Origin of the sequence: Nocardiopsis synnemataformans, from assembly GCF_965343085.1 — a bacterium.
GTDB classification, from domain to species: domain Bacteria; phylum Actinomycetota; class Actinomycetes; order Streptosporangiales; family Streptosporangiaceae; genus Nocardiopsis; species Nocardiopsis alborubida.
On sequence record NZ_CBDRFA010000063.1, the window covers coordinates 1 to 50,916 of the forward strand.

Sequence of the window (50,916 nt, forward strand, 5' to 3'; positions counted from 1 at the left end):
CGCGGTGACCGAAAGGGTTCACCACTCCAGCACTGACCAGCGTGATCTTGTACTTATAGCGCGCCTCGAACGTCCAACCTCGCTATAGGTACAAGATCATCACGGAGGAAACCCCCTGGTTCACACCAGCAACATCTAGTCCCAGTCCAGGCCGCCGCCGGTCTGGTATTCGATGACGCGGGTCTCGAAGAAGTTCTTCTCCTTCTGGAGGTCCATCATCTCGCTCATCCACGGGAACGGGTTCTCCGTCTCACCGAAGATGGGCGCCAGGCCGATCTGCTCGGCGCGGCGGTCGGTGATGAAGTGCATGTACTTCTCGCACAGCTCCGAGTTGAGGCCGAGCACGCCGCGCGGCATGGTCTCGCGGCCGTAGGCCACCTCCAGCTCGCAGGCCTCGGTGAGCATCTGCCGGACCTCGGCCTGGAACTCCTCGCTCCACAGGTGCGGGTTCTCGATCTTGATCTGGTTGATCACGTCGATGCCGAAGTTCAGGTGGATCGACTCGTCGCGCAGGATGTACTGGTACTGCTCGGCGATGCCGACCATCTTGTTGCGGCGGCCCAGCGACAGGATCTGCGCGAAGCCGGTGTAGAACCACATGCCCTCGAAGATCACGTAGAAGGCCACGAGGTCGCGCAGGAAGGCCTGGTCGGCCTCCGGGGTGCCCGTGCGGAACTCGGGGTCCTCCAGGTTCTGCGTGTACTTGAGCGCCCAGGCGTCCTTGGCGGTGATCGAGGGGACCTCGCGGTACATGTTGAAGAGCTCGCCCTCGTCCAGGCCGAGGCTCTCGCAGATGTACTGGAAGGTGTGGGTGTGCACCGCCTCCTCGAAGGCCTGGCGCAGCAGGTACTGGCGGCACTCGGGGTTGGTGAGCTGCCGGTACACGGCCAGCACGATGTTGTTGGCCACCAGCGACTCGGCGGTGGCGAAGAAGCCGAGGTTGCGCTTGAGCATGAGGCGCTCGTCCTCGGTCAGCCCGTCCCTGGACTTCCACAGCGCGATGTCAGCCTGCATGGCGACCTCGGTGGGCATCCAGTGGTTGTTGCAGCCCGCGAGGTACTTCTCCCACGCCCACGTGTACTTGAGCGGGAGCAGCTGATTGACGTCGGCGCGGGCGTTGATCATCGCCTTGTCGTCGACGTTGACGCGCTCGGCGTCGCGCTCGATCTCACCGAGGCCGCTGGTGGCGTTCGCGCTGTTCTCGGAAACTGCGGTCATGCTGGGGTTTCTTCCGTTCTCCGGACGTACCGGAAGGGTCGTGGCTGGGTGGAGGTGCCGGACGCCTCCGCGGCCCGGGGCCCGCCGGAGGGCGGGGGCGGCGTCGCGCCGCCCCCGCCCTCCGGCCGCCGCACGGGGTGCGCGGCCGCCGGGACGGCGGTGCTACTGGCAGGCCTCGCACTCGGGGTCGTCGATCGAGCAGGCCTGGCCGTCGATGATCTCGAACTCGTCCTCGTCGGCCGCGCCGCCGGTGGCGGGCCCCGGGTTCGGGGACGGGCTCGGCGCCGGGCTCGGGCTGGGCGCTGGGCTCGGCGTCGGGGACGGGCTCGGCGCGGGCGACGCGGCCGGGGCCGCCGGGGCGGCCGGGGCGGCGGGGGTCGCGGCGACCGCGTTGAGGCGGCCGTCGGTGCCCTTGAGCGTGCTCTTCTCCACGTGGGTGGCGCTCTGCGAACGCAGGTAGTAGGTGGTCTTGAGACCGGAGCGCCACGCGCGGCGGTACAGCGAGTCCAGCTTCCTGCCGCTGGGGGCCGCCATGTACAGGTTCAGCGACTGGGCCTGGTCGATCCACTTCTGGCGGCGCGAACCGGCGTCCACCAACCACTCGGGGTCGACCTCGAACGCGGTGGCGTAGAGGGCCTTGAGGTCGGCCGGGACGCGCTCGATGGCGCCGAGGCTGCCGTCGTGCATCTTCAGCGCGGAGACCATGTCGTCGTCCCACAGGCCGCGGGCCTTGAGGTCGCGCACCAGGTAGGGGTTGACCACGGTGAAGTCGCCGGACATGTTCGACTTGACGTACAGGTTGCGGTAGACCGGCTCGATCGACTGGCCCACGCCGGTGATGTTGGCGATGGTCGCGGTCGGGGCGATGGCCATGACGTTGGAGTTGCGCATGCCCGTGGCCTTGACGCGCTCGCGCAGCGAGTCCCAGTCCAGGGTCTCGCCCCGGTCCATGTCCAGGTCGCCGTCGCGCGACTCGGCCAGCAGGCGCAGCGAGTCGATCGGCAGCACGCCCTGGCTCCACAGCGAGCCCTCGAAGCTCTCGTAGGAGCCGCGCTCACCGGCCAGCTCCATGGAGGCCTCGATGGCGTAGTAGCTGATCAGCTCCATGCTCTCGTCGGCGAAGGTCACCGCGCCCTCGGAGGCGAACGGCGTGCGCAGCTTGAACAGGGCGTCCTGGAAGCCCATGAGGCCCAGGCCCACGGGGCGGTGGCGCATGTTCGCGCGGCGCGCCTCGGGGATCGTGTAGAAGTTCACGTCGATGACGTTGTCGAGCATGCGCACGGCGGTGCGGACGGTGCGGCGCAGGCGCTCAGCGTCCAGGCCGTCCGGGCCCGTGTGCTGGGCCAGGTTGACCGAGCCCAGGTTGCAGACCGCGACCTCGTCGGCGCTGGTGTTCAGGGTGATCTCGGTGCACAGGTTGGAGGAGTGCACCACGCCGACGTGCTGCTGCGGCGAGCGCAGGTTGGACGGGTCCTTGAAGGTGATCCACGGGTGCCCGGTCTCGAACAGCATGGTCAGCATGCGCCGCCACAGGTCGACGGCCGGGAGGGTCTTGGAGACCTTGATCCGGCCCGCAGCGGCCTCGGCCTCGTAGTGGGCGTAGGCCTCGGCGAACTCGGCGCCGTACTTGTCGTGCAGGTCGGGGACCTCGTCGGGCGAGAACAGGGTCCAGGTGCCGCCCTGCTCCACGCGCTGCATGAACAGGTCCGGAACCCAGTTCGCGGTGTTCATGTCGTGGGTGCGGCGGCGCTCGTCACCGGTGTTCTTGCGGAGGTCGAGGAACTCCTCGATGTCGATGTGCCAGGTCTCCAGGTAGGCGCACACCGCGCCCTTGCGCTTGCCGCCCTGGTTGACCGCGACGGCGGTGTCGTTGGCGATCTTCAGGAACGGCACGACGCCCTGGCTCTTGCCGTTGGTGCCGCGAATGTGCGAGCCCAGGCCGCGCACCGGGGTCCAGTCGTTGCCGAGGCCGCCGGAGTACTTGGACAGCATCGCGTTGTTGCTGATGCCGTGGAAGATGGCCTGGAGGTCGTCGCCCACGGTGGTGAGGAAGCAGGAGGACAGCTGCGCCCGCACGGTGCCCGAGTTGAACAGGGTGGGCGTGGAGGCCATGAAGTCGAACGAGGACAGCAGCTCGTAGAACTCGATGGCGCGGGCCTCGCGGTCGTCCTCGTTGAGGGCCAGACCCATGGCCACCCGCATGAAGAACGCCTGCGGCAGCTCGTAGCGCACCTCGTCGCTGTGCAGGAAGTAGCGGTCGTAGAGGGTCTGGATGCCCAGGAAGGTGAACTGCTCGTCGCGCTCGGGTCGCAGCGCGGCGCCCAGGCGGGCCAGGTCGAACCTGGCCAGCGCCGGGTCGAGCTGGCCGAGGTCGATGCCGCGGCCGACGTAGGCGGCGAGGTAGGCGGCGTAGCGCTCGCCCATCTCGGACTGGCCGGCGGCGTCGGGGACGCCGCTGATGAAGGTGAGGGCCTCGCGGCGCAGCTTGTCCAGCAGCAGGCGGGCGGCCACGTAGGAGTAGTCCGGGTCGACCTCCACGAAGCTGCGGGCGGCCATGACCAGGGCGAGTTCCACCTCGGCGTCGGAGATGCCGGGGTAGAAGCCGCGACGGGCCTCGGTGAGGACCTTCTCCGCCGAAACACCGGTGAGCCTCGCACAGGCCTCGGCTACGACGTGCTCGATCCGGTCGACGGCGGCGGGGGGGGTGCCGTCCTTGCTGGACCGAACGGATGCGGGCACGGCCTCGACGTCAAGGGTCATACAGCGGCTCCAACCTCGATAGAAGAGTCCCGGCGGGGAGGGGACGAGAAGCGAGGGTCGCGCGGCGCTTCCGGCGGACCGGCGCACTGGGTGCGCGCGGTCGTCTGGCCGGCGGGCCGCGGCGGCTCGTTCTCGAAGCCCCGTCGTCGGCACACACTCAGGTGTGCATCACCGGTGGCGGGTGCGCGGGGACCATGGCACCGGGGGTCCGCGGGGGTTCCCAGTGCCTGTGAAGGCCTCTTCTTCCACTCACCGCTGCGGGGACGGCCCGGCTCGTGTCGGGTCCCCTCTGCCTCACCCCGGAGGGTGAACCACCAGCGGGAGAGATACTACATCTAGGGGATGGTGCGTTGGAACACCGCAAGATGATGGCGTGTCATCGATTTCTCAGGTTCTTCGACGGTTGTCGAACACACCCCGGAGGCGTGGTATGAGGGGCTCTCGGGGGCCCGTCGGCGCGGGGGCTGAGCACCCCGCAGGGGCGGTCCTGAGGCGACCCGACACAGCCTAGGTCGTCGCCGGGGCCGCCCGTACCCGGGACGCCCCGTGCCACCGCCCCAGTCGGCCCGCAACGCCCGCGCACGGCGGCCGGACGGCTTCGCGGAACCTGGCGTACCCGGTCGTGCGGCCGCGACCGCCGGGCGCTCCGGAAAAGCGCTTCGGCCGGGGGCGGCCCGGGCGTGTCGCGGCCTCCGGCGGGGAAACGTCGGAAACCTCACTCGCCCCGGTCCGCGCGGGCCGCGGAAGGCGGACGGGCGCGGCGCGGGGAGGCACGCCGCGGCCCTCACCCAGCGTCGAGCCGACGGTCCAGGGCGTCCTCGTCCAGGCCCAGGTCGACGCGGACGCGGAACCGGATCCGCAGCAGCTCCAGGAACAGGTCGTGGACGTAGGGCGAGGCGTCCAGGCCGAGGAAGCGGTGCGCGCCGACCGTGGCCCACCGTTCGGCGCCCTCCAGGTCGTCGTGCGCGTACAGCGCCTCGGCGACGTGGATGTAGGTCTGGAGCCCCGGGGGCTCCTCGCCCTCCAGGCGTTTGAGGTGGGCGTAGGCCTGCCCGACCTCGTTCAGTTGCAGCAGCGCCCCGGCGCTGAGGGCGCGCGCGTCGATCACCGTGGGCCCGCCGTCGTCGATCGCCCGCTGGTAGGCCGAGCAGGCGCGCTCGAACTCCTGGGCGATCTCCCACTGCTCCCCCGCGCGCACGAACAGCTCCGTGCGGGAGATCTCACTTCCGGCGTCGACCCGGTTGGCCAGGTCCATGAGTTGGGCGGCGACCCGTCCGTGCTCACCGGACCGGACGGCGTGGAATTCCAAACGGTCGAGTTCTGCCGTCGTCACGTGGGTCAACCGCATCGCCCCATCCCCTACTCGCACTCCCCGCGCAAGGCTGTCAGGGCCTGGCACGCTCCAGTGCCTGCCAGAACCCCTGGCGCAGTCCGTCCCGGACCTCGTCACGCAACAGGTGGTCGATCGGCAGCGAGGAACCCTGGAGCAGACGCGCCTCCAGGTCGGAGGGCATCCGGGGCCTGCGGGCGAGGACGGCCTCGACCCACAGGGCGGGTGCCTCGCGGGCGATCGACTCCGCGAAGTCGTTCCCTTCTTTGTGCGCAACATGCACCGCTTCGTCAACGGTATGCGTGGCGGGGCGCGTCTGCTGGGGATATCCAGGACTGGGACGCGGTTCCCGGTAGTCGCCGGTGCCGAACCGGCTGTCGTGTTCGGGACCAGTAGGCCGCGGTCCCCCGTAGGAGGGGGCCGCCGCACCGCGTTGGGCGGTGTCAGTTTCCGTACTGGTCCCATAGGTAGGGTTTGCGTCGTTCGCACCCCCGAAACCGGGGTTGTCCCCCGGGCCGAACCTGGGGTCCTGGGGCGGTGCGCTCCTCTGCGGTGGCGCGTGCCCCGGCTGGCCGTGTCCTGGTTGCCCGTGCCCCGACTGGCCGTGTTGGCCCGGCTGACCGTGTTGACCCGGTTGCAGGGACTGCCCGTCCTGGGAGAACGAGCGCTGCGGCCCGGTTCCGCCGGCGAAGGACTGCTGTGGTCCGGTCCCGCTGGCGAAGGACTGCTGCGGCCCCGTCATGTGCTGCTGTGGAGGCGGCGCCTGTCTCGCCGGCAGCCCGTAGCCCGTCTGGTCGGCCCCGCGCAGGGACTGGTGCCCCCCGGTGACGGGGTAGCCCCCCTGGCCGCCCGGCGCCGGGTGCCCCCCGGTCATCGAGGCGCCCGGATAGGCGCCGTTGCCGCCTACGTTCGGTGGGATCTGGCCGCCGGAGGGGAAGCCGTTGGCGTCGATCGCGCCGGACTGCTGGTTGTCCGTGCCCGGCCCGGCCAGGTGGTCGCCGCCGCCGCGCTGCTGGGCGAGGGACCTGCGCATGGCGCGCAGCTGGTCCATGGCACTGCCCTGGGGGGTGGGCTGTCCACCGGTCCCGGCGAACATCGCCTCCAGGCCCACAGCGGAGGAGGAGGCCGACTCCACCCGGTTGCCGCCGGGCTGCGCCGTCGCGACGGGCTGCCTCGGGGTCTCGGGCGCCGAGCGGGAGCGGCCGTTGGCGAACGGCGTGGTGGTCTTGGCCGCGGTCTCCTGGGCGGATCCGCCGCTGGAGAGCAGGTTGACGTGCGGGCGCAGGTGGCCCGCGCCGATCTCGATGAGGTCGTCGCACTCGCGGCGCAGGGCCCGGGAGATGGTCCAGTTGCCCTCGACGGAGACGTGCACGACGGTGACGCGCACACCCATGTCCTGTACGTCCGCGACGACCGACGCCATGTCCTCGTCCCCGCTGACCAGGACGGCGTCGCACAGGACGCCGGTACGGGCCAGCGTGGTGAGGTCGCGCTGGACGTAGCTCTCCACGCCCTCGCGACGGCCGGGCCTTATCCGCGCGCCGCGGAACTTGATACCGGGGATGTCGGCGATGCCGTCCTGCTCCTGGGTCCGCCGGTCGTCGGCGACGGCCTCGTACCAGTAGCAGCGCAGGAGCGGCAGACCGGTGCGGTCCCGCGCGACCTCGTTGAGGAACTGGACCAGACCGGTGTAGTCCCAGGAGACGGAGTCCCGGTTGCGGGTTCCGTGCACTGCCATCGCGCCGTCCGCGAGAAGGTACCCCGCGTCAACGAACAACGCGCAGCGGTCCACTGGCACCGACCCCCTTCCCTGTTGTCTCTGGGCCATGTCCATGACCGGGCCACAGCCTAGCCAAGTCTGTCTGGTTTTGCGTGTCCACTGTGAATACACAGAGTTATGGACCTGCTACACACAGGCGGTTTTCCGGTGGGGTCAAGGGCTCCGCAGCGACCGGACGGGCCCGGACGGGGCGGGTGGAAGCCCCTGCCTCAACTACGCATGGGGGCCGTCAGGACCACGGCCCCCACCATCACGGCGTCCTGTTCCGTCAGGATTCGGATGTCCGTTTCTCGGCCAAGTACTGAGTCGAATCGGACCACGTCGGTGCCGAACGCGAGCGGGTCGCCCACCGCGCCGCGGGCCGAGCCGGTGAAGGCGTTGTCCACCCGCCCGTGGCCGCCGACCGGCGCCGCCGCCGTCCCGTCCACGGTCACCCGGTCCCCGCCCAGGTCGGGGTCGCCCTCCCAGGCCACCACGTCGATCCGGGCGGGTACGGCGGCGGGCAGCAGGCCCGACACCGCGAAGGGGTCGCCCCCGCCGCCGTGGAAGGAGACCCGGGTGTCGTCGAGGACCATCACCTGGTTGCGGGTGCCCACCTGTGGATCCTCCAGTACGACCACGAGGCTCCAGCCCGCGTAGTGGCCGCGGCCCTCGCGCACGGGGGCGTCGCCGACCCACCACTGGCCGCCGCCCTGGGCCCGCACCAGGTCGGTGACCTCGGCGAACGCCTGGTAGGCGGGGTAGCCGGGCAGCTCGGCGACACGGCTGTCCGTGACCTCGACGGTGCGGTAGTCCGTCATCCCCGGGCCCCGGACCCGGGCGGAGGGGGCGTCGGGGGTTCCGGTCCCGGAGAGGTAGAGCCCCGCCCAGCGCACCCTGCCGCCCTCGGGGAGTTCCCAGGTCGCGGAGCTGGAGGAGGTGGTGGAGGGGTCGTCGTCGGCGTCCAGCGGGGCCATCGTCCAGTGGTCGTTGTCCAGGCGCGGCCCCTGGCGCAGTCTGGCCTGGGCGCAGGGACCGTCCTGCGGCTGGTCCTGTGCCTCGGGAGCACTGCGGGGTTCAGAGGGACTGCGGGGTTCGGGGGTGCCGTGAGGTTCGGGAACCTGGTGGGGGCCAAGGGCACCGTACGCCTCAGACACTCCGGATATTTCGGGCGTTCCGTGGAATTCGGGGACGCTCCCGAACGCGGAGGCGTCGTGGAACCCGGAGCCCTGGCCGGGATCACCGTGGGTCGCCGTCACCGGGACGGGGCCACCGTGGCCCGCGACGCCTCCCGAGGACGGGTCACGCACCGTTTCCGTGGGCGCATTGTTGTCCGGCGCACCCACCGTCCCGGCAGGAGCCCCTTCGCCCTCTTTCTGACCAGGGACCACACCCTCCTCCACGCTCTCCTCCGCGTCCCCCTCCGTGGTCGCTTCGGAGTCCGGCGGCTCCGGGCTCGGGGACGCGGGGGCCTCCGGAGCGGGGGAGGGCTCCGTGCGCGGCGCGGTCTCGGGGCCTGGCGGTCGCGGGTCGGGGACGTCCGGGGCGTACGGCCAGTCCCACCACGGCCACGGCCAGCGGTCCCTCCGCTCCGGTTCGACGCAGGTCATCAGCGCGTTGCCGACGCTCTCCGCGCGTACCCGGCCCGCGGTGGCGTAGCGGGCCGTGACGCCCTCCGCGCTCACACCCCGCTCCCCCGTCGCCTCGGCGGTCACGCCCGCGGAGGACACCGACACCGTCGCCGGAACGCCGACCTCGGCGTCCGGGGCCACGCGCACGTCGATGAACTGGGTGCCGTCCTCCCCCGCCGCCATCCCCGGGTGCGCACAGCGGCCGCCCCCGCTGCCCGCGGAACAGCTCCAGTCACCGTGCCCCACCGCCGTGGGGACGGCGTTGCCCGCGCCGCCGGAGGAGACCATCTCCACGCCCGGGGGCAGGGTGAGCAGGGCGACGACCTCCTCGGCCGCGCCGCCGCCGATGTTGCGGACGTCCATGACCATGATCCCGTCACTGCCCGGGAGCAGGGAGCCGACCGGGTCGATCCCCACGGCGAACCTCGGTTCGGGCTCCTGCGGCGCCACCTCCTCCTCCGGTACGTCGGCGGGCGGCACCGCCGTGACCGGCTCGGCGGGCTCGGACCGCTCGTCCGCGTCCGGGCGCGGCCGGTCGTTCGCGGGGGGAGCTGGCTGTGGCGCGACCGGGGCGGGTTGGGGCGCGTCCGGAGTGGGTTGGGGCGCGTCCGGAGCGGGCGGCGCCTGAGGCTGCTCCCACGGTGCCGCCACCGGGGGCGGCCGCTCGCCGGGAAGCGGTTCCGGTGCGCTGGTCAGGGCCAGGGCGACCGCGACCGCCACACCGGCCGCCGCCGTGCTTCCGGCCGCCACCTGCTGCTGGCGGCGCGACATCCTTCCCCACCAGGCGCTCCCGGCGGTCCCGGCGGGGGTGGCGGAGAGGTAGCCCGCCGCCCCCGCGCCCGCCACCAGCGGCAGGACGACACCGCGCAGTCCGACGTTGACGTCCGTCAGTTCGGCGTAGACCTCGCGGCAGTCCGCGCAGCCGTCCATGTGCCGGTCGACCTTGGCGGTGTCGCGCCGGGACAGCCCCTCCCTGACGTGGGCGCCGAGCAGGCCGAGGGTCGGGCGGCAGGCCTCGGCGGCGTTCCCGCCCGCCAGGTGCATCTGGAGGTAGGCCTGCCGCAGGCCCTCCCTCGCCCGGTAGGCGAGGGCGGCGACGCCGTTCGGCTTCATCCCGAGCACGTCCGCGACCTCGGCCGGTTTGGCCCCCTCGATCTCGGTGTGCCAGAGCACCGACTGCCAGCGTTCGGGGAGCGAGAGGAAGGCCCGGGCGATGAGGGAGCGCTCCAGCCCCTCCAGCGCGGGGTCGACGAAGGGCTGGCCGGGGTCGAGGCTCTCCATGTCGTCGGTGACGACCTGGCGCCTCTCCCCGCGTCCCCGGTCGTAGGCGGCGTTGCGAACGGCGGTGAGCAGGTAGGGACGGAAGGAGTCCCGCGGCCCTCCGCCGCGCCGGATGACGCTGAGCACGCGGGTGAACGCCTCGGCGACGGCGTCCTCCACCTCCGCCTCGCCGCGCAGCAGCTGCCGGGCCAGTCCCCGCGCCGCCGCCGCGTGGCGTTCGTAGAGGGTGGCGTAGGCGCCGGTGTCACCGCCCCGCACCCACTGAATCAACTCACCGTCACCGACCAGAGTCTCTGTGTGATCGTCGGGGACGTCGTTCACCCGGCGTCCTTTCTGGGGAGTGTGCGCCGCGGTCCGGGACGGAGCCCCGGTCCGGCGCTGGAGGACACGTGCTCGAAAAATATCCCGCATTCGCGTCACAGCCGCCACCGATCTCCGTAATCAGGGGTGAGGGAGGACGGAACGCGCCGAGCGGACGCGGGCCCGCCTCCCCGGGAGGACCGACGGACGGGAGCAGCGCCATGGGAGATGCCGAGGTGAGGACCGGAACGCGGGACCGTGCGGCCCGTTCCCGGGAACTGCGCGCGCCGTGGGGCCGACGGAGCCGGGAGGCGGGGTGGGATCCGCCCGAGAGCTGGTGGACGCCCGCCGTGGACGCGGTGTGCGGGGCCTTCGCCTCGGGGGACGACCTGGCCGGACCCTGCGGCCTCCTGGGCGGGGCGAGGGCGCGCTCGGGGGTGGGGATCGGGCAGAGCCTGGACGACCTGGCGGTGTTCACGTCGGTGGCGGGGTGGCGGAACCCGCCGCCCGTCCTGGTCCGGGCGCTGGCCGAGGGGTGGGCGGACGCGGGACGCGGGTGGAAGACCTGCCAGGACCCGCTGACCGGCCTGGCCACCGCGGAGTACCTGAGGACCCGGCTCGGCGAGCTGTACCGGCACACCGGCGACGGAGTGCCGCCCGCCTCGGGGCACCGGCTCGTGGTCGTGGCGCTGGACCCGGGGATCGACCCGTGGCGGCGCACCGCGCGACTGATCGTGCTCGGCTACGAACTGCGCAGGTTCTTCACGCGCGGGGAGTCGGTGTGCCTGCTGGCCCGGGGGCGGATCGCGGTGGTGGCCCCCGAGTCCGCGGACCTGGACCGCGAACTGGACGCGCTGCGCCGGGGGACCTGCTGGGAGCACGGAGCGGCCGTGTGGACGGTACCCCTGCCCGCCAGCCACGGGGAGGCGATGTCCCTGATCGGGGGGCTGGAGGAGAGGCGATGACCTGAGGACGCCGTCCCCGCGCCGCGAGGCCCCGGCCTGAGCGGCCCGGCGCGGGACGGCCGAGCCGACCGGACCGGTGTTTCGCCGAGGGGACGAGCCCGGACGGTCGGCGCCCGCCGGACCGGGTTTCCGGGTTTTCTGGCCCTTGGAAGGGCGGCCCGGGAACCGGACCGGTGGATGGGGGATGCCGTACGGCGTCCCCGGAGGCGCGTCCGCATGGGGAGGCGGGCGCGCCTCCCCATGCCGTCACCCGACCACGGGTTCATCCCAGGTTGAGGCGTCCCCCGGTCACCGCGAAGACCGCTCGGCGCCAGGAGGAGGCCGGGACGCTCCTCACCTCGGCGATCCTCTGCTCGTATCCGCCCTGGACCGGGGTGCGCCCGTCGTCCACGGCGTCGATCCAGGACTCGATCCCCCGCACCGGGGGGTCCTGTGCCGAGGAGTCCTGCGCCGGGGCCTCCGAGGGCGGGAGGACCGAGGTCGGAGCGTACGGGGCCGGAGCGTACGGGGTCGGGAGGTCCAGGCGGCCCTCGGCGCGCAGCACTCCCCGGTCCGGTTCCGGCTGGCCCCCACTCGCGTAGGGCGCGGCCGGGATGTCCGGGAACCCGGTGGACGCCAGCGGCCGGTCGCCGTACGCGGGGTACGGAGCATCCTGCTCGGGATCCTGGGCTCCTGGAGAAGCGGACGCCTGTCCGGCGCCCGGACCGGAACGCTCGGCGGCCTCCGCGGGGCCGGTCTCCTGCGGCGCGGGTCCTCTGACGGCGGTGCCCGCCTCGGGGGGAGCGCCGATGGGCTGGGAGGGGCCAGCGGGACCGGAGTCCCCGGGAAGGGCCTCTCCCGTCCCGGAGTCCGGCACGGACGTGTCGGGACGCACGGGGGCGGAGGCCTTCGGGGAGGCATCGGTCCCCTCCTCCCGACCGCCGGGTTCCGTCGCCTCCGTCTCGGGTGCGAACAGGGAAGCACCCTGGTACGGAGGGGAGCCGTGTTCCTGCGAAGGCTCCAGCGCGTCCAGGGCCGTTGAGCTCTCCGGGGTGTCAGAGGTGTCCGTGGCCTCTGAGCTCTGCGGGGTCTCCTGGTCCTCGTCCCGCGTCCTGCGGGCACGCCGGTCGGCACCCATGACCAGGAAGACGTCCGTCTCCTCCGCATCTGGGTCCGGTGAGTCCTCCTCGCCTCCGGGGTTGACGGTCACGGGATCCGCCGGGCGCGGCGGACCGACCTGCCGGGGCTCGCGGGTTGCGCCGGGAGGCACCGGCGGACGCGACGCCTCGGAGGAAGGAGGCGTACCGAACCAGGCGCGGGCGGGAGGGACCTCCTCCCGGGGCTGGGACACGGAAGGCGTGCCCGGGTCCCGCGGCGCTTCCTGCCCGCCCGGCTGCTCCCGCCTGTCGGGCGGCCCCTGGTCGCGCGACGGCTCCGGCCCGGGCGACGGGTTCGCGGGAGGCGCCGGTGGCGCGGCGGGAGGCGCGGCCGACGCGTTCCGGTCCACAGGCACGGCCGGGTCCGGCCGCGGCTGCCATGGCGCCTGCTGCTCCGGCTGCCGCGGTGGCTGTGGTGGCTGTGGTGGCTGTGGTGGCTGTGGTGGCTGTGGTGGCTGCTGCCACGATGTCCGCTGTTCCGGCGGACTCTGCGGAGGGCCGTACTGCTGGGGTCGCTGAGGCTGCTTGGGCTGTTGGTGGGACGCCGGAGGCTGCTGGGACGGCGGGGCGGGCATGGGCGTCCCCGACAGGAAGGCCTCGGCTACCGAGTCCTGCGCGAAGGTGCGCGGCGTCGCCGTTCCGCCGGGCGGTGTGGGGGGTCGTTGCGGCCCCGAGTGGCCCGCCCAGGGCGCCTGGTTGGGACCGGTGGGCTCGTGCGGCCTCGGCGCCTCGACTGCGTAGGGCGTCGGAGGAAGCGCTCCCTGTCGCGGATGGCCCGACGCACCGCCGGGCGGGGTGCCCTGACCGTGTCCGGGAACGTCGGAGAACCAGCCGCCGGACGGGGCTGGCTGCGGACCGCTGGCGCCCCCGCCCGGAAGGCCCTGACCTGCCGCGGGGTGAGGGCCGCCGGGCCCGCCCTGCTGGCCGTACGCATACTGAGGACCGCTCGGAAAGCCCTGGCCAGCGGCGGGTTGCGGCCCACTGGGAGCCACTTGCGGACCATAGGGCCGCTGACCGCCAGAGGAGGCCCGTGGCCCGCTCGGCGCCGCGTTGTCGCCCCCCTGCTGGTCGTACGGGTGCGCCGTTCCCTGGCCCGGGTACGGCGTGTGCGGGAAGGGCTGCTGGCCGCCGGACGGCGCGCCACGCCCCGGGCCCGTCCACCGCGCGGCGTCCTGACCGGTGGCGGGCCCCTGCGGCCCGCTCGGGGCAGCGCCCCCGCCCGGAAAACCCTGACCGGCAGCGGGGTGAGGGCCACTCGGTGCCGCGTTGCTCCCCCACTGCCGGGCGTCGTGGCCGCCGGACGGAGCGGGCTGGCCGTGCACCGGCCCGGCGTACCGTCCCGGTTCGCCCCACGGCGCCTGGTGCTGGCCTCCCTGAGCGGGCCCCCCGTGCGCGGGAGCCCCCGGCCGCCAGCCGGTCGGTTTCCCGGCGTCCGGCGGCGCGACCGGGTTCCCCCGGTCGTCGCGCTCCTCCCGGGCCTCCTGCTCCCCGGAAGGAGCCTCCCGTTCCGGGTCGGGTCGCTGCTCCATGGCTACTCCCCTCCTTCGACACGGGCCCGGCCCGGCCCGGCGGCGTCCACCGAACGGTCCAGGGCCTCGGCGGCCACCAGCTGGACGGTCCGGTGGGTGGCCTCACCGATGAACCTGGGGCGTACGACCGTGCCCTGCGCCAGGTGCCGGTCGTGCGGCAGGACGATGACGCCCGCGCCGCTCTCGGCGATGATCCTGGTCGTGCGGGCCACGTCGAACCCCGGGTCCTCGCGCCGCCGCTCGTCGAAGACGACCACCACGGTCCGCCGCGCCTCGTCCTGTCTGCCGTCCGCGACCAGCAGGTCCAGCTCGCGCCCGACCCGGAGCGCGGCCTCCCGGGTCGCGCGGACCACGCGCACGCGTGCGTGGGCGGCCTCACCGACGGCCTCCACGAACGCACCGCCCGACTCCCCGGCCACGAGGGTCACCCCGAAGAACCGCGAGATCGGCAGCAGCCCGGACATGTAGGCCCCGGCCCCGTCCGGAGCGGCCCGTACCGTCCACAGGTGCTCGTTGACCTCGCCGAGACTGGCGCGCACCGACTCGAAACCGGTGGGGTCCACCCCGTCCAGGTCGCCGGGCTCGTCCAGGCCCAGCCGCTCGGCCAGCGACGGAGCCCGGCCGGTGGCGTCCACCGTCAGCACCCGGTCGTGGCGGAAGTGCGCCAGCGAGCGGGCGACCAGGGCGGTCACCACCGACGCGTCGGCACCCGATCCCAGGTCGTCCACGACGATCCGGCGCCCGGTCGAGGTGGGGCGCTGCAACCGCCTCCCCAGCCCGATGGTGTCGGCCACCTCGTCCACCGCCCGGAACGGGCGCAGCACGGCCCGGCCGACGCGGCGCACCCAGCGGTCGCCGGACACCGGCCGTGTCCCGGAGGCGGCCGGGGAGGCCCCGGTCGGGGCCTGGGCCTGGGCCTGCGTCTGTGAGGCGTTCATCGTCCCCCCGCTCAGAAGGTCGTGAGGAGGCGCTGGAAGGTGCCGAACGCGCCGATCGCCAGGGGCACCAGCACGACGACGGCGACCGCCTCGAACCTGCTGGTGACACCGCGCAGCCGCGCCCGCACGTGCTCGGGCTGCTCGATCGACAGCACCACCGCGGGAACGGCCGCCACCGCGACCGTGATCCCCAGCGCGGGCCACACCCCCCAGGGCACGGCCTCGGCCCAGGCGAGGAGGAAGGCCACCAGCACCACGAGGCTCGCGGCGATGAGCACCGACTTCTGCGCGACCAGCGGGAACAGCCGGGCGCGGCTGGCCACGACCAGGGCGAGCACCACCGACAGTCCAGCCGTCCACCAGTCGAAGTGGGTAGCCAGGCCGATCCCCGCCGTGGCCGCGGCCACCGCCACCGCGATCGTGGCGATCACCAGACTCCGGTGGGCGCCCGCCACCGAGGTGAGCACGTCACTCCGGGTCACCGCGCCCCCGGAGCTGCGCCGGTCGTCCAGGACCGCCAGTCCGGAGAACATCAGCGCCAGGCGGAGCAGCAGGCTCAGCAGCACCACGCAGGCCACCGCCATGATGACGGCGACCTGGTAGGTGGGCAGGCCCAGCGCCGCACCCACCGACCACACGGCCGCCAGGGCGAGCCCGACTCCGCCGCCGGTCAGGCCGCCCCGGCCCAGGCCGGAGGTGAGACCGAGCAGCAGGACCAGGCCCGATACCAGGACGGCGCCGCCGCCCCAGCGGGCCCACTCGGGCCAGCCGAGCTGGTCGCAGGCCAGCCACAGGGCCAGTCCGCCGACCGCGGCGCCGCTGATCGCCAGCGCCGTACCCAGGGGCTCCCGCCAGGTCGGGCCGATCGACGCACCGGTCGCCACCAGCACGGCGGCGACCGCGGCCAGCCCGACGAGGCCGCCGTTCCCGGAGAAGTACCCCTGCACGATCCAGGCCGCGCCCACCGCGAGGGAGACCAGCGAGATGGTGGCGGTCCAGCGGGCCGCCACCGGGTTCCAGCGCCCCTGGTGGTCGTCCAGGGCCATCGAGACCGCCTCGGGGACCTCGTGCACCACCGGGGCGGGCACCGGTTCCTCCGCCCGGACCAGTCGCAGCACCGCGCCGTCGGTGACCTGCCGTTCCGCGAGCGTGGTGTCGCCCTCCAGGACGATCCCGGAGGCGGTCACCAGGTGCCGCAGTTTGGCTGGGTTCTCCACCTGGTCGCCGAGGAGGTCGAGCACCTCGGGCATGAGCGCGCCCACGGGTTCGCTCGCGGGCAGGACGGCGTCGACCCTGCGCTCCTCGCCGACGAGGGTCACGCGGCTCCAAGCGGTCATTGCCTTCCCATCCTCGCTCCTGCGTTGCCGGTGGCTCCGGCCACCGCTCTCGGGTCCGGGGTCCGGGCCCCGGAATTCGGTCGTGCTCTCCAGCCGGACGGCGTGGGGGCTTCCAAGGGCGTCCCTAGCCGGGCACGTCGCTGACGGCGATGCGCTCCAGGTAGCCGTTGCCGATGAGCCAGCGGATCGTCGGCACGGGGGGCACCTCGGTGAACCCGGCCGTGTCGAGTGTGAAGCGGACGCTGCCGCCGGGGTTCTCCCCGTTCGCGGGGGCACTGGTCGCGCTCACCTGGAAGGGGTGGATGACCCGGTAGCGGTGGTAGAGGTCCTCGCCGTCGGGACCGGTGCGGGCGTGGTCGGGCAGGCCGCGCTCCCCGAAGGGGGTCCCGTCGGGGAACAGGTAGCGGCCGCTCTCCTGACCGAAGGCGTCCACGACGTCGCCGACCGCGAGTCCGTGCAGGTAGGAACCGCCGCTGCGCTCCTGCACACTCTCACGCACCGTGGTGACCAGCTCCGCCGTGGCCTCGGCGGTCTGCTGCTCCTCCACCTGGGTGAGGACGGTCGGCTCGGGCTCGGTGGTGGCCAGCTCCTGGTAGAGCCAGCGGGCCGCCTCGTCCTCGGTGGTGAACTCGGGGCCGGGGCGGCCCTGGTCGAAGTCCATGACCGCGGCGGACAGGTAGCCCTCCGCGTCCTGGCTGAGCAGGTAGTAGCTGTCGAGGGTCCCGGGCTCGGGACGGGGGGCGCCCGGGAGCACGTACAGGCTCCCGGGGACCCCGGCGGCGTCCAGCTCCTCACGCAGGTCGTCGAGCGTGACCTGCGCGCCGATCCAGTCGCCCGGGATGGGCGGAACGGCGTTGTTGGCCGGTCCGGACGCCTGCTGTTCCTGCTCCACCCGCTGGGTGCTGAGCTGGTTGCTGACGAAGGACCAGCCGACGGTGCCGCCGCAGATGACCGCGGCGAGGCAGGCGCTGATCGCCACCTTGCCGAAGTTCTCGTCCAGGCGGCGCCTGGTGCGCTGGCCGCCGAAGAGCACCGCCTCACGCAGGCGCTGTCGGCGCACGGCGACGGACTCCAGCAGCTGACTGTCGTAGTCGCGTGCCAACCGTGCTCCTCACTGCCTCTCGTGTGCGATCCGTCCCGCGGGTCCGGTCAGATGTTCATGACCGCGCTGTTGGCGCGGCTCAGGGTCTCCTGCGCGGTGGAGTCGTTGGTGGACAGTGTCTCGCGCACGAGCCGGATGATCTCGCGGACCTCGTTACCGGCGTTGTGCCACTTGAGCTCCTTGGCGCTGTACTCCTCGGACACGCCGGTGGCCTCGAAGTCGGCCATGGCCTGGCTGACGTCGGTGTCGTGTTCGCCGATGAGGGTCTCGAGGCGGTTCGTGATCGACTGGATGTTGCCCTGGGCCTCCTGGGAGGCACCGAGATCGTAGGCGTTGTTGCTCATTGATGCTCCTTACGGGGGGTCAGGGGATCAGCGGAACTTGGCGGCGTCGAAGTTGGCCGAGCCCATGCTCTGGTTCGCGTCGTCGGCCATGGTCTGGTCACCGGTGACGAACGCGGTGTTCATACCGGTCTGGCCCTCCTGGATGGAGCCGAGTCCCGCGCGCAGGTCCGCGGTGATGCCGTCGGCCCTCAGCTTGAAGGAGTCGAACGCGGCCTTGCCCGCGCCGTCGAACTTGCCGGCCAGGGGCTCGGCGGCCTGGACGAGTTGCTGGATGAGGCTGCTCAGCTCGTCACCGGTGCTACCGGTGCTCTGGGACAGGGTGGTCAGGGTGCTGTCGCCGATCTGCCAACGTGACAACTTTTCACCTGCTTTCCTCGGGGGTCCTCGCGAGGCTGTTCGCCTCCCGTGGGGGATGACGCACGCTGAGTGCCCGTGGTTCGGAAGACGATCCGCGACCGGGCAAGGACTGGATCCCCCCATAGGGGAGGATCTGCATCATACAAGTGGCCTCTGACGGAGGAACAGGGACGATCCCCGCCTGTGGACGACGGCCGGTGAACGGCCCGAACGCCTCCGGCGAACCGGCCCTGCCCGCTCCCGCACCGGGTTCTCCGAGGCGGGCGCCCCGGATACGGCCGCACCCTTCCCATCGTCGGCACGTGGCCGTATCCGGCCAACCCGGACGCGGCCGCGCCCCGCCGGGCACTCCTCGGGGAAACGGGGTTTCCCGCGCCGCGGATCCAGTGAAACCATCAGCGGCAGCCGGGCGCGCACCCGCCCGCACCGGAATCGAAGGGACGCCCATGAGCACAGCGGTCAGCGAGCTCGCCGCGAGGATCCGCGCGATCGGCTGGAACGCCGACGCCGACGCCGACCGCACCCGGTCGCGTGTGGCCCTCATGCGGGAGTACCTGCGTCGTTCGGCCGTGTGGACCCGCGTACTCGGCACCAGGGGGTGGCCCTTCTACGACATCGCGGCGGTCGTCGCCCCCGGGGTGCGCGCGGACGAGGAGACCGTGAAGGGCGTGCTGGAGGACCCGCACGTCGTCCAGCAGTTCCCCACCGTGGGCAGGACCTGCGCCTGGGCGCTGCACCTGGCGGCGGTCCGGGACGCGGGAGCGCCTCTGCCCCCTCGGCTCAGCGACCCCTTCGCACCGCTGGTCCGCATGTACGAGCGCGGCGGTGGCTTTTCCCTCTCGACCACGGGGACGATCGACGTGGACGGGGCCGGTATCCACCGCGGAACCCTGCTCCAGCACCTCGGCGACACCCCGAAGGCGCCCGAGACCGACGAGGGGCTCGACCTGCTCGACGCGTGACCCGCGGGCGGCAGCGTTCCCCAGGACCCCGCCAAGGCCGGGGAGGTCTACGCCGAGGGGCTCACCGCCTTCCACGAGCACTACACCGCCACCACCGAACGCGCCGAGGACGTGTACGGCGTCGTCCCCCTGGGGCTGTTCGCCCCGGCCTGCCGGGACCACGACCGCGGCCACCGCCATCCCGAGTTCACGCTGGATGTGGAGTCGGGCTACCTGCCCAAGCACCTCCTCGACGGCGGCTGGGTCGGGGAGTTCCCCACCTGACACCGACGGGGAGCGCCCCCACCCGCCCCGGAAAACGGGGGCCCGGAAGCGAACCGCGCGAACGCCCCCGGGATCCCACCCTTCCCAGTACCGCCCTCCCCCGGAGTGTTGAGGAGATCCCTTGAGCCACGACGCGGTCGCCCTCCTGGCCAGCCCTCCCGACCGGCGCGCCCTGACCAGGGCCCTGGTCGCCGCCGGACCGGACCTTCGGGTGCGGTTCGCGGCCGACGGCGCCGTGGTCGAACTGCTCGACGCCGGGGGCCGCCTGGTCGCCGCCATGCAGGCGGCCCAGCGCCTGGCCCTGTCCGCCGAGGCCGAACGTCTCCTGGCCGACGGCATCGTCGACGACCTGCCCGCCCAGCCCTACTGGGTGGAGGCCCGCGGCGCCGAACTCGCGGACACCGACACCGCCGGGGCCGTCGGACGCTTCGTCCGCGACCTCGCGGACCGGCTCGGCGGCGTCGTGTGGGAGCCCGAGCCGCGGCTCTCCCGCGGCGACGCCTTCCTGGACGGCTCCACCGACCACCCCGCCGTCACCGCCCGCACCGACAGGGCCGTGGTCGTGGTGCAGGACCGCCCCCTGGTCCCCATGTCCCCCTGGCTCGTGGACACCGTCGCCGCCCACGGGCGCGAGGGCCTGCGTCTCCAGGTCGTCACCCCCTCCACCAGCCGCGTCACCCACGCCCTGCGCTCGGTGCTGGGCAACCCCACCGCCCGCTGGGTGGTCCAGGCCCCCGACGGCGCCTACTACGACGGGTTCTCCGGGGTGCCCCTGGTCTGGGACGAACAGGAGGCCTTCGTCCCGGACCGGAGCGCCCGCGCCGAGGACGGGCCGCACGAGGCGTTCCGGGCCCGGGCGGAGGAGACCGGCTCCCATCTGCTCGTGGAGCTGAAGGTGGAGCACCCCGCCGACAACGGCCTGGTCCTGGGCGAGGCCGCCGAACTGCTCGCCGAGCGCCTGGGCGGTCGCGCCCCCGCGCTCTGGGGCACCAGCGAACCCCTCCCCCAGGAGTGGAGCCGGGCGGCGCTGACCCGCCTGTGCCGCGAACGCGCGCCCGGGCAGACCTGGTTCGTGTTCACCGGCCCGCCCGAGGGCGTGCGCGAGGAGGGCGTGCTCCCCTTCAGCGGCACCCAGCGGGTGATGCGCACCGCGCACGGGGTGCGGGAGAGCGTCTCGTTCGCGGTGGCCCGGCCCGCGGGCGAGGAGCACGACCTGGACGCGCTGTCGTCGGTGGTCCGCACGCTCACCGAACGCGACGTCCTGCGGACCATGACGGTGCAGCGCGCGGCCGGGCGGCCGGACCTGACCCACGAACCGCGCTGGTGCGGCCTCCCCCTCCCGGTCGGCCTGGCCGTCGGGGTGGAGGGGATCTCCTCGATCGGCACCGACCGGGCACTGTCCGCTCCGGTGCGCGGGGTGCCGTTCGGCCCTCCGCTCACCCCCTCGGTCTGGTACCGGGTCGGGGACGGCACCGAGCCGGACGGCTGGCAGCGCTTCCGCGAACTCATGGACCACCTGCACCCCGACGGCGCCCGCGCGGGCTGACCTCCGGCCGCCGCCGGGCCCGCGGCCGGGCGGCGGGCCCGTACGTACGCGAAAAGCCCCTTTGACACTGTCTTCGATAGGATTTTTCCGCACCCCCCGCGCCCTCGTCCTCCCATCCCTGCGCCGAGAGGAAAGCCGATGAGCCTTCGCGTCGTGCACCGGCCGACACGAACCGTGCATCCCACTCCGGCCCAGGAACCGCACGAGGTGGAGGCCCCGCCGACCCTCCCCGACGGCAACGCCCAGGGCAACCCGCTGATGACCATCCTGCCGATGGTCGGCATGCTGGCGTCGATGACCATCATGATGGTCATGCGCAACCCGGCCTTCATCGCGCTGGGCGGCGTCCTCCTCGTGGTGGCCCTCCTCGCCGCCGTGGTCATGCTCTTCTCCCGGCGCGGCCAGGTCGCCCGGCAGCGCCGCAACCAGCGCGAGCTGTACCTCCAGTACCTGGAGGAACTGCGCGAGGAGCTCACCGCCTGGGAGCAGGGCACCCGCGCCCACGCCCGGCTGCTCGACCCGCCGCCCGAGGCCCTGTACGACGTCATCCGCGACCCCACCCGGCTCTGGGAGCGCCGCCGCAGGCACCGCGACTTCCTGCGGGTACGGGTGGGCACCGGCCTGACCGAGGGCCGCCCCCTCCGGCTCGCCGAGCAGGGCACCGCCCTCATGCCCACCGACCCGTTCATGCTCTCCGAGGCGCAGGCCGCCATCCGGCGGTTCGCCTCGGTCCCCGAGATGCCGCTGACCCTGCCCCTGGACATGGCCGGGAACGTCAGCGTGATCGGCGAGCGCGAGGACGTGATGCGCGTGGTGCGCGCCCTCGCCGCCCAGTTCGGCGCCTTCCACGCCCCCGAGGACGCCGGGTTCGCGGTGTCCTATCCCGCGGACAGGGCCGAGGACTGGTCCTGGCTGCCGTGGCTGCCCCAGGCCCTGGATCCGCAGCGCCGCGAGGGCGGCGCCGCCGTCCGCCTGATCGCCCCCGACCCGGCCAAGCTGGGCGGCCTGCTCGCGGACGAGCTGCGCTCGCGCACCGACTTCGCCTCCGAGGTCCGCCGGGGCATGGGCAAGCGCGAGGCGTACCGGATGCTGCGAAGGCTCCTGGTCATCCACGACACCCACGGCGACGTGGCCGCCGAACTGGTGCGGCCCGACCACGCCGTGGACCCCGTCGACCTGGGCGTCACCGTGCTGCACCTGGTGTCCCGCCAGATCGACGAGCCCAGCGACGTGAACGTGCGCGTCACGGTCACCGGCGACCAGGTCCGCGTCGAGGAGCTGCGCGGCGCCGACCCCGTGGTCACCACCGGCACCGTGGACGACGTCTCCGACGCCACCCTCACCGGCCTGGCCCGCATGCTGGCCCCGCTGCGCCTGTCCCCGGAGTCGATCGAGGAGACGGCCCAGGAGGGCGGCAGCGTCGACTTCCCCGCGATGATGGGCGTTCAGGACCCCGGTTCCATGGACGTGCAGCGCCTGTGGGCGCCGCGCAGCGAGCGGGCGTTCCTGCGGGTGCCCATCGGCGTGGACGACATGGGCCAGCCCGTCGTGCTGGACCTCAAGGAGTCCGCGCAGCTGGGCATGGGACCGCACGGCCTGTGCGTGGGCGCCACCGGTTCGGGCAAGAGCGAGATGCTGCGCACCCTCGTGCTGGCGCTGGCCGCCTCGCACCCGCCCGAGCGGGTGAGCATGGTCCTGGTCGACTACAAGGGCGGCGCCACGTTCGCCCCGTTCGAGGACATGCCGCACGTGGCCGGGGTGATCACCAACCTGGAGGACGACGCCGCGCTGATCGAGCGCGTGTACGCGAGCCTGTCCGGCGAGGTGCAGCGCCGCCAGCAGGTGCTGCGCGACGCCGGGAACGTGTCCAACATCGGCGACTACACCTACAAGCGCGAGCACGACCCGAGCCTGCCGCCGCTGCCGCACCTGCTGGTGATCATCGACGAGTTCGGCGAGCTGCTCACCGCCCGCCCCGACTTCATCGAGCTGTTCCTGTCCATCGGCCGCATCGGGCGCAGCATCGGCGTGCACCTGCTGCTGTCCAGCCAGCGCATCGAGGGCGGCAAGCTGCGCGGCCTGGACACCTACCTGTCCTACCGGCTGGGCCTGCGCACCTTCTCCGAGGAGGAGAGCCGCACGGTCCTCAACACCCCCGACGCCTTCCACCTGCCGTCCCTGCCCGGGTTCGGCTACCTGAAGGTGGACACCAGCGTCTACCAGCGCTTCAAGGCGGGGTACGTGTCCGGCGCCTACCGCGGCCCGGTGGCCGAGGAGGAGCCGACCGAGGGCGCCCCCTCGGTGCGCCGCTACACCGCCTACAACGCCGACGCGGAGCCGGCGGAGGCCGCGGCCTCCGGGTCCTCCGGCGAGGACGTGCCCATGCCCTCCCGTACGGTGGGCCCGACCCTGCTGGACGTGATGGTCGGCCAGTTCGGCAGGCACGGCGAGCAGACCCGGGAGATCTGGCTGCCGCCCCTGCCCTCCGCGACCACGCTGGACGCGGTGGCGGGCGAGCCGGAGGAGAGTGACCGCGGGCTGCGGCTGCCCGGCGAGCACGAGGCGATGCGCGTGCCGCTCGGCCTGCTGGACGACGCCGCCAAGCAGTGGCAGGGCGTGTGGAAGCTCGACCTGACCGCGTCCGGCGGCCACGCCGCGATCATCGGCGGCCCGCAGAGCGGCAAGACCACCCTGCTGCGCACGCTGGTGCTCTCGCTGGCGCTCACGCACACCCCCGCCCAGGCGGCCGTGTACTGCCTGGACCTCATGGGCGGCGGCATGCAGTCCCTGGCGGCGCTGCCGCACGTGGGCGGTGTGGCGGTGCGCACCGACGCCGAGCGGGTGCGCCGCACGGTGGAGGAGATCCAGGGGATGCTCGAACACCGCCAGACGGTGTTCCGCGAGCGCGGGATCGACTCGGTCGCCCAGCTGCGCCGGATGCACGCCCGCGGCGAGGTGCCCGAGCTGGCCAGCGCCGACGTGGTGTTCGTCGTGGACGGCTTCGGCGCGCTGCGCAAGGACTTCGAGGACATCGACCCGATCGTGACCGAACTGCTCCAGCGCGGCGGCGGGTTCGGCGTCCACGTGGTGGCCGGGATGCTGCGCTGGAACGACGTGCGCATCGCCGCCCAGTCCAACTTCGGGCAGAAGGTGGAGCTGCACCTCAACGACGCGTCGGACTCCACGATCGACCGCAAGCTCTCGGAGACGATCAGCGCCAAGACCCCCGGCCGGGTGCTGACCGACGCCGAGCTGTTCGGCCAGGCTGCGCTGCCCCGGTTCGACGGGGTGGCCGACAACGACAACCTCGGCGAGGTCGTGGAGAAGGCCGTGCGCGCGGTGGACCGCTCCTGGCGGGGCGCGCGTGCGCCCCGGGTGCGGATCCTGCCGCACCGGCTGTCCGCCCGTACCCTTCCCACGGCGGAGTCCGAGCCCAAGGCGGTACCGGTCGGCGTGGACGAGCGCGCCCTGGAGCCGGTGCTGCTCGACCTGTTCGAGCGGGACCAGAACCTGCTCGTCATGGGTGACGGTGAGTGCGGCAAGACCAACCTGCTGCGGCTGGTCGCCGAGGGCCTCGTGGCGCGCTACTCCTCGGACGAGGTGGTGTTCGCGGTGATGGACCCGCGCCGGACCCTGCGGGACGTGGTGCCCGAGGAGTACATGGGCGGGTACGCGAGCAACCCCCGCGTGTGCGCGGGGCTGGCGGGCGGCGTGGCCAAGGAGGTCGAGGGCCGCCTGCCCGAGGACGGGGACGTGGACTCCCTGGAGCCGGGATCGTTCAAGGGCCCGCGCATCGTGGTGCTCGCCGACGACTACGACGTGCTCACCACGGCGGGCCAGAAGCCGCTGGCGCCGTTCGTCCCGTTCGTGCCCAACGGCCGCGACATCGGCCTGCACTTCGTGGTGGCGCGCCGGGTGGCCGGCGCGGGGCGCGGGATGTACGACCCGCTGGTGCAGGCCATGCGCGAGATCGGCACGAGTGCCCTGGTGATGTCCGGCGACCGGAGCGAGGGCCAGATCCTGCCCCGGGTCTACGCGGCCAGCCAGCCCCCCGGGCGCGGCAAGTGGGTGACCCGCGGCGGTTCGTCGCGGCTGGTGCAGACCGCGCTGCGCGACCCCCACGACACACAGGCCTGACGCCGCACAGGCCCGACGACACACGGCAGGAGAGCCATGCAGCCCCCGTACCAGCCCTCCGGCGCACCGGCGGAGAACGAGCCCCCGCGGCAGTACCCCGGGAACGACGGCCGTTCCGTGCCCCCGACCCCCTACGCACCGGTCGGCTGGCAGGACCCGGCCGCCCGGCCGGGCGGCCAGCCCGGGATGCAGCCGGGGTTCCCGACCGGGGCGCAGCCGGGGTTCCAACCCCCTGCGGTCCCCGCCTACCCCGCGCCCTCCCAAGGCCTTCCCCACCAGTACCCCCACGCCCACGGGCAGCAGGGGTACTACCCGCATCCGCAGAACTGGCTCCCGCAGGTGATCACCGACCCGGGGCAGTGGAGCCCGCACAACCCCGAGGTCGGCCGCGCCGAGATGGGTGTGCGTTTCGTGGCCCGGCTCCTCGACACGTTCTTCGTCGGTTGTCTCTGGTACGCGATGATGATGCTGGGAGCCGTCGTCAGCCTGATCATCGGTGGCGGCGACATGGACGGCGGCGCCGGTGAGATCGCCTTCATGGTGACCGCCTTCTTCAACTTCTTCCTGTTGGCCATCGTCGTGGAGTGGCTTCAGGTCCGTCTGTGGGGGCGGTCGGTCGGCAAGATCCTGCTGGGTCTGTGGGTGGTGCGCTCCGATGGCGGCGGAAGGGTCAGGGCCGGTCGCGCGTTCGTGCGGGCACTGCTCTACGCGCCGGGCGTGAACCCGGTCAACCTGCTCCTGCCCTGGTCGCTCACCAACGTCCTGTGGCCCCTGCGCGACAAGAGGCTCCGCCAGTGCCTCCACGACAAGGCGGCGGGCACGGTGGTCGTCCAGGTCCGCCGCTAGCGGTACCGGTCGGACCTGCGTTCGCCCGCGTCACCGTGAGCGGGACGAACCCCCGAGAGCGCGGGTCCGGCAGCACCGAGGAAGGAAACGCCATGAAGTTCGACCTCGTCGGGACCCCTGAGGTCCCTCAGGACGACGCGCCCCGGAGGGAGACCCCCTCCTCGACCGGATCGGACCAGGAGGCGACCTCCGGCGCGCTCACGGTCCGAAGGACCGCCGAGCGCGCGGGTGCGCGGGCCGGAGCGGACGTGGCCGCTTTGACGTCCACCCTGGGCAGGCTCCGGGAGAGGATCGAGGCGACCGGCTCCCCTCAGGACGACGCGCCTGCCCGTTACGGGATCCGCCCCCCGGCGAACTTCCGGACCGCGGCCTTCTCCCCCGTAGCCCGCCCCCACGACGAGTACAGCGGCTGAACCCCAACCTCCGGAAGGAGCAACCGACATGTCCGCGTGGAACATCCAGGTGTCCGAGGTCAGCGGTGTACTGGCCGCCGTCGGAGAGCACATCGGTGACGAGGAGGGCATGAGCGGTCTGACCTGTGACATGCGGCTGCTCGGTCTCCACCTCGAACAGGCCGCCACCTCGTCCGACAGCGATCCCATCGGCATCGCGCTCGGCGCCTTCGCCGAGCACTGCTTCGGAACGCTCCAGGGCATGACGGAGCTGAGCGCCAGCGCCGTCAACGGAGCCGGGAGCGCCACCCTGTACTACGTCGAGGGCGACACGGAGATGGCCGCCGAGGCCCAGGACAACGCCGGAGCAGTGGAGGACCCCCCGCAGGCGACGGGCGGCGGCACGGCCTTCCACTACTGAGGTCCCCTCCTGGCCACAACCGGCCAACGCGGCACAGCCCATCGCGGACCCCGCTCCGCCCGGGGGCGTGGGCGTTCTTCCGGGCGAAGACCAGCGACAACGTCCCCCGAAGCCCGGCGACCACAGGGTTTCGGGGGTCCGGGCCGCGTGTGGACGGCCCGCCTGCGCCCCCGCTAGAACAAGAGGGACATTCCGGTCCAGTAGCGCGGAGATCACTCCGCGGTGTCCCCCGACAGGGCCACCCGTCTGCCCAAGGACCCCTCCCCCCAGAGTCCCGGAACAAGCGATGGTGGCACGTTGAGCGATGGTCTGATCGATCCGGACGCGATCCCCCTCCCGATCTCCCTGACGAACCTGGTCATGTTGGAGAGCGCGGCCGACTCCCTCAAGGAGGACGGGGAGTCCATCGCCGGGCGGGCCCACGACATCAGGTCCTCCTGGTCCAGGCTCCAGGGCCTCTACCAGGCACCCGAGGCCGAGACCCTCTTCGCCGTCCTGGACCCGGTCCCGGACGACGGCGAGAGCGTGGAGAGCGACCTGTACACGGTCTCCGGCGCCCTGAACTCCTTCGCCGAGCGCGCCCGTGAGCTGCGCAGCGAGATGGTCGCCCTCAAGACGCGGGCCCACGTCTTCCTCGCCAGCATCGAGGGCGACGACGACTGGGACGAGGGCGGGCCGCTCGGCGGTGAGAACCCGAAGGTCGCCGAGCACAACGAACTGCTCAACGAGGTCACCCGCATCCAGACCGACTACATGGAGGCGGAACGGGACTGCGCCAACGCCATCACCGCGCTCTTCGGCGGTCCCGTCTTCGTGCCCATGAACGCCGACGGCTCCGACCCGCCCAGCGGCGACGAGATCGGCTACGGCCTCTCCGAGCCCCCGGTGGACATGCCGACCGACTGGGGCAGCCCGCAGGGCACCGACCACCACTGGTACGTCGACGTGACGCACAGCTTCGGCGACTGGACCGCCGGAGCCGCCGTCGAACTGGCCGGCGCGACCGGCCTGCACTACGAGGGCCAGTGGGGTGTGCCCATCATCTTCGGCCCGCTGTCGGCCAATCCGTGGACCAACTCCCAGGGGGTCACCAACGCGCGCAACTACGGGCAGGACACAGCCCTCGGTCTGATGTACCTGAGCGGGTTCTACACCGGTGAGGCACCTCCCCCGGTGGAGGAGGGGCAGGGCCTGTTCGGGGGCACCTACGCCTGGGAACTCGACGGGTGGACCATGCCGTCCTCCCCCGGAGAGTGGTGGGACAACGCGGGACCCTACTGGACCGAGGTCGTCGAGGGTGCGCTGCGCCTGGACGAGTGGGAGGAGCGCCCCGGTTACGCGATCACCCAGATCGCGCTCGACGCCGCAGCGGGCGGAGGGGCCCTCAAGGCGCTCAGGGAACTGAACTCGATTGGCGGCGGAGGCCCCGACTCGGGCGGTGCCGACGTGAACCCGATGGACGGCACTCCCGAGTTCGGCGGCCGCGCCCCGGAGGGTGTGCCCTCCCCCGAGGGCATCGGTGACACGGCCGACCGGAGCCGGGAGTCCGACGCGCTGGAGTCCCTCGACTCCACCCTGGACAGACTCGCCGAGCATCAGAACGGCTCGCCCACCGGGCCTCCAGCACACTCACCCGACCCGGCTGAGACTCCTGTGACACCGCAGGAGAGTTCGGAACCGCCCGTCACAGCCTCTCCGGAGAGCGACAGTGCGTCGGAGGCGAACGGAGCCGAGGTACCCGAGCGCGACGGCGCTCCCCAGAGCGACGACGCCCCTGCGCGGGAGGGCGCCGAAAGCGGGACACCCGAGCCCACCACCCGGGAGGAGTACGAGGCGCTCGTCCGTGCCGAGATGGTCCGCAACGACCCCGAGCTCCGCGAGATCCTGGAGGACATCAGGCTGGACCTGCCCGAGCGGGCCGACGCCGTGGACCCCGACGCCCCCTGGACCACGAGCGCCGTCCGCGAGCCCGAGATGGCCATGGCCGGAACCGGAGGCGGTGGGAACGGTGGTGGCGGTGGCGGCCCTGTCGACGCCCCCACCGGCGGCACTGGACACACGCACGTGGACAGCCCTGCCACGGGTTCGAGCAGTAGCTTCGGAGGAGGCGGTTCCGGCAGGGGAGACTTGACTCTCCACGGCTCCAACCCCGAAGGTCCACCCCAAGGGCCGAACCGCATACCGCCCGCAAGTGATGAACCGATCAAACTCCACGCCGGAGATCCCGGGTATCCGGGGGACCGACAAAGGTTTGGTGATGGGAATGACTTTGTTCTGAAACCAGAACAGGAGTACAGGGTTTTCGACGATCACGGGAACCTCTATGGCACATACACCACCAACTCGGACGGTGAAATCACTGAAATAAGAATTGAATCACAATCCCCAAAATCAAGACATCCAGAATTCCTGAACCCGAGACCGAACGCCACCTACGTCGTCAAAGTCGGAGAAAATGAATACACGTTCAAAACCGATGAACACGGGCGAACGGTTTACGCAGAGGGAGAACTCGAGCACGGCAGACAGAGGAGAAACAAAGACGAGCAGGACAAGGTCAACAAAATGGGGAGGCGTTACTTCGAACTACTCAACGAAGAAATAATTTACGACTTCAAGGAAACCCACAGCAGAGACCCGAAGCCTGGGGAGGTGGAACTCTGGGACGAAGGCAATTGGAACGGTGGACATATTTTTGGATCGAGCGAGTTCCGGGGCCCCGGCGAACGACTCAACCAGGTACCGATGCTGGATATCGTCAACCAGGAACGCGCTAACCGCCAGGGGATCCAAGGCAGCTTCCGGAGGGCAGAGTGGGCGTGGGACGGCCTGCTCACCGGAAAGGAGTCATCCCTCAGGAGAGGGCTAGGAGACCACTATGAGGCGCAGATGGAGATCTGGCGTCCCATCCTCGAAGCCGGCCCCCAGCCACCAGACATCCATGTCAGGTTCTCCTTCGAGGAGGATCCCGGCCTGGAGCCGATCAAGGACCCAGTCACAGGAGAGGAACTACCGCCTCCCCCGGCCAGGGTTGTTGTAGAGTGGTCCATTAATGGAGTAAAGCAGGATACACTTTCTTACGAAAATCACCCAGAATAAATCCAGGGAGATGAAGAAAATTCGACACCCCGTCGGCGGCATGAATCCGATCGAACAGCAGGAAATCCTCAGGGAAATGGGGCTGAAGTTCCTCGAGTTCGCCCCAGAGCAATGGGAAAAAATGGTCTACAAATACACCCTCGTATTTCGCAGTGGGACCTCCAGCTTGTCAGCGACATATTCAGATGAATCTTCTGAGGTCATCGATGCTCCCCTGTCAGCACTAGAGCAGGGGAAGAAGTTGCGCTACGGCATGTACATGGAAGGCAAGGGAACATGGTTTTCAATGAGATACACCATTACCCAACCCGCCAGCTACAGTGTAGATTTCAATTACGACAAGGCTCCGGATGTAACATTCCCTCCTTCGCCCGAAGACTATGCTGCTGACCTGAGAAAATTTCCGCGGGATCCTGAGCACATCCCCGACTGGCTCCAGGAGGAGCTCCGCAAGGCGCGACAGGGCTGAGGAATCGCCGCCTGTGGCAACCTCGTCCCACGGCGAGTGGTTGAACGCTCTGTGCGATGCGACGGCTCCAGGGAGAAGCGGGGGGACGAACGGCCTGAGAACACCCTTGGGCACTGACGCCCACCCTGGTACCTTCACGCAATGACGCGATTCGTGGGATCCCTCATCGGCGCGGGTTTCGGCCTTGCCTTCGTCCTCGCCAACTCCGGACCGCCGCTCGATCCCACCGTCGCCCTCGTGCTGCGGGTGTTCGCGGTCGCGGCGTTCGCCGGGGTGATCGCGCTGTCCGTGGTCACGGGCCGCAGGTCCGGCCCTTCCTCCGAACCGGACCCCGAGGGACCGCGGATGCGGTTCGACGCCTTCTACGGCGTGGTCGTGCTGCTGGAGCTGGTCCTGATCTTCGGTGGCATCCAGGTGCTGCGCGCCCTGGAGGCGCCCATGCAGGCCAACGTCGCCTGGATCACCCTCGCCGTCGGGCTGCACTTCCTCCCGCTGTCCCGGCACTGGCGGACCCGTTCACTCCTGGCCGTCGCCGTCTACATGTCGGCGCTCGGAGTCGCGGGACTGGCGATGGCCCTCACCGGGCACCCCGCCTGGGTGCCCCTCGTCAGCGGCGTGGTCACCGGACTGGGCATGCTGACCGGGCTCCTGGTCGGCCTGCTGGTCCCCCTCGTGACCACCACGGGCAGATCCGGCTCGGCCTCCGCCGACACCGCGCCGACGCCCTCGCCGTAGGCGCGGGGACGGCGTCCCCGCGCCCGCCTACTCCGTCCCGGACCCGTCCAGCCCGAAGAACGGCAGGCACGGCTCCAGGCCCGTCACGGTGACCGGGACGGTGCGGTGCGCCGCCCAGTCCCGCCTGGTCAACCGGTAGTGGTTCTCCACCACCCGCTCCCCCCTGACCTCGACCAGGTCGAACCCGTTCCGGCGGTACCCCAGGCGTTCGGAGACCCTCTCCGAGGCGGTGTTGCCCTCGAACACCGACGACACCGCGGCCACGGCGCCCAGCCCCTCGAAGGCCAGGTGCAGCACGGCGGCGCGCATCTCGGTGCCGATCCCCCTGCCCTGGCGGGCCTTTCCCAGCCACGATCCGGTTCCCACCTGGCGCGTGACCGCGAAGTCGCGCCCCCTCATGTCCTGGATGCCCACCACGGCGCCCTCGTGGACCACGACGAGGTTGAGGCCCCAGTCCCGCGGCTTCCACGAGGCGAGGACCCCCAGGTTGTGCTGCACCACGCCGAGCGCGAGCTCGTCCGGCGGCTGGTCGGTCCACGGTTCGACGAAGGGCATCGTGTCCGGGTCGTGGACGCCCCCGACCGCGACCTCGGCCAGCTGGCCGAGGTCGTCGAAGGACGGGAGCCGCAGTTCGAGGCGGGGTGTGGTCAGCCGCAGGCCCAGAGGCGGGAAGTGGTCGGTGATCATGCGCCGATTCTCCGGAGCCCGCCTCGCGGTGTCACCCGGTTTTCCGGCGCGGCGCCACCGGCCGCGTGCTCAGGAGCCGCCGCGCAGCTCCACCAACAGCGCGGCCAGGGCCGCGGACGCGTCCCGCGGGGCCGCCTCGCGCACGCTCCAGCCGCGCAGCTCCGCCAGGCGCGCCACATGGCGCAGGCCCGGGTCGGTGAGCAGGTAGCCGCACGGGGCGTCCGGCCAGTCGGAGACCATCGGCAGCGGTTCGGTCCGGTAGCCGGGGGGCTCTCCGGGAAGCGCCGCCGTGGCCGGGTCCGCGCCCTCGGGGCTCTGCGACCTCGCGACGTCCGCACGGGTGGGACTGCCCGGCTGGGGCAGGAACGCGTCCACCAGCACGTAGCCGAACACCGGCCGGTGCGCCGCCCGCTGGGCCGCGCCCACGGCGCCCAGCAGCGGTCCGGCACCGCCCTCGGCGACGAGCGCGGTCGGCGCGTCGGGCGCGACCAGGCGGTTGACCTCCAGGCTGGCGCGGGCGACGTAGCGGGCGGCGTGCGGCGGGTGCTCGTCGCCGCCCACCTCGGGCCGGACGGCGGTGAGGCCGTACTCGGCCAGCCGGTCGGCCAGGCCGGGCAGCCGCGTGGGTTCGCCGAGGGTCGGGGGGAGCAGGACGGCGATCACGCGGAGGTGCCTCCCCTGGTCTCGTCGCGCACCCACTCCAGGTAGGCGGGGTTGCCGCCGGTGACGGGCACGGCGACGACCTCGGGAACGTCGTAGGGGTGGACGTCGCCGATGTGCGCGGTGAGCTCGTCCAGCCGGTCGGCGGCGGTCTTGACCACCACCGTCCACTCCTCGTCGGCCTGGATCCGGCCCTCCCAGCGGTAGAAGCTGGTGACGGGCCCGCTCACCTGCGCACAGGCCGCCAGCCGGTGCTCGACCACCGACCGTGCCAGCCGTTCGGCGCCGTCCCTGCTGTCGACGGTGGTCTCCACCCGGACCGTGTCCCCGGACTGCGGCATGGCCGTCCCTCCCACCGGGGTGCCGCGGTGCGCCCGCGTCCCGTCCGGTGTTCTAGGCTCACTGATCATGAGCGAACGTGATGAACTCCTGCGTCAGATCAACGATAAGGCGGTCGTGCGCGGCAAGGTGACCCTGTCCTCGGGCATGGAGGCCGACTACTACGTCGACCTGCGCCGGGTCACCCTGGACGGGAAGGCCGCGCCGCTGGTCGGCTCGGTCATGTTGGACAACGTCGCGGACCTGGAGTTCGACGCGGTCGGCGGCCTGACGCTGGGCGCGGACCCGGTGGCCACCGCCATGCTGCACGCCGCGCACGCGCGCGGGCGCACGCTGGACGCCTTCGTGGTGCGCAAGGCGGGCAAGGCGCACGGCCTCCAGAAGCGGATCGAGGGGGCCGACGTGCGCGGGCGGCGCGTGCTCGCCCTGGAGGACACCTCCACCACGGGCGGTTCGGTGCTGACGGCCGTGGAGGCGCTGCGCGAGGCGGGCGCCGAGGTGGTCGCGGTCGCGCTGATCCTGGACCGGGGCGCGCGCGAGCGGGTCACCGAGGAGGGCCTGGAGTACCGGGCGGTGTACGGGGTCTCCGACCTGGACGTCTAGCACGCGGGCACCGCAAGGGCGTTCAGCGGCCACACGCGTCGGGCAGGCGCCGTCGGGGGCGTACCCTCCGGGCGGCCTCAGCCGTCCTGTGGGTCGATCGTGAAGCTGAAGTCGGGTTCGCGGTCGGAGATGTCGCGCTCGTCGCCGTCGACGAAGACCTCGACGGCGGCGGGGTCGCCGATGGTGACCTCCAGGCCCTCGGTGGCGGTCGCGTAGTTGACCGACTGGCCCTGGCTCATGTTCTGGTCCATCAGCACGTCGCCGCCGGGGATGCGGACGAAGACGTCGCTGGACTCGCCGACGACGCGGACGTACAGGACGCCCATGTTGCTCGGCTCCGTGCTGTCGCCGGCCGTCTCCGAGGCGTTGGCGCTCACGCTGGTGCCGGGGAGGGAGCGGTACAAGAAGAAACCGCCCAGGGCCAGGAGCGACACCAGGAGCACGACGGCTCCAACGATGGCCATCACCTGGCCAACGCCACGAGGATCATTCCTATGCCTGCCCACGGCGTTGAATGTAGCGCGTATCACGGCAAAAAGCGACAGCAGTCGCCTGGAAGCTCCCCGCCTCCCACAATCCCGTCACAACGGGGAGGAATGGGTCACTCTCCGTCGTCCCGGACGCGCGGGACCCGTCCCCCGGCCCCGTCATCTGCGCCTACACCGACAACCCCGGGCAATTTGGTCTAGACCTTTTCAAGGGCTCCGGGTATTCGGGATACTTGGGTGACACCTGGTGGACACACCCGGACGCACGGCCCGAGGGCCGCCGCCCCCCGACGTCCGGCTCCACCGGGGCAACGCACGTGGGGTGCCGTCGGCGTGATACCGGCGGCCGCTCGCTCCAGGCCGAATCCAGGGAGAGTCAAGCATGCCCATCGCCAGCCCCGAGGTCTACACCGAGATGCTGAGCCGCGCGAAGTCCGAGGGCTTCGCCTACCCGGCCATCAACGTGTCCTCCAGCCAGACCCTGCACGCCGCCCTGCGCGGCTTCGCCGAGGCCGAAAGCGACGGCATCGTCCAGATTTCCACCGGTGGCGCGGAGTTCCTGTCCGGCGCCACGGTCAAGGACATGATCACCGGCTCGGTGGCCTTCGCCGAGTTCGCCCGCGTCGTGGCCGAGAAGTACTCGGTGAACATCGCCCTCCACACCGACCACTGCCCCAAGAACAAGCTCGACGGCTTCGTCCGCCCGCTGCTGGAGATCTCCAAGGAGCGCGTGGCCAGGGGCCAGGAGCCGCTGTTCCAGTCGCACATGTGGGACGGCTCGGCGGTCGAGCTGGAGGAGAACCTCCAGATCGCCGAGGAGCTGCTGGCCGCCTCCAAGGCCGCCCGGACGATCCTGGAGATCGAGGTGGGCGTCGTCGGCGGTGAGGAGGACGGCATCGTCGGCGAGATCAACGAGAAGCTCTACACCACGCCGAACGACGCCCTGCGCACCGCCGAGGTGCTGGGTCTGGGCGAGAAGGGCTACTACATGACGGCCCTGACCTTCGGCAACGTGCACGGCTCCTACAAGCCGGGCTTCGTCAAGCTGCGCCCGGAGGTGCTCAAGAACGCCCAGGACGCCATCGCCGAGAAGTACGGCCGGGCCAAGGCGTTCGACTTCGTCTTCCACGGCGGCTCGGGCTCCACCATGGAGGAGATCCACGAGGCCATCGAGTACGGCGTGGTGAAGATGAACGTCGACACCGACACGCAGTACGCCTACACCCGCCCCGTGGTCGACCACATCATGAAGAACTACGACGGCGTGCTGAAGATCGACGGTGAGATCGGCAGCAAGAAGGCCTACGACCCGCGCGCCTACGGCAAGGCGGCCGAGGCCGGCATGGCCGCCCGCGTGGTGGAGGCCGCCCAGCACCTGAAGTCCGCCGGCAACAGGATGAAGTAGTCGCGGCCCGCCACCGGTTCGGTGGTCCGTGAACGGTGCCCGGCGGCCTCGGCCGCCGGGCACCGCGCTTTCCCAAGGGGCGGGCAAGACCACGTTCCTGTCACTGGTGGTGACGCTGCTCCCGGTGCGCGGGGGCCGGCTCCTGCTCGGCGACCTGACCGAGCCGGTGTTCGAGGCCTACGGGCTGGCGGAGGCCGCCCCGGGCGAGGTCCGCGACCAGAGCCTGGCCCGCGACGGCGGCCCTGGGGGTGCACGCGGTGACGCGGGGTTGCACGCGACGCGTCCAGCGGCGCGCGGAGGAGGCGGAGCGAAGGGCGAACGCCCGAGCGGGCGGGGAGAGGCCGGTCCGAGGACGCGGGGCGCGAGGGGGCCCACAGGGCAGAACGTGCGCCGGGCACGGAAAAAGCGCGAGAAGGCTGAGCGGGCGGAGCGAGCGGGGCGAGGGGAGCGCAGGGGGAGGGCGGAGTGACGCGGAACCCTCCGGCAGACCAGGCCGCCCGGTGGCAGGATGGGGGCTATGAACCTGCACCAGAACCTGCTCAACGAGCCGCCCGAGACGCGCCTGGCCGACAACCCCGAGGCCCGCGAGGCCCTCGCCTCCGCCGACGACCCCACCCCGGTCGCCGGGCGCTTCCCGGAGTACTCGGCCGCGTGGGCGCGGCTGGCCGAGCTGGCCCTGGCCGACGGCCAGCCGGTGGCCGCCTACGCCTACGCCCGGACCGGCTACCACCGCGGCCTGGACCAGCTGCGCCGCTCGGGGTGGAAGGGCCACGGTCCGATCCCCTGGGAGCACGAGCCCAACCAGGGCTTCCTGCGCGCGCTGCACGCCCTGGGCAGGGCTTCGGCGGAGATCGGCGACAACGACGAGGCCGAGCGCTGCGCCACCTTCCTGCGCGAGTCCAGCGCCGAGGCCGACAAGGCGCTCAACGGCTGACACGCCCGCGCGCCGGTCGACGGCCGTCCGGAGCCTGTGCGGAATCCGGACGGCCCGTCCACGCCTCGGAGCCCTTGGGGCTGGCGGGACCCGTGTGGCGCACGTGCCCCAGTGCCCCACTTAACCCGGATGCCCTGGTCGTGTACCCTCAATACGCAACGGCCCCTGTCGCAGCCTTGCGCCAGGGGTTTTCCGTGTTCGGGGCCGGAAAGCCCCGGGTCAGGTGTCGAGCGAAGAGGTAGAGACCAATGCCGGCGATCACGCTCGTGGGTGCCCAGTGGGGCGACGAGGGTAAGGGCAAGGCGACCGACCTTGTCGGCGACCGCGTGGACTACGTGGTGCGCTACCAGGGTGGGAACAACGCCGGGCACACCGTGGTCATCGGCGACCAGAAGTACGCCCTGCACCTGCTGCCCTCGGGCATCCTGTCCCCGAACGTGGTACCCGTCATCGCCAACGGCGTCGTCATCGACCCGGGCGTCCTGCTGGAGGAGCTGCACGGCCTCCAGGAGCGCGGCGTGAACACGTCCCGCCTGCTCATCTCGGCGAACGCGCACCTGATCATGCCCTACCACCGGGCACTGGACAAGGTCAGCGAGCGCTTCCTCGGCAAGGGCAAGATCGGCACCACCGGGCGCGGCATCGGCCCGACCTACTCCGACAAGGTCTCCCGCCAGGGCGTGCGCGTCCAGGACATGTTCGACCCCAAGATCCTGCGCAAGAAGATCGAACTGGCCCTGCACGACAAGAACCAGCTGCTCACCAAGGTGTACAACCGGCGCGGCCTGGAGGCCGAGCCGATCATCGAGGAGTACCTGGGCTACGCCGAGCAGCTGCGCCCCTACGTCGCCGACACCTCCCTGATCCTCAACAAGGCGCTCGACGAGGGCAAGACGGTGTACCTGGAGGGCTCGCAGGGCACCCTGCTGGACATCGACCACGGCACCTACCCGTTCGTGACCTCCTCCTCCCCCACCTCGGGCGGCGCGGCGGCCGGGTCCGGCATCGGTCCCACCCGCATCACCAAGGTCGTGGGCATCCTCAAGGCCTACACCACCCGCGTGGGCTCGGGCCCCTTCCCCACCGAGCTGCTCGACGAGCAGGGCGAGTGGCTGCGCACCCAGGGCGGCGAGTACGGCGTCACCACCGGCCGCAACCGCCGCTGCGGCTGGTTCGACGCGCCCATCGCGCGCTACGCCACGCGGATCAACGGCGTCACCGACTTCTTCCTCACCAAGCTCGACGTGCTCACCGGCCTGGAGCGCATCCCCGTGTGCGTGGCCTACGAGGTCGACGGCGTCCGCCACGACGAGATCCCGATGACCCAGACCGACTTCCACCACGCGAAGCCCGTCTACGAGTACCTCGACGGCTGGTCCGAGGACATCACCGGCGCCCGGGCGTTCGACGAACTCCCCAAGAACGCGCATGTCTACGTGCGTACCCTTGAGGAGATGGCGGGGGCCCCGATCTCCGCCATCGGTGTCGGGCCCGGCCGCGACGAGACGCTCCAACTGCGTTCCCTGGTCTGACCCCCGTCTGTCCGCCTTCAACACGAAGAGGCCCCCAGTAGTGAAAGCCCTCGTTCTCGGCGGCGGAGGCCGCGAGCACGCTCTGGTCCGCGCCCTGTCCCTGGACCCGGGTGTCACCAGCATCCACAGCGCCCCGGGCAACCCCGGCATCTCGGAGCTGGCCGAGAACCACGTCCTCAACGTGACCGACGGCCTGGCCGTCACCGAGCTGGCCGCGCGTATCCGCGCCGAGCTGGTCGTCATCGGTCCGGAGGCCCCGCTGGTCTCCGGTGTCGCGGACGCCCTGCGCGACCGGGGCATCCCGGTGTTCGGCCCCGACCAGGAGGCCGCACGCCTGGAGGGCTCCAAGGCCTTCGCCAAGGAGGTCATGGAGGCCGCCGGGGTGCCCACCGCCAAGGCACGGGTGTGCAGGACCGCCAGCCAGGTGTCCGAGGCGCTCGACGAGTTCGGCACGCCGTACGTGGTCAAGAACGACGGCCTGGCCGCGGGCAAGGGAGTCGTGGTGACCGAGGACCGTGCCCTCGCCGAGCGGCACGCCCGGGAGTGCGGTCGCGTGGTCATCGAGGAGTTCCTCGACGGCCCCGAGGTGTCCCTCTTCGTGCTGAGCGACGGGCTGCACGCGCTGCCGCTGCTGCCCGCGCAGGACTTCAAGCGCGCCTACGACGGCGACCAGGGCCCCAATACGGGCGGCATGGGCGCGTACGCGCCGCTGCCGTGGGCCCCGGCGGGCCTGGTGGACGAGGTGATGGAGTCGGTCGTGCGGCCGACCCTGGTGGAGATGAACCGGCGCGGCAAGCGCTACCAGGGCCTGCTGTACGTGGGGCTGGCGCTCACCTCGCGGGGACCTCGCGTGGTGGAGTTCAACGCCCGGTTCGGCGACCCGGAGACCCAGGTGGTCCTGGACCGGCTGGCCACCCCGATCGGTGCCGTCCTCCAGGCCACCGACACCGGCGGCCTGGGGAGCATCGGCTCCCTCCAGTGGAAGTCGGGCGCCGCGGTCACCGTGGTGGTCGCCGCCGAGAACTACCCGGGCGACCCGGCCAAGGGCGACGTCATCGGCGGCCTGGACCAGGCGAACGCCCTGGAGGGCGCGTACGTGCTGCACGCGGGCACCGACTGGGAGGGCACGAACGGCGTCAGGTCCAGCGGCGGCCGGGTGCTCAACGTCGTCGGTACCGGGATCGACCTGCGCCAGGCGCGCGAGCGGGCCTACGAGGCCGTGTCGCGCATCGAGCTGCGCGGCTCGTTCCACCGCACCGACATCGCCGAGCGCGCCGCGGCCGAGCTGTAGCGGGGTGCGGGCATGCCTGAGGGCGGGCGTGCCCAGGGCATCCCAATGGGGAGGGGGTTCGAGGCCCCCTTTCCAAGTCCATCACGGACCGGGGCACGTTCCACAGCCCCTTCCCGAACCTGTGGACAACCCGCCCGACGCCGCTCGGCGGCCGGTGCGTAGGAGAGGGAAAGCCATGAGCGGTTTCGTCGTCAGGCCCGAGCCCGTCCGGGTGGAGGGGCTCACCCACCTGCACACCGGCAAGGTGCGCGATCTGTACTCCGCGGCCGACGGGTCGCTGGTGATGGTCGCCAGCGACCGCGTGTCGGCCTACGACTGGGTGCTGCCCACCGAGATCCCCGGCAAGGGACGGCTGCTCACCCAGCTGTCCCTGTGGTGGTTCGAGAGGCTGGGCGGCCTGGTGCCCAACCACGTCGTGTCCGAGGAGCTGCCGAAGGGAGCCCCCGCCGACTGGGCGGGGAGGACCCTGGTGTGCCGCAGGCTGGAGATGGTGCCGGTGGAGTGCGTGGCTCGCGGCTACCTGACCGGTTCCGGCCTGGAGGAGTACCGGGTGGACGGCACCGTGTGCGGGATCGCGCTCCCCGACGGGCTGGTCGACGGCTCCGAACTGCCCGAGCCGGTCTTCACCCCGGCGACCAAGGCCGAGGTGGGCGACCACGACGAGAACGTCTCCTTCGAGGCCGTCGCCGCCGCGCACGGGGCCGGGCTGGCGGCCGAACTGCGCGACCTCACCCTGCGCGTGTACGGACGCGGCCGGGAGCTCGCGCGGGAGCGCGGCATCATCCTCGCCGACACCAAGTTCGAGTACGGGCGCGACGCGTCGGGGAACCTGGTGCTGGCCGACGAGGTGTTCACCCCGGACTCCTCCCGCTACTGGCCCGCCGACACGTGGGCGCCGGGCGGGCCGCAGACCTCCTTCGACAAGCAGGTCCTGCGGGACTGGCTGCGCTCGCCGGAGTCCGGTTGGGACCGCGCCTCGGAGACGCCGCCGCCGGAACTGCCCGAAGACGTGGTACAGCGCACTCTTGACCGTTACGTGGAGATCTACGAGCGCCTGACCGGGACGAAGCCCGTCCTGTGAGGCACCACGCGGGGGTGATTCGACGCACGCGACCGCCGTTTCGTGCCCGGGAGCACGTATGGTGGTCACGTTGTGCGGGTCATCGGAACGGGCGGACAGCCATACGCACGGCATCCCTGGTCTTTCCCGTTGGCCGAATACCTCTTTGGCCGTTTGGCGGGACTCCATCCCCCGATCTGCGGGTATACCACGTCCTGGACCGGTACATGCGGGCGGGTGCTATAGAGTTCTCGCGAACACCGGTTCACTGGCCGCGCAGGTCACACGCATGATGTCGCAACGTTCCAGGGGAAACCCGCGTCTCATACGCACACAGGCGAAGCCCGACGAGGGTGACCTTTTTTCCACATCTGCCTCACAAAGGAGCACATGAGCATGGGCCAGGAGGTTCGTTACCGCGTCCGCGGCGGACGCCCCCTCAGTGGAACGGCGTTCATCCAAGGCGCGAAGAACGCCGTCCTGCCGATGATCGGGGCCGCCCTCCTCGCGGCCAGGGGTCGTACGGTGCTGCGGAATGTTCCGGTCATTGAGGACGTCTACCGAGCTCTGGAGCTCGCCGAGCACGTGGGTGCCAAGGTCGAGTTCCACGAGGCCGAGCGCACTGTCGTCATCGACGCGTCCAACCTCAACGACCCCGAGCGGGCCGTCCTGCCCGCCGAGATCGCGGCCCGTTTCCGCGGCTCCGTGCTCTTCGTCCCGGCGCTGATGCACCGCACCGGCCGCGCCCGTATCGAGGGCGTCGGCGGATGCAACCTGGGCAGCCGCAACCTGGACTTCCACTACCGGGGATTCGCGCGCCTGGGCGCCGAGGTCACCGAGGACCCCGAGCGCAACCACATCAACGTCGAGGCCAGCAACCTCCGCGGCGGCCGCCTGTACCTGGACACCCCGTCCCACACGGGCACCGAGAACCTGCTCATGGCCGCGGTCCTGGCTCCTGGCACCACCGTGATCGAGCACGCGGCGCTGGAGCCCGAGGTCATCGACGTCATCGACTTCCTGAGCGCCATGGGCGCGAAGATCAGCGGCGGCGGCACGGGCCTCATCACCGTCGAGGGTGTCAAGGAACTCACCGCGGTCGAGCACACCATCATGTCCGACCGCATCGACGCGGGCGTGTTCGCGATGACCGTCGCCGCCACCGGCGGTGACGTCAGCCTCGTGGGCGCCCAGCTGGACCACCTGGGTGTGGCCCGCTGGAAGCTGGAGCAGATGGGCGTGGGCTTCTCCCAGGAGGGCGCCGTCCTGCACGTCCACCGGGACCCGTCGGTGCCGCTGCGGCCGATCAACGCCGTGACCTCGCCGTTCCCGGGCTTCGCCACCGACCTCCAGTCCCCGCTGATGGCCCTGGCCACCCTGGCCGAGGGCGAGAGCTACATCCACGAGGCCATCTACGACGGCCGGTTCGCCCTGGCCGACGAGCTCACCAAGATGGGCGCCAAGATCGAGGTCGAGGGCACCCGTGCGATCGTGCACGGCACCACCAACCTGCGCGGAACCGAGGTCATCGCCCACGACCTGCGCACCGGCGCGGCCCTGGTCCTCGCCGGACTGGTCGCCGAAGGTGAGACAATCGTGGCGCCCGGCTATCTGGTGGACCGCGGTCACGCTCAGTTCGCGACCCGGCTCGCTGCGCTAGGCGGTGACGTGGAGCGCGTCGTCGTCTCGTAGGGGGCCGAAAGCGCAGTTCAAGCCGGGGTGGGAGCCCGCCTCCCACCCGGGCTTTCGGCGTTGATATGGAAAACGATCTTCTTTGGCCCCGCACAATGGGTACGATCTCGGCAATCATGCCGTGACAGAGATCGGGTCGGGAAACCAGTGGGCGCACATAGTGAAGAGCGTGGAATGGTAGCGGGGAGCAACCCGAGGTGAGTGCCCAGCGTACTGGCGATTTGACGATCGGCGTCATAGGACCCCATGAGGTGGTCGAACGGGTCATGCTCATGGGTCCGGGGTCCACGGGACCCCTCAACGCCAGACTCATCGCCGCCGCGTACCGAGATGAGCAAGAGGCGACGGACAAGGTCGTCAGGCTGGGTTCGGCGATCGACGCGTACCTTTTCGCCAGCCCTGTCCCCTACGAGTTCGCGCGCAAGGCCGGTGTGCTGACGATGCCCGCCACCTTCGTGCCTCTCGGCGGGGCGAGCCTGCACGAGGCCCTGCTCCGAGCGACCCTGGACGAGCGCTACGACCCGACCAGAGCCAGTCTGGACGTGCTCAGCCGCGCCGACGTGGTGGAGGCCTACTCCGAGGTCGACCTGCCCGTGGACGGGATCCACGTGCACGAGGAGCTCACCAACACCGCGCAGCTCACGTCCTTCCACGAGGGTCTGTGGCGCCGCAAGGCCACCAGGATGGCCATCACCTGTGTGCGCGGGGTCGCCGAGCGCCTGGAGGCCATCGGTGTGCCGGTGGTCCGGCTGCGGCCCACCAACGCGGGTGTGCGCAGCGCCCTACAGACCGCGGGTTTGCTGGGGGCGCACCACCGCCTGGAGGAGGCCCAGCTGGGCGTCGTGGTGGTGGACGTGCCCACCCTGCGGGACTCGACGCGGCGTTCGACCCCCCGGTACTGGCGGGAGGAGCTGCGGCTGTCCCTGCACCGGCTGCTGCTTCAGGAGGCCCACCGGATCAACGCCACGGCGCACCGGTTGGACGACCATTCGTTCATGGTGACGGCGACCCGGGGCTCGCTCGTGACCGCGACCGAGGGGTTCCGGCAGCCGCCGTTCGTGGAGCGGATCAAGGCGGAGCTGGGGATCGCGATCGAGGTCGGGATCGGCATGGGGCGGACCACGCAGGACGCCGAGGCCCACGCCCGGGCCGCGCTGAACCGCGCCCAGGCGTCGCGGCAGAGCTTCGCGGTGGACCGCGAGGGCCGTTCCCTGGTGCCCGCCCAGCGCGCGCCCGCACGACAGTCCTCCGAACCGCTGCGGACCAAGGGACGCGAGACGCTGATCCGGCTCTCGGAGAAGATCGCCGAGGAGGACGGACCGCTGGTCGTCGACGCGGAGAACGCCGGGCGGATGCTCGGTGTCACCTCCCGGACCGCGCGTCGGCTGCTGCGGACCCTGGTGGAGGAAGGGTTGGCGTGGCCGCTGCCGCCCAACCGGACCCTCCAGCCGGGCCGTCCCCGCCAGCTGTACCGGCTGATCGTGGAGAAGCTCGACAAGGACGCCGCGGGTAAGTAGCCGACGGCCGGTGCCGAGCCGCACGAGCGCCTGTGAGACGCGCGAACGCGTCGGACGGGGGCGCTCCCGACCCAGGGAGCGCCCCCGTCCGCGTGCGCGGCTGTGGGGCCGTGTGAGCGCCGCGTGAGCGTGCGCGGGACGACGGGCGCGGGGGGCATCGCCCGGACGGACGCCATGAACGGCTCGTGAGCGTGCGCGGGACGACGGGCGCGGGGGGCATCGCCCGGACGGACGCCATGAACGGCTCGTGAGCGTGCGCGCGGCGACGGAAAGTACAGCCCCTGCATCCGCCCGGACGGCTCCGGCTCGTGCGCACGCACGGGGCGGCGGGTGCGGGGCGGCGGGTGCGGGGCGGCGGGTGCGGGGCGGAGTTCGGTCGGGAGGCGGTTCGCGGTTGTCCACAGGCTGTGGAGGCCGGTTGTCCACGGGACGGGCGCGCTGGGATCCTGGAACACGGGGGCGCCGCACGGCGGCCACGGCGGGCCGCGGCACCCCCGAATCGAGGCTAGCCCCGCCCCGCCCGCCTCCGCCAGCCACCGTCCACAGGCTGTGGATAATTCCGGTGACCCGCGGCCTCCCGCCTGACAGGCTTGCGCGCATGAGCGACCACGACGGCAACGGCAGCGCTCCGGACAGCCTGGGCGGCAACGGCAGCGGCGATACCGGAAGCAGGCGCAAACGCCTCCTCCTCATCGGCGGCGGCTCGGGGACCGGCAAGACCACGGTCGGATGGGAGGTCTCCGTCATCCTCCAGCGGCGCGAACTCGCGCACTGCGTCCTAGAGGGCGACTACATGGACCAGGTGCACCCGGCCCCGCCCGGCGACCCCCACCGGGGCAGGATCACCGAACGCAACGTCGCGGCGGTCTGGGCCAACTACGCGGCGCTCGGCCACCACCGTCTGATCTACACGAACACCGTCAGCGTCCTGGAGGAGGACATGCTCCGCCGCGCCATGGGCGGCGGGGACATCGGGGTCACGAGGATCCTGCTCACCGCGAGCGAGGCCACCGTGCGCGCACGCCTGGCGGTGCGCGAGACCGGCTCGCAGCTGCTCCCCCACGTCGAACGCAGCCTGAGGGCGGCCGTGCACCTGGACGCCGAGGCGCCCGCGGGAACCGTGCGCGTGGCGACGGACGGCCGCACCGTCGAGGAGGTCGCCGCCCGGGTCGTGGGCGCCACCGGCTGGTGAACCCCCGGGCTCCGCCGCCTGTCGCCCGGAGCCCACGGCCGGGCAGACGCGTGGCTTCGTCCACAGCCTGTGGACAACCTTCGGCCATGCTGCGGCGAGGTCCATGAGGGCCTACGCCGGGGTTGGCGCAACGCCCACGCCGGCCCCCTCCGCGCACCACCGCGCGGTGTCCCGCAGCGAGGGGCGGCCCCGCGCCGTGTCGAGCCACCGGACGGCCTCGGCGAGCAGCCGCTCACAGCGCACCGACGCCACGTTCCCCAGGCGGGGCAGCACTTCGCGCACCAGGACGGCCTCCGCCTCCTCCCAGGACCGGGCGCGGGCCAGCGCCCACAGCAGGCTCACCACGGTGTGGAACAGGAACCGGCCGCCCGCGTCCTCCGCCCCCGCGGCCCGTCCGTCCACCCGAACCAGCTCCACCGCCCGGGCGAAGGACTCGGCGGCCGCGCCCCACTCCCCGACGTCGGCGCTGACCCTGGCCCGGTGCCAGGCGATCTCCGCCTCGGTCAGCCACCACGTCCACGCCGGATCGCCCCGGCGCGGTCCCTCCAGGTACCGGCTGAGGGTCTCCCCGATCAGCCTCCGGGCCCGGGCCCGCTCGCCTTCCTGGGCCGCGGCACGCGCCAGCCTCAGGGTGAACAGGGTCCGCACGCTCCCCGACGTTTCCGCCGCCAGCGCCGCCTCGCACACCCGCCGGGCCCCGTTCGGCCGCCACAGGTGGACGTCCTGCATCGCCAGCTGGCTGAGTGCGAAGTACTCCATGGAGCGGTCGCCCGCCCCGTGCGCGGCGTCCAGTGCCGCCAGGGTCATCCGCCGGGACAGGCGCTGGCGCTCGGCGTCGAAGGCCACCCAGCCGGTGACCTGGTGGAGCTCGGCGGTCGCGGCGAGCACGTCCGCCGAGTCCGGAAAACGCGTGCGGACCGCCTCGCGGGCCCGGGCGGCGGCGCGCACCGCGGCGTCCACGGTGTCGCGGGCGCCGTACCGGGTGTCCAGGGCGATGACGCGTGCGCTGACCGAGCGGATCGCCTCAGCTGCCTGTTCCGGCGACGCCCGGAGTTCCACCGCCCCTGAGAGCACGACCGCCTCAGAACCCACAGGAGTCATCAGCCGGTTCCCCGCACCGCCCTGTCGGCAGCGCGGGGAACCGGCGCGGCTCGGCTAACGGCGCTTGCCGTAGGAGGTGGCCACGGACAGGAACGCGTCGTTCTCCTCGGGGGTGCCCAGGCTCACCCGGGCACCCTCTCCGGCGAACGGGCGTACGGAGACGCCCTCCCGGGCGCACGCCTCGGCGAAGTCGAGCGTGTCCTCGTCCACCCGCAGCCACACGAAGTTGGCCTCGGTCGGCGGGACCGTCCACCCGGAGGCGACGAGCGCGTCGCGCACCCGGCCGCGTTCCTCGACGGTGGCCGCCACGCGCTCCAGCAGCTCCTCCTCCGCGGCCAGGGAGGCGATACCGGCGGCCTGGGCGAGGTGGTTCACCGCGAACGGAACGAGGGTCTTGCGGACCGCGGCGGTCACCGGGGGGTGCCCCACAAGGAAGCCCAGGCGCACGGCGGCGAGCCCGTAGGCCTTGGAGAAGGTGCGCAGCACGGCGACGTTGGGCCGGTCGCGGTACAGGGAGACGCCGTCGGGCACCCGCGGGTCGCGCACGTACTCGCGGTAGGCCTCGTCCAGGACCACCAGAACGCTCTCGGGGACCCGGTCCAGGAAGGCGACCAGCTCCTCCTCGCGCACGGTGGTGCCGGTGGGGTTGTTGGGGTTGCACACGAGCACCATGCGGGTGTTCTCGGTGACCGCGTCGGCGATCGCGTCGAGGTCGTGCGTCTCGTCCCTGAGCGGGACCCGCACCGAGGTGACCCCCGCCAGTTCGGCGAGCAGCGGGTAGGCCTCGAAGGAGCGCCAGGCGTAGACGACCTCGGCGCCGGGCTCGCCGACGGCTTCGAGCAGCTGCTGGAGCAGGCCCACCGAACCGGCGCCCAGGGCGAGGTGCTCCTCGGGGACGTCGAGGTGCCGGGCGAGCGCGGAGGTGAGCTCGGCGGCGCCCGGGTCCGGGTAGCGGTTGAGCTCGGCCGCGGCCCGGGAGATGGCCTCACGCACCGACGGGAGCGGCCCGTAGGGACTCTCGTTGGAGGACAGCTTGACCGAACGCCCGTCGGGACCGACGACCTTCCTGCCCGGCTTGTAGGGCGGGATGCTCTCCAGCACCGACCGCAGATATGGCGATTTCGACTCCGACACCATGGTCCTTCCTCAATACTTTGTGCTAACCCCGCGACACGCTCAGCGACATCGCGTCCGGATCGGTCACCGCTCCCAGCGGAAATATCGCACAAAAGAGGAGATATCACCATGCACTTGCGTCCCTGCCCCACGAACTCGGCACGGATCGACGCTGGTCAGCTCCCCCGGCCGCGAGAGAGGCGAGGATTCATCCGGTCATTGGCCCTTCCTGTGGCCGTGCCCGTCGCGGTCCTGCTGAGCGCGTGCGGTGGCGGCGCCGCCGAACAGCCCGCCGACCCCGGCGCCGAGGCCGCGGAGGCACTGCACGAGGCGCAGCCCCTGCACGTCCGCGACGCCACGTTCGCGGCCGAGAGCAGCGAGCGCGGCACCTACTCCGAGCTTGCCACAGTGCGCTACAGCGAGCAGGTGCGGACCGCCACCGAACTCGACAAGCCCGAGTGCCTGGACGCCGCCAACCAGTGGGCCGGTCTGGACGGGGTGCGGAACTCCCCCGCCTCCGTGGCGGCCTACGAGTGGCCCGAGGGCGCGGTCACGCACATGCTGGTGCGGCTGGACGAGGCCACGGCCGCGGAGGCGCTGTCCACCACGCCGCCGCAGAGCTGCGACGAGTACACCGCCACCCACGAGGACGGCACCTCCTCCGAGTACAGCGTGAGAGACCTGGAGGACGTGCCGCGGATCGGGGACGAGTCGCGGGCCTTCGCCGTCGAGGTGGAGTCCGGGGACGACAGGAACCGCATGGTCAGCCTCATGTACCGCAACGGCGACCTCGTCGGCAGCACGTCCGTCCTCGGAGACGGCGAACTGGAGGACTACGAGACGATGCTCGTGGAGTTCAGCGAGGCCGCGGTGGAGAGGCAGCGGCAGATGCTCGGGCAGGAGGCCGACCGCTGACCCCGAACCGGCCCCGGGTCCGGGGTCAGGTCCGGGGCCAGGCCCGACCCGGGTGCGCGGTGGCACCGGAAACGGGCCCCGGAAGCCGGAGCCCGTCCCGATGTCCTCATCCGGCCGGGGTCGGTTCGCGCCCGTCCCGGTCCGGTCTGTTCGTGTCCTGCTCCATGGCGTCCTGCTCCGCCGTGTCCCGGCCTGCCGCGTTCTGGCCGACCGCCTCACGCCCGGCCGGGCCACGCTGTCCCGGGCCACGCTGTCCTGGAACGCGTCCGTCCTGGAGGCTCTCGTCCGGTCCGCTCTCGACGGGGTCCCACACGGCGGAGCGTTCCCGGGCGGTCCGAAGGCTCAGCTCGGCCCTGGCCTCGTCGTGCCGCCACGCGTCCCGCCTGGCCGCCTCCCCCGGGTGGAGGAGCCTGCGCGGCGGACCGGTCAGCTCGATACGGGTGACCGCGCCGAAGGAGGCGACCACCGCTCCGCTCCCACGGTCGACCAGGGCCGCGCGCACGGCGGTGCCGCGCCTGCCCCCGGTCCTGACCGCGTACACCACGTCGACGCGGCGGCCCTGCCGTACGCCGTCGTAGCGCAGGAACCTCCAGCAGCCCTGGCGCCACACGTCCTCGGGCTCGGACCCGAGCATCACCGGTTCGTTGACGCGCCACACGTCGCTGCGGTGCAGGGTCCGCACGGTGCGGCGCAGCGGGACCTCGCGCAGCGCGCAGGGCTCCTCGTGCAGGGTGCGCGCGGCCGCGGTGCGCAGTTCGGGGCTGAGCAGGGCCAGGAGCAGCAGTTCGGCGCCCAGGACCCCGGCGTGCAGCGGGGTCGGCGAGGCGACCACCTCCCAGCCCGCGGGTTCCAGGCCGAGCGTGGCCAGGGCGGCGGCCGACAGCAGTCCGGCGCGGGCCAGCGTCCGCCAGCCGATCGGTGCCTGGCTCAGCCCGCCGAAGCAGCCGCAGCCCGCCTCGGGGTCGCGCCTGCGGATCACCACCAGGGCCACGACGGAGACGGCGAACACGACCGCGGTCAGCGCCCGCACCGCCTCGCCCAACAGGCCGGTCAGCCCGAGCAGGCCGAGCGCCAGCGCGGCCTCCAGCAGGCCGGTGCCGACCGTGGACGCGCGGCGCAGCCGCTCCGGCACGAGGACGGCCAGGCCCGTGGCGGCCGCCCGCCTGGTGGTCTTGGCGACGGCTCCGACCAGGAGCAGCACCGCCAGGAGCGGTAGCTGCACCTCGCGGGCCGCCTCGACGATCTCCGGGAGCATCGGTCATCCCTCCCCGTCGTGGACGGTGACGGTCGCGTTGAAGCAGCCGTCCTCCAGCCGCCCGCCGAGGGCGACGAAGCCGGTCATGGTCAGGGAGGCCAGCCGTCCCGCGCTCTGGCCGCCGCAGGAGGAGCACAGGTCGCACAGCCAACTGTCGGCCGCGGCGCAGTCGACCACGGGAAGCGCCGCGGCCTCGTGTGTGCGGTCGTTGCGCAGGCTCAGGGTCGCCCCGGTGGACAGCAGCGGCAGCGGAACGCAGGAGGTGCGCCGGTCGCAGGGCCCGTCGTGGCCGACGGGGTCGAGCGCCGGGTAGGCGATCCCGTCGACGTGGGCGCGCGGGTCCACGTGGGAGGAGCGGCCCCACGCCGGGTCGTACCAGGTGGCGACGCCGCTCAGCGTGGTGGCGCGCCGACGCGTGGGCGGCCGGTGCGGTGTGGCTCCGAGCGGGTAGGGCGGCTGGGTCGTGGCGGGGCGCACGGCCCGCACGGCCCCCTCCCACCAGACGCCGACGGCGTCGAAGACGTAGCCGGGTTCCAGCCGCGGGTGGCGGACGGAGATCCGGCCCGAGGTGCGGTAGGGAAGGACGACGGTCTGGCGCGGACGCCCGTGACCGGGGTCGATCTCCAGGGTGTCGCCGTCACGGCTGACGATGACGCCGGTGGCGCGGGCGGTCTGGGCCCACACGCGTGCGGCGATGGGGTGGCCGCCGGGTACGCGCAGCACCACGGCGTCGTCACCGCTGCGGAGTTCGCCCGGGCCGACCTCCCCGCCCCGCCAGAACACGGTGGAGCGGTCGTACATGAAGTGCTCCTCGCCGCCCGGCACGGCCAGGCAGAGGATGCGCGCGTTGGCGCTGACGACCACGCCGCGCGCGACGCGGTGCCCGATCGGCGTGGGTTCGGGTGCGCTCGCGGCGCCGAGCACCGCGGCTGTGAACCTTCCGCGGTCCCGTCCGATCTCGGTGGTCACTGACATCTCGACTGAGCCCCCTCACCAGCACGACTCGTCGCTTCGTCCCCGTTGTGCAGACATGTTCCCGGTGCCACGGTCCCAAGCGACGTGTGGGGCACCCCATGGAACCAGAAGGGTCCCGCGCACACCGGGCTTCGCCCATCGGGCGACTCGGGATCGCCCCACCACAGCCTGTCGTTACAAAGCTACGCATAGAACCCATAAATCTAGAAAGATTCACAAACACCCACAAGACCCCCCAAAACACAGGGGTTCCCGTTCGGTCGCCTCCGGTTCCCCCGACCGACGGAACCGGTCTCCGCCACGGAGCCCGGCGGGCGACACCGGCCCGCACCACGGGCTTCCCGGCCGCCGGCGCCGCGACTCGCCGGGTTCGGCGACCAGGCACGGGAGGAGGCCGGACCCCTGCGGTTTTCCGGTGGGCCGTTTGACGGCGCATGGGACACACGTGCCTGGATGTTTGCGTTGGCTGTGTGAGAGTTAGAAGGGAGAAACACGACGAAAGCCCACGCAGCGCCCGTGAAGGTCGGTGGTCGGCGTGACAGGGACGACCCGGACTCCCCGGTACGACGAGTTCAGCCACTACGTGGCCGAGCGCGGACCGGCCCTGCTCCGGATGGCCCGGTCACTGACGAGCAGCCACGCCGACGCCGAGGACCTGCTCCAGGCGGCCCTGGTCAAGACCTTCCTCGCCTGGGACCGGATCGCCAACCCGAAGGCGCGCGACGGATACGTGCGCAGGGCCATGGTGAACACGCAGATCTCCGAGTGGCGGCGCAACCGGCTGGACGTCTACCCGACCGACGAGATCCCCGAGCAGCGCGTGGACGACCCCACCTGGCGCAGCGACCTGGCCGACGTGGTGGAGCGCGCCATCGACCGCCTGCCCGACCGGCAGCGGACCACGGTGGTGCTGCGCTACTACGACGACCTCACCGAGGCGCAGATCGCCGAACGGATGGGAGTGACGCTCGGCACGGTGAAGAGCACGCTGTCCCGCGCCGTGGACAAGCTGCGCCTGGACGCCGACCTCATCATCGAGCGCACCGTCGGATGACCCCGGGCCCCGCCCGGACCTTGGACAGGTCCCCAACCGCATGAGCGGGCGGTACCTTCCCGATCACCGGCTCCACAGGCCGCGGAGCTCGGACGGGCATTCGTTTTGCGCAACCGTCCGTGGTGTCTGTAGGCTGGTCCCAGCCAGGAGGATTCGCCTAGTCAGGTCTATGGCGCCGCACTGCTAATGCGGTTAGGGGGCAACCCCTTCCGGGGTTCAAATCCCCGATCCTCCGCAGGTCA

At 72.0% G+C, this 50,916-nt stretch carries 41 protein-coding genes, 1 tRNA gene and 1 pseudogene; 23 read left to right on the top strand and 20 right to left on the bottom strand.

From position 1 onward, the window contains the following. Positions 1-135: 135 nt before the first annotated feature. From ACSIH6_RS28665 to ACSIH6_RS28685, 5 genes are all read right to left on the bottom strand, one after another. Entirely contained in the window at positions 136-1,218 is a 1,083-nt protein-coding gene (locus tag ACSIH6_RS28665; RefSeq protein WP_435111451.1) for a ribonucleotide-diphosphate reductase subunit beta, read from the bottom strand. Between the two features lie 162 nt (positions 1,219-1,380). Continuing rightward, positions 1,381-3,978 (bottom strand): ribonucleoside-diphosphate reductase subunit alpha, encoded by a 2,598-nt coding sequence (locus ACSIH6_RS28670; protein ID WP_435111452.1) that lies wholly within the window; start codon positions 3,976-3,978, stop codon positions 1,381-1,383. Positions 3,979-4,762: 784 nt separating this feature from the next. Continuing rightward, the gene (locus ACSIH6_RS28675; RefSeq protein ID WP_435111453.1) at positions 4,763-5,326 is read right to left on the bottom strand and encodes a hypothetical protein; all 564 of its coding nucleotides are present in this window, start codon (positions 5,324-5,326) and stop codon (positions 4,763-4,765) included. 37 nt (positions 5,327-5,363) lie between these two features. Next, the gene (locus ACSIH6_RS28680; RefSeq protein ID WP_435111483.1) at positions 5,364-7,100 is read right to left on the bottom strand and encodes an NYN domain-containing protein; all 1,737 of its coding nucleotides are present in this window, start codon (positions 7,098-7,100) and stop codon (positions 5,364-5,366) included. Positions 7,101-7,297: 197 nt separating this feature from the next. Then, positions 7,298-10,300, bottom strand: coding sequence for a sigma-70 family RNA polymerase sigma factor (locus ACSIH6_RS28685; protein ID WP_435111454.1), 3,003 nt, complete (start codon positions 10,298-10,300; stop codon positions 7,298-7,300). Between the two features lie 200 nt (positions 10,301-10,500). Here ACSIH6_RS28685 and ACSIH6_RS28690 point away from each other — a divergent pair, with 200 nt between their 5' ends. After that, the gene (locus ACSIH6_RS28690) at positions 10,501-11,244 is read left to right on the top strand and encodes a hypothetical protein (protein ID WP_435111455.1); all 744 of its coding nucleotides are present in this window, start codon (positions 10,501-10,503) and stop codon (positions 11,242-11,244) included. Between the two features lie 262 nt (positions 11,245-11,506). Here the strand turns inward: ACSIH6_RS28690 and ACSIH6_RS28695 are convergent, their stop codons facing one another. The 6 genes from ACSIH6_RS28695 to ACSIH6_RS28720 form a co-directional block, all read right to left on the bottom strand. After that, positions 11,507-12,433: a hypothetical protein gene (locus ACSIH6_RS28695; protein ID WP_435111456.1), complete on the bottom strand. Its 927-nt coding sequence runs from the start codon at positions 12,431-12,433 to the stop codon at positions 11,507-11,509. 1,478 nt (positions 12,434-13,911) lie between these two features. Continuing rightward, complete coding sequence (locus ACSIH6_RS28700) at positions 13,912-14,847, bottom strand: ATPase (protein ID WP_435111457.1); 936 nt, start codon at positions 14,845-14,847, stop codon at positions 13,912-13,914. 11 nt (positions 14,848-14,858) lie between these two features. Next, positions 14,859-16,184, bottom strand: coding sequence for a type VII secretion integral membrane protein EccD (eccD, locus tag ACSIH6_RS28705; RefSeq protein ID WP_435111458.1), 1,326 nt, complete (start codon positions 16,182-16,184; stop codon positions 14,859-14,861). Between the two features lie 124 nt (positions 16,185-16,308). Next, entirely contained in the window at positions 16,309-17,286 is a 978-nt protein-coding gene (locus tag ACSIH6_RS28710) for a TNT domain-containing protein (protein ID WP_435111459.1), read from the bottom strand. Positions 17,287-17,333: 47 nt separating this feature from the next. Continuing rightward, positions 17,334-17,630 (bottom strand): pore-forming ESAT-6 family protein, encoded by a 297-nt coding sequence (locus tag ACSIH6_RS28715; RefSeq protein WP_435111460.1) that lies wholly within the window; start codon positions 17,628-17,630, stop codon positions 17,334-17,336. A 27-nt stretch (positions 17,631-17,657) separates the two neighbouring features. Beyond that, positions 17,658-17,987 carry a hypothetical protein gene (locus tag ACSIH6_RS28720; RefSeq protein WP_435111461.1) on the bottom strand — a complete coding sequence of 110 codons (330 nt, stop codon included), beginning with the start codon at positions 17,985-17,987 and terminating at the stop codon, positions 17,658-17,660. A 446-nt stretch (positions 17,988-18,433) separates the two neighbouring features. Here ACSIH6_RS28720 and ACSIH6_RS28725 point away from each other — a divergent pair, with 446 nt between their 5' ends. The 10 genes and pseudogenes from ACSIH6_RS28725 (at position 18,434) to ACSIH6_RS28770 (ending at position 30,858) form a co-directional block, all read left to right on the top strand. Next, complete coding sequence (locus tag ACSIH6_RS28725) at positions 18,434-18,949, top strand: hypothetical protein (protein WP_435111462.1); 516 nt, start codon at positions 18,434-18,436, stop codon at positions 18,947-18,949. A 36-nt stretch (positions 18,950-18,985) separates the two neighbouring features. Next, positions 18,986-19,213, top strand: a pseudogene (locus ACSIH6_RS28730) (Imm49 family immunity protein); the annotation flags it as partial. Positions 19,214-19,334: 121 nt separating this feature from the next. After that, on the top strand, positions 19,335-20,759 hold the full coding sequence (locus ACSIH6_RS28735) for a DUF6177 family protein (protein WP_435111463.1): 1,425 nt from the start codon (positions 19,335-19,337) through the stop codon (positions 20,757-20,759). 138 nt (positions 20,760-20,897) lie between these two features. Further along, positions 20,898-24,896 carry a type VII secretion protein EccCa gene (gene eccCa, locus ACSIH6_RS28740; RefSeq protein WP_435111464.1) on the top strand — a complete coding sequence of 1,333 codons (3,999 nt, stop codon included), beginning with the start codon at positions 20,898-20,900 and terminating at the stop codon, positions 24,894-24,896. 36 nt (positions 24,897-24,932) lie between these two features. Then, positions 24,933-25,742 carry an RDD family protein gene (locus tag ACSIH6_RS28745; protein ID WP_435111465.1) on the top strand — a complete coding sequence of 270 codons (810 nt, stop codon included), beginning with the start codon at positions 24,933-24,935 and terminating at the stop codon, positions 25,740-25,742. Positions 25,743-25,834: 92 nt separating this feature from the next. Next, entirely contained in the window at positions 25,835-26,155 is a 321-nt protein-coding gene (locus ACSIH6_RS28750) for a hypothetical protein (RefSeq protein WP_435111466.1), read from the top strand. A gap of 28 nt (positions 26,156-26,183) precedes the next feature. After that, a complete protein-coding gene (locus tag ACSIH6_RS28755; RefSeq protein WP_435111467.1) occupies positions 26,184-26,555 on the top strand; it encodes a DUF6507 family protein in 372 nt (123 codons plus the stop codon). A gap of 297 nt (positions 26,556-26,852) precedes the next feature. Then, complete coding sequence (locus tag ACSIH6_RS28760; RefSeq protein WP_435111468.1) at positions 26,853-29,654, top strand: hypothetical protein; 2,802 nt, start codon at positions 26,853-26,855, stop codon at positions 29,652-29,654. Between the two features lie 40 nt (positions 29,655-29,694). Then, on the top strand, positions 29,695-30,123 hold the full coding sequence (locus ACSIH6_RS28765; RefSeq protein ID WP_435111469.1) for a hypothetical protein: 429 nt from the start codon (positions 29,695-29,697) through the stop codon (positions 30,121-30,123). Between the two features lie 141 nt (positions 30,124-30,264). Further along, positions 30,265-30,858: a hypothetical protein gene (locus tag ACSIH6_RS28770; RefSeq protein ID WP_435111470.1), complete on the top strand. Its 594-nt coding sequence runs from the start codon at positions 30,265-30,267 to the stop codon at positions 30,856-30,858. A gap of 27 nt (positions 30,859-30,885) precedes the next feature. Here ACSIH6_RS28770 and ACSIH6_RS28775 read toward each other — a convergent pair whose 3' ends face one another. The 3 genes from ACSIH6_RS28775 to cutA all read right to left on the bottom strand — a co-directional run bounded on the left by ACSIH6_RS28775 (position 30,886) and on the right by cutA (position 32,546). Then, positions 30,886-31,545 (bottom strand): GNAT family N-acetyltransferase, encoded by a 660-nt coding sequence (locus ACSIH6_RS28775; protein WP_435111471.1) that lies wholly within the window; start codon positions 31,543-31,545, stop codon positions 30,886-30,888. 69 nt (positions 31,546-31,614) lie between these two features. After that, positions 31,615-32,208: a hypothetical protein gene (locus ACSIH6_RS28780; protein WP_435111472.1), complete on the bottom strand. Its 594-nt coding sequence runs from the start codon at positions 32,206-32,208 to the stop codon at positions 31,615-31,617. Next, positions 32,205-32,546: a divalent-cation tolerance protein CutA gene (cutA, locus tag ACSIH6_RS28785; protein WP_150251060.1), complete on the bottom strand. Its 342-nt coding sequence runs from the start codon at positions 32,544-32,546 to the stop codon at positions 32,205-32,207. Before cutA ends, ACSIH6_RS28780 begins: the two co-directional genes overlap by 4 nt. Positions 32,547-32,613: 67 nt before the next feature. On the opposite strand from cutA, the gene pyrE reads away from it, so the two are divergent. Next, positions 32,614-33,147 (top strand): orotate phosphoribosyltransferase, encoded by a 534-nt coding sequence (pyrE, locus tag ACSIH6_RS28790; protein WP_013155624.1) that lies wholly within the window; start codon positions 32,614-32,616, stop codon positions 33,145-33,147. A gap of 77 nt (positions 33,148-33,224) precedes the next feature. Here the strand turns inward: pyrE and ACSIH6_RS28795 are convergent, their stop codons facing one another. Beyond that, positions 33,225-33,611: a RodZ domain-containing protein gene (locus tag ACSIH6_RS28795; RefSeq protein ID WP_435111484.1), complete on the bottom strand. Its 387-nt coding sequence runs from the start codon at positions 33,609-33,611 to the stop codon at positions 33,225-33,227. 406 nt (positions 33,612-34,017) lie between these two features. Between ACSIH6_RS28795 and fbaA the strand changes: the two genes are divergently transcribed. Next, the gene (gene fbaA / locus ACSIH6_RS28800; RefSeq protein ID WP_150251057.1) at positions 34,018-35,040 is read left to right on the top strand and encodes a class II fructose-bisphosphate aldolase; all 1,023 of its coding nucleotides are present in this window, start codon (positions 34,018-34,020) and stop codon (positions 35,038-35,040) included. Between the two features lie 100 nt (positions 35,041-35,140). Here the strand turns inward: fbaA and ACSIH6_RS28805 are convergent, their stop codons facing one another. Next, entirely contained in the window at positions 35,141-35,314 is a 174-nt protein-coding gene (locus tag ACSIH6_RS28805) for a hypothetical protein (RefSeq protein ID WP_435111473.1), read from the bottom strand. A gap of 243 nt (positions 35,315-35,557) precedes the next feature. Here ACSIH6_RS28805 and ACSIH6_RS28810 point away from each other — a divergent pair, with 243 nt between their 5' ends. The 7 genes from ACSIH6_RS28810 (at position 35,558) to ACSIH6_RS28840 (ending at position 44,258) form a co-directional block, all read left to right on the top strand. Further along, positions 35,558-35,974 carry a DUF3151 domain-containing protein gene (locus tag ACSIH6_RS28810; protein WP_150251056.1) on the top strand — a complete coding sequence of 139 codons (417 nt, stop codon included), beginning with the start codon at positions 35,558-35,560 and terminating at the stop codon, positions 35,972-35,974. 248 nt (positions 35,975-36,222) lie between these two features. Next, positions 36,223-37,506, top strand: a complete 1,284-nt coding sequence (locus ACSIH6_RS28815; RefSeq protein ID WP_435111474.1) for an adenylosuccinate synthase — start codon at positions 36,223-36,225, stop codon at positions 37,504-37,506. A gap of 40 nt (positions 37,507-37,546) precedes the next feature. Then, complete coding sequence (gene purD / locus ACSIH6_RS28820) at positions 37,547-38,797, top strand: phosphoribosylamine--glycine ligase (RefSeq protein WP_435111475.1); 1,251 nt, start codon at positions 37,547-37,549, stop codon at positions 38,795-38,797. A 175-nt stretch (positions 38,798-38,972) separates the two neighbouring features. Continuing rightward, the gene (locus ACSIH6_RS28825; protein ID WP_435111476.1) at positions 38,973-39,878 is read left to right on the top strand and encodes a phosphoribosylaminoimidazolesuccinocarboxamide synthase; all 906 of its coding nucleotides are present in this window, start codon (positions 38,973-38,975) and stop codon (positions 39,876-39,878) included. 375 nt (positions 39,879-40,253) lie between these two features. Further along, the gene (gene murA / locus ACSIH6_RS28830) at positions 40,254-41,549 is read left to right on the top strand and encodes a UDP-N-acetylglucosamine 1-carboxyvinyltransferase (protein ID WP_061081827.1); all 1,296 of its coding nucleotides are present in this window, start codon (positions 40,254-40,256) and stop codon (positions 41,547-41,549) included. Positions 41,550-41,800: 251 nt separating this feature from the next. Continuing rightward, positions 41,801-43,066 (top strand): transcriptional regulator, encoded by a 1,266-nt coding sequence (locus ACSIH6_RS28835; RefSeq protein WP_274975373.1) that lies wholly within the window; start codon positions 41,801-41,803, stop codon positions 43,064-43,066. Between the two features lie 598 nt (positions 43,067-43,664). After that, the gene (locus ACSIH6_RS28840) at positions 43,665-44,258 is read left to right on the top strand and encodes a hypothetical protein (RefSeq protein ID WP_435111477.1); all 594 of its coding nucleotides are present in this window, start codon (positions 43,665-43,667) and stop codon (positions 44,256-44,258) included. Between the two features lie 111 nt (positions 44,259-44,369). Here the strand turns inward: ACSIH6_RS28840 and ACSIH6_RS28845 are convergent, their stop codons facing one another. Further along, on the bottom strand, positions 44,370-45,359 hold the full coding sequence (locus tag ACSIH6_RS28845; protein WP_435111478.1) for an NsdA family TPR-like regulatory protein: 990 nt from the start codon (positions 45,357-45,359) through the stop codon (positions 44,370-44,372). Between the two features lie 54 nt (positions 45,360-45,413). Continuing rightward, positions 45,414-46,496: a histidinol-phosphate transaminase gene (gene hisC, locus ACSIH6_RS28850; RefSeq protein WP_435111479.1), complete on the bottom strand. Its 1,083-nt coding sequence runs from the start codon at positions 46,494-46,496 to the stop codon at positions 45,414-45,416. Positions 46,497-46,706: 210 nt separating this feature from the next. On the opposite strand from hisC, the gene ACSIH6_RS28855 reads away from it, so the two are divergent. Continuing rightward, positions 46,707-47,390, top strand: coding sequence for a hypothetical protein (locus tag ACSIH6_RS28855; RefSeq protein WP_435111485.1), 684 nt, complete (start codon positions 46,707-46,709; stop codon positions 47,388-47,390). Between the two features lie 106 nt (positions 47,391-47,496). On the opposite strand, the gene ACSIH6_RS28860 is transcribed toward ACSIH6_RS28855, so the two are convergent. After that, the gene (locus ACSIH6_RS28860; RefSeq protein WP_435111480.1) at positions 47,497-48,645 is read right to left on the bottom strand and encodes a MauE/DoxX family redox-associated membrane protein; all 1,149 of its coding nucleotides are present in this window, start codon (positions 48,643-48,645) and stop codon (positions 47,497-47,499) included. Between the two features lie 3 nt (positions 48,646-48,648). Next, positions 48,649-49,620 (bottom strand): hypothetical protein, encoded by a 972-nt coding sequence (locus tag ACSIH6_RS28865; protein WP_435111481.1) that lies wholly within the window; start codon positions 49,618-49,620, stop codon positions 48,649-48,651. Positions 49,621-50,146: 526 nt separating this feature from the next. On the opposite strand from ACSIH6_RS28865, the gene ACSIH6_RS28870 reads away from it, so the two are divergent. Both ACSIH6_RS28870 and ACSIH6_RS28875 read left to right on the top strand, forming a co-directional pair. After that, positions 50,147-50,674: a SigE family RNA polymerase sigma factor gene (locus tag ACSIH6_RS28870; protein WP_435111482.1), complete on the top strand. Its 528-nt coding sequence runs from the start codon at positions 50,147-50,149 to the stop codon at positions 50,672-50,674. A 146-nt stretch (positions 50,675-50,820) separates the two neighbouring features. Beyond that, a tRNA-Ser gene (locus ACSIH6_RS28875) sits at positions 50,821-50,909 on the top strand. Positions 50,910-50,916 lie beyond the last annotated feature (7 nt).

Excerpts from the sequence above, each read along its gene's own strand:
- ACSIH6_RS28665 (WP_435111451.1), bottom strand. The coding sequence starts at position 1,218 with ATGACCGCAGTTTCCGAGAACAGCGCGAACGCCACCAGCGGCCTCGGT.
- ACSIH6_RS28670 (WP_435111452.1), bottom strand. The coding sequence starts at position 3,978 with ATGACCCTTGACGTCGAGGCCGTGCCCGCATCCGTTCGGTCCAGCAAG.
- ACSIH6_RS28675 (WP_435111453.1), bottom strand. The coding sequence starts at position 5,326 with ATGCGGTTGACCCACGTGACGACGGCAGAACTCGACCGTTTGGAATTC.
- ACSIH6_RS28690 (WP_435111455.1), top strand. The coding sequence starts at position 10,501 with ATGGGAGATGCCGAGGTGAGGACCGGAACGCGGGACCGTGCGGCCCGT.
- ACSIH6_RS28700 (WP_435111457.1), bottom strand. The coding sequence starts at position 14,847 with ATGAACGCCTCACAGACGCAGGCCCAGGCCCAGGCCCCGACCGGGGCC.
- eccD (WP_435111458.1), bottom strand. The coding sequence starts at position 16,184 with ATGACCGCTTGGAGCCGCGTGACCCTCGTCGGCGAGGAGCGCAGGGTC.
- ACSIH6_RS28715 (WP_435111460.1), bottom strand. The coding sequence starts at position 17,630 with ATGAGCAACAACGCCTACGATCTCGGTGCCTCCCAGGAGGCCCAGGGC.
- ACSIH6_RS28725 (WP_435111462.1), top strand. The coding sequence starts at position 18,434 with ATGAGCACAGCGGTCAGCGAGCTCGCCGCGAGGATCCGCGCGATCGGC.
- eccCa (WP_435111464.1), top strand. The coding sequence starts at position 20,898 with ATGAGCCTTCGCGTCGTGCACCGGCCGACACGAACCGTGCATCCCACT.
- ACSIH6_RS28745 (WP_435111465.1), top strand. The coding sequence starts at position 24,933 with ATGCAGCCCCCGTACCAGCCCTCCGGCGCACCGGCGGAGAACGAGCCC.
- ACSIH6_RS28750 (WP_435111466.1), top strand. The coding sequence starts at position 25,835 with ATGAAGTTCGACCTCGTCGGGACCCCTGAGGTCCCTCAGGACGACGCG.
- ACSIH6_RS28755 (WP_435111467.1), top strand. The coding sequence starts at position 26,184 with ATGTCCGCGTGGAACATCCAGGTGTCCGAGGTCAGCGGTGTACTGGCC.
- ACSIH6_RS28765 (WP_435111469.1), top strand. The coding sequence starts at position 29,695 with ATGAATCCGATCGAACAGCAGGAAATCCTCAGGGAAATGGGGCTGAAG.
- ACSIH6_RS28770 (WP_435111470.1), top strand. The coding sequence starts at position 30,265 with ATGACGCGATTCGTGGGATCCCTCATCGGCGCGGGTTTCGGCCTTGCC.
- ACSIH6_RS28775 (WP_435111471.1), bottom strand. The coding sequence starts at position 31,545 with ATGATCACCGACCACTTCCCGCCTCTGGGCCTGCGGCTGACCACACCC.
- cutA (WP_150251060.1), bottom strand. The coding sequence starts at position 32,546 with ATGCCGCAGTCCGGGGACACGGTCCGGGTGGAGACCACCGTCGACAGC.
- pyrE (WP_013155624.1), top strand. The coding sequence starts at position 32,614 with ATGAGCGAACGTGATGAACTCCTGCGTCAGATCAACGATAAGGCGGTC.
- ACSIH6_RS28795 (WP_435111484.1), bottom strand. The coding sequence starts at position 33,611 with ATGGCCATCGTTGGAGCCGTCGTGCTCCTGGTGTCGCTCCTGGCCCTG.
- fbaA (WP_150251057.1), top strand. The coding sequence starts at position 34,018 with ATGCCCATCGCCAGCCCCGAGGTCTACACCGAGATGCTGAGCCGCGCG.
- ACSIH6_RS28810 (WP_150251056.1), top strand. The coding sequence starts at position 35,558 with ATGAACCTGCACCAGAACCTGCTCAACGAGCCGCCCGAGACGCGCCTG.
- ACSIH6_RS28815 (WP_435111474.1), top strand. The coding sequence starts at position 36,223 with ATGCCGGCGATCACGCTCGTGGGTGCCCAGTGGGGCGACGAGGGTAAG.
- ACSIH6_RS28825 (WP_435111476.1), top strand. The coding sequence starts at position 38,973 with ATGAGCGGTTTCGTCGTCAGGCCCGAGCCCGTCCGGGTGGAGGGGCTC.
- murA (WP_061081827.1), top strand. The coding sequence starts at position 40,254 with ATGGGCCAGGAGGTTCGTTACCGCGTCCGCGGCGGACGCCCCCTCAGT.
- ACSIH6_RS28840 (WP_435111477.1), top strand. The coding sequence starts at position 43,665 with ATGAGCGACCACGACGGCAACGGCAGCGCTCCGGACAGCCTGGGCGGC.
- ACSIH6_RS28845 (WP_435111478.1), bottom strand. The coding sequence starts at position 45,359 with ATGACTCCTGTGGGTTCTGAGGCGGTCGTGCTCTCAGGGGCGGTGGAA.
- hisC (WP_435111479.1), bottom strand. The coding sequence starts at position 46,496 with ATGGTGTCGGAGTCGAAATCGCCATATCTGCGGTCGGTGCTGGAGAGC.
- ACSIH6_RS28860 (WP_435111480.1), bottom strand. The coding sequence starts at position 48,645 with ATGCTCCCGGAGATCGTCGAGGCGGCCCGCGAGGTGCAGCTACCGCTC.
- ACSIH6_RS28865 (WP_435111481.1), bottom strand. The coding sequence starts at position 49,620 with ATGTCAGTGACCACCGAGATCGGACGGGACCGCGGAAGGTTCACAGCC.